Genomic DNA, 57671 nt, shown 5'->3' with positions numbered 1-57671 from the left:
AGTAAATTACCAACCATTTAGTATGACGGCAGTCAATTTCACGGAAGTCTCTAAGAAAAACCTTTGAGTTTTGTACTTTTCTTTTAGAAACTATCGTATGGCGCAAATAAATCCCACGCTCAGGGGATATCGGCTTCAATATGTAGCTCGCACGAGCAAAACAAAAACCACCGCAAAGGGCGTACCCCCAGAATCTGGCACTTTCTCTATCGCCTGGAAAGAAGTCAGGCGTTAAGCTATTGTTCATGGATTCTCAACAGGAATATGTGCTGCGTACCTTAGAAGAGCGCGATATTAGGATTGTACGTTTGTGGTTTACCGATATCATTGGTTCTTTAAAATCGGTGGCTGTGGCCCCAGCGGAGCTCGAGTCTGGGTTTGCTGAGGGTATTGGTTTTGATGGGTCAGCGATCGAGGGTTTTAGTCGAGTATCGGAGTCCGATACTATCGCGATGCCTGATCCATCGACATTCCAGCTTCTGCCTTTTAACGGCGAGGATTCGCGTTTCCAAGCTGCGCGTATGTTCTGCGATATTCTAACCCCTGATGGTAAGGCCTCGTGTGCGGATCCCCGCCAGGTACTACGTCGACAGGTACGCGCTGCTGCGGAGGAGGGGTTTGAGTGTGCGGTGAGTCCGGAGTTGGAGTTTTTCCTTGTGGAAGAACTGAGGGTTGATGGGCAGTCTCCTGTGCCTACGGATAACGGTGGGTATTTTGATCAGTCGAGCTATAATATCGCTCCACAGTTTCGTCGTGATGCGATGATTGCTTTGGAGGAGATTGGTATTCCGGTGGAGTTTTCTCATCATGAGACCGCTCCTGGGCAGCAAGAGATTGACCTCCGTCACGCGGATATTCTCACTATGGCGGATTCGATTATGACGTTTCGCTATTTAATCAAGCTCATAGCCCAGCGCAATGGGGTGGGTGCTACCTTCATGCCCAAGCCTTTTAGAGATCATGCGGGTTCTGCTATGCATACGCATATGTCGCTATTTGAAGGTGATGTTAATGCTTTCCATGATCCTGATGATGAGTATTCGCTTTCGCAGACTGCGAAGCATTTTATTGCCGGCATTTTAACCCACGCCCATGAGATCTCAGCGATCACTAATCAGTGGACTAATTCTTATAAGCGCCTGCTCTTCGGTAATGAGGCGCCCACCGCCGCGACGTGGGGGGTGAGTAATCGCTCAGCAATGGTGAGGGTGCCCACCTACCGGTTGGCTAAGGAACAATCACGCAGGGTAGAGATTAGAACCCCAGATTCAGCATCGAATCCCTATCTTGCCTTCGCGGTTCTTTTAGGGGCTGGATTGAAGGGTATCCGTGAAGGCTATGAACTCATTGAGCCTGCTGAGGATGATATTGCAGCGCTGAGCCGCCGCGAGCGTATCGCTTTGGGCTACCGTGATCTTCCTGGTTCCCTCGACCAAGCGCTGCGTACGATGGAGCGTTCGGAATTTGTGGCCGATATTTTAGGTGAGCATGTTTTCGAGTATTTCCTCCGCAATAAGTGGAGCGAATGGCATGACTATCAGCGTCAGATCACTAGCTGGGAACTAAAGCACAGTCTCATGTTCTAGTTTCTCTCGGCACAACGGGCAGGGTCGACAGAGCCAATGAGAACCACAAGAGCGACAGAGGCGATTGGAACTGCTGGGACGACTGGGTCAACAGGGATGCAGTATAACCACTCTCTTCTTCACCCAGCCCCAGGCCCAGCCTAGCACCAGCCCAGCCCAGCCCCAGGCCCAGCCCCAGGCAAAGAAAGACTATTCGCAATGAATACGAGCCAACACACCCCCGTATCCCATATCGCTGCAGCGCGCTCCGCACTCCCATCACTGGCAGTGCTGAGTTTGAGTGGCCCGCATGCGCACCAAGACCTTCTCGATCTCGGCTGGTGGAACGAGCAATCGCTCGATATTTTGTGGGATTTAGGTGGTGTGGGAGATCCGCAGCTGGCACTCAACTCCCTGGTGAGGCTTTTCGCCGCGCTAAAAGACCTGAAAGAGAAAGAAAACGATAGCGAGAAACTGTCAGCAGAGATCCGTGAGAACGCCACCTTCCGGATGCGGCTTTTTTGTCTTTTAGGGGCCTCGGCAGCATTGGGCGACTACCTCATTGCCAACCCGGCATCGTGGCCAAGTCTCGCCAACGAGGCCCCCACGCGCACAGAGATGTTCCATACTCTTTTAAGTGTCGTTGAGGCGCAACCAGCTGAGTTCGAGGTGGAGGAAGGTGACGAGTATATAGATCCCGCCACGACTTCTCTCGATAGGCCGGGCACCTATCGGGCAGCCTTCGCAGGGCAATCAGCCGAGCGTGCCTTAAGCACCGCCTATACCGGCCTGCTCATGAGGATAGCCGCGCACGATGTGGCGGGGACTTTTGCAGGAAAAAGCGGGAAGAGATCCCAACCGCGCATAGAATTTCGCACGATTACCCACCAACTCAGTGATCTCGCGGATGCCGCTCTCACGGCAGCGCTCGCTGTTGCGGTGCGATCTGTTTATAACGATCTTCCCGTAGACAGCAGGCTGGCGGTGATGGCCATGGGTAAATGCGGTGCTAGGGAATTGAACTATATCTCTGATGTTGATGTCATCTTTGTTGCTGAGCCAGCCAATACCCATGCCACCCGCACCGCCAGCGAGCTTATTCGGACCGGCTGTCGGTGTTTCTTCGACGTCGATGCTGCCCTGCGCCCCGAGGGCAAACGCGGCGCTTTGGTGCGCACCCTGGAATCCCATCGTTCTTATTATTCGCGCTGGGCGCAGACCTGGGAATTTCAGGCCCTTCTCAAGCATCGCCCCATGACGGGAAATATGGCCTTAGGACATGCCTATAGTGAGCAGCTCTCACCGATGGTGTGGTCGGCTAGCCAACGGGAGGATTTCGTCGGTGATATTCAAGCAATGCGGCGTCGCGTTTTAGATAATGTCCCCGACGAGCTTAAGGAGCGCGAACTCAAACTGGGGGAGGGAGGTTTGCGCGATGTGGAATTCGCTGTCCAGCTCCTCCAATTAGTTCACGGTCGCTCCGATGAAAGCTTAAGAACCCTTGCTACCGTCGATGCCCTTCATGCGCTGATAACCGGAGGCTATATTGGCCGCGAAGACGGAAGATCACTCATCCAGTGCTATGAATTTCTTCGGCTTTTAGAACATCGCCTTCAATTGCAGAAAGTCAGGCGGACCCATACTCTGCCAGCTGCTGAGCAGAAGCATGCGCTGCGCTGGCTGGCGCGAGCAGCAGGATTTCAATCCTCCCTGCTTAATAGCCGCACCACTAGCTCCACGGGTGCGATGCTAGAAGAGTTGCGCACGGTACGTTTGAAAATCTCCACATTGCACCGTCAGCTTTTTTATCGCCCACTGCTTGATTCGGTGGTCAACCTTTCCGTTGATCAGATCAAATTATCCCCAGAGGCAGCGCAGCTGCAGTTGGCCGCTCTTGGCTATAAATCACCTGCGCGGGCATTCGAACACCTCAAAGCGCTCGCAGCTGGAAATACTAGGCGCGCTAAGATTCAGGCGATGCTCCTTCCCACTCTCCTGGAGTGGCTGAGCGGTAGTGCCGACCCTGACGCAGGGCTGCTGAACTACAGGAAGCTCTCAGAACAGGCTATGCATCGCACCTGGTTCCTGCGGCTTTTGCGCGACGAGGGAATTGTGGGCAAAAGGTTGATGCATATCTTCGGCAATTCTCCCTTTACCGCTGAACTCATTATTTCCGCCCCTGATATCATCAAACAGCTCGGCGATGGGGCGACGGGGCCGAAACTCCTCGAGGTTAAACCCGGTAGTGTTTCTCAGGCCTTAGTGCGCGCCGCTGCGCGCCAGACGCATCCCGAGCGAGCAATCCAGGTCGCGCGGAGTTTACGGCGCAGTGAATTAGCCCGTATCGCTAGTGCAGATCTTCTGGGATTGATGGAAGTTGTAGAGGTATGCCAAGCATTATCCGGAGTGTGGACAGCCGTGCTCGAGGCGGCCTTACAGGCAGAGATTGCCGCTAGTATGCCTCCCGATGGAGTGGTGCCCGCACGAATCGCAGTCATCGGGATGGGGCGTCTAGGTGGTGCTGAGTTAGGTTATGGGTCTGATGCAGATGTGATGTTTGTATCTGCCGCGAACGACGGATCCGATGAGCATGAGGCTCTCCGATGGGCTGGTGGGGTATGTGAAAGGATGCGCAAGCGATTGGCTAAACCCTCCGGTGATCCACCCTTGGATGTCGATCTTGGTCTTCGCCCTGAGGGGCGCTCGGGCGCAGTTGTTCGTACCTTGGAAAGCTATCACCAGTATTATTCTCGGTGGGGTGAGACCTGGGAGATCCAAGCTCTATTACGGGCGCGCTGGGTAGCGGGGGATGCAGAATTAGGCTCAGATTTCACCGCTATGGTCGATCGTTTCCGCTATCCCGATGGCGGGGTGGATCAGTCCGTGATTCGCGATATCCGCCGCATGAAAGCACGAATTGACCATGAGCGCCTCCCGCGCGGGGCCGATCGCCACACCCACACAAAGCTCGGTCGGGGTGGTTTGGGTGATATCGAGTGGACTGTGCAGTTATTGACCTTGATGCATGCTGATGCCTATCCAGATCTAAAAACCCCCTCGACCCTTAAGGCTCTGGAGGTTATTGCTAGGCACCAGCTCATTAGTCCAGCGAAGGTTAGCCAGCTCGTTGATGCGTGGACCATGGCTACGAATGCTCGCAATGCCACGGTCCTCGTGCGCGGCAAACGCGCCGATCAACTCCCTCCTCCCGGTCCTGGTTTAGCCCAGGTGGCAGGCGCTGCAGGGTGGGATCCGGAGGATTCCCAGGGTTTCTTAGAAGAATATTTAAAGCTAACGCGCAGGGCGCACAATATTGTCGACGAAGTATTTTGGGGCGAGTCTTTAGGAGATCACCAAGACTAATTAACGGGCTTATTCTTCTCCTTTGGTGGCAGGGAAGAATCAACCAAAGAGATGATAGTAATGAAGGCTTACCTAAGTTAGGCTAGCGTTGGATTGTCAGCTCATGGTCTACGAGGTTTGGCTGACAAGGATTCCAGCATTACTCGCACTATTTCAACCAAAAGGAGCTCCATGACCACCACCACGGCCCCACTATCTGCCGAATTGAAGTCATCAACGGCAGCCGCTCACGAACAAGCGGAACACTCGTCCTATATGGACGACCTCATTGGTGGAAACCTCAATCAAGCCGCTTTTATCGCCCTACAACAGCAGGCATATCTCTTCTACCAAGCTTTAGAAGAGGCAACAGATGCAATCCGTGAGAGTGGTTTCGCCGGGGCGCTGTTAGATCCAGTTCTCAACCGCACTGACAAGCTTGCCAAAGATCTTGAAGTGCTCACCGGTGCCACGTGGAAGTCTCAGATCCGCCCGCTGCCAGCAACAAATGAGTATATTGCGAGGCTTCATGATATTCGTGATACCCTTGACGGCCCGCGCCTGGTGGCGCACCACTACGTCCGTTACCTCGGCGATCTCTCGGGCGGCCAAGTCATCGCACGGATGATGTCACGCCAGTACAATATCGGCCATGAAGCCTTGACCTTCTATGCCTTCCCTGAGATTGCCAAGCTCAAGCCGTATAAGGACCGCTACCGTGAGGAACTAGATACCCTCAACCTCACAGCCGATGACCGCGACCGTTTGGTGCGTGAAGCTAGCGACGCTTTCGTTTTTAATCACAATCTCTTCGCGGATCTCGATCGGGTTGTCCGTTAGGATCCTTTGAGGTCGCTAGGCTGCGACGATTCGGCCACAAGCAATTCTGTCTTTGAAAAAAGGGGAGCTGTTATATTACCCGCGCAGCAGGTATGTGTCAGTGGTCTAGTTCCTTGAGGGTCAACGCCAGTACGTGAGCGCAGTCAAAGCACGATGATGCATCTTCTGACTGCGCTTTACTCATATCTCCTTACCGCCAGAGCAGTTACGTATCAGTGAGAACGCGGTGGAAAACACGGTCGTGGAAAATAGGGGAATTCCCTGATGTTTTACCCACTTCAACTCGCTTATAGTGGAAGCCATCGCCACCGGCGAATAACCTGCTCAACCCCAAGACTATAAGGAAATAGAATGGCGCTCACTTTTACTCTCGACCTCAACCAATGCACCCTCGAACAACTACGCGCATTTATGCGAGCTGTTGAAGCCAGCGGGATGAAGCCCTCAGCCGAACTTGTTCTGGAGGACCAACAATTAGTGGCGCGCATTAATAACCCGCACACCTCTCACCCTCAAGCGGAGCCAACTCAAGTGTTTGACCCCGTCAGCCTAGGTGATACTGCGGTGAACGCTTTGATTGATGCTTTAAAAAACCGGCGAGGATAAAATCAGGAAATATCTCCTTTTTAACCCGCCTAGAGAGTCAAGAGGGTAATGCAACGAAAAACAACTACCAACAAGTTCTACGCGGACCAAATAATAGGTGAAAGATCTCGCGGTATTGGTTCCGCTGCAATAAGTCGGAATTTTTCGCTTGTGGGCTAGCGAGAAAAATAAATACCGTGGGATACCAACTTTGGCTAGTTTGACGCTACGCTAAAAGTCATGCACTATATCTCGACCCGCGACCCTCAGCGCGAGCCCAAGAAGTTCTGCGATATCCTCCTCGGTGGCCTTGCCCCTGATGGTGGCCTCTACCTGCCAGACAAATACCCTCAGATCATCGATGAGACACTCACCATGTGGCGGAGCATTCTCAGCGATGAGGGCTACGCAGCTCTCGCGGCTGAGATTCTTCCCATCTTTATTGATGATATTCCCGAAGCGGATCTACGACGGATCGCTGCCAGGGCTTATACACACCCGAAGTTCTCCTCACCCGAGATTGTTCCGGTGACCACATTAGATGAGGGCCTTTATATTGGGCACTTATCTGAAGGACCCACGGCGGCCTTCAAAGATATGGCAATGCAATTGCTCGGTGAGCTTTTTGAGTACGAGCTTGCCCGTCGCGGAGATCATCTCAATATTCTTGGAGCGACCTCAGGTGATACCGGGTCCGCGGCCGAATACGCCATGCGCGGGCGCAAGGGAATCAAGGTCTTCATGCTAACCCCGAAGGGGCGCATGACTCCCTTCCAGCAAGCTCAAATGTTTGGACTCGATGACCCAAATATTTTCAATATCGCCCTCGATGGTGTTTTCGATGATTGCCAAGATGTGGTCAAAGCTGTCTCGCGTGATGCTGAATTTAAGGCAAGATACCGCATCGGAGCGGTGAACTCGATTAACTGGGCGCGGTTAATGGCCCAAATTGTTTATTATATTTCGTGCTATCTCACGGTGACATCGTCGAATTCCGAAAAGGTATCGTTTAGCGTGCCAACCGGTAATTTCGGAGATATCTGTGCCGGCCACGTGGCGCGTCAAATGGGGCTTCCCATCGATTCACTCATCGTGGCCACCAATGAAAACGATGTCCTTGATGAATTCTTCCGTACCGGAAACTATCGGGTGCGCTCCGCAGCCGACACTCTAGAGACCTCCTCGCCGTCCATGGATATTTCGAGGGCGAGCAATTTTGAGCGTTTTATCTTCGATCTCTTAGGCAGAGATGCCGAGCGCATCGCTGAGCTCTTTGGAACCCAGGTTCAAAAAGGTGGCTTCTCGCTGATCGATGATGCGGCGCTGAAATCTGTTACCGGACACTATGGTTTCCGTTCCGGACGCTCCACCCACAGCGATCGTGTAGAAACCATTCGCCTATGCCATGAGCGTTATGGCGTGCTGATCGATCCACATACCGCGGATGGTCTCAAAGTGGCTCTCGATTGGGCCGATCAAATCACCACACCGATTATTTGTTTAGAGACGGCTCTGCCTGTGAAATTTGCCAATACCATCAACGAGGCCATCGGGAAAGATCCAGAAATGCCGGAGCGTTTCCGCCAAATTATGCAAGCCGAGCGCCGCGTTGTCGATCTTCCCAATGATGCTGAGCGCGTCAAGCAATTCATCGCGCAGCACGCCTAAACCGACCACCTCCATCACTTTCAAGCAGAGTGGAAAGGGTTTGATATGTCACTCGAACGCACCGCCCCAGACGAGTATTTTACTGATTTCGATCCCGAGGCATTTGCGAAAAAATTCCTCGCCGATGCCCATAAGCAGCAAGAGGAGGGGGAAGAATCACCCGATGGCGACGCCTGATTTTATCCACCACTTAAGACAATCGGTTGGCCATGAGATGTTGTGGCTTCCTGGGGTCACCGCTGTGGTGATCAAGGATGTACCTCCTGGGGCGCCTATCCACGCGGTGCCGGAAGTCTTACTGATCAAGCGAGCCGATGATGGCCAGTGGACTCCGGTTACAGGGATCTGTGAGCCGGGGGAGCAACCTCATCACGCCGCTATTCGTGAGGTGAAGGAAGAAACTGGGATAGATGTGCGCGTCGAAGCTCTTTTGGGGGTGGGCGCTACCCAGCCTATTGAATACCCCAACGGTGATAAGTGCACCTTTATGGATACAGCCATGCGCCTGTCTGTTATCGGCGATGAGGTCCCTGTGGTCAATGATGATGAAACCACCGAGGTTGGGTGGTTCTCAGTGATGCAGATGCCGAGGATGCAGCCGCGTTTTCGTCTCGTAATTGGTGATGCGGTGGCGCAATTGCGCAGGCCAGAGGGGTTCAAACCGCGAATGGGCTATGTCAAGCGCGACCGGGCACGCTAGTTGAAGAATCTTCCTAATGATCAAGACTATATGGGCGGGGCACTAAGAAGATTTTCTTAGTGCCCCGCCCTTAATAACTGTCTGTGCTATCGCCTGTTCTCCTAGAAGAGGTTTGCGGCGAATGCGGCGAAGACAGCGCTGATCAGAGCGATCACTGTAGCAATGCCACCTAGGATCGCGCCCCAATCAACGGAAGCGGGTTCTTCTTGAACATCCTTCGGGGTGACCAAGAAGCTGCCAGTGGTTTCGGCTGCCTCGTAGTTCGCCGAAGCAGTATCGCGAGCAGCGACTGCAGCGGTAACCTCGATACGGGTATTTTCAGTGATTAACTGGCCGAGCTCTGCAATGGTGAGGTAGGTCAGTGCGACACCTTCGGAGTTGGTGCGAACAGATACCGTTGATCCTGACGAGGAGAAGGTGACTTCTTCATCGGCAGCATCTTCACCGTTGTGCTGGACCTTGGCGCTGACGAGAATACGGTTATCCTTTACTGAACCCACCGGAAGATCTGCGAGTTCTCCGAGTGTAATGGAGGTATTCTTCATCTCTCGATCGCGAGGTAGAACGCTGAAGCTACCAGTTCCATCAACACCGCGCATATCATCTGCAGTTATCTTGGGGCGAGCCCGCAGAGAGTAGGTTACAGCTTCTTCGGACGGCTCAACGGATGCAACGGTAACGGAGAAGGTGGCGTGGCCGTCTGCAAGTGGGCTTTCGCTGACCAATTCATCATTGAGGTAGAGCTCGATAGCGGTGCCATCAGGGATCGTGCCAGTGCTTGAGGTTGCGTGGACCGTAACCGGCACCGTGATATCGCCTGTGGTAGAGGCGAGTTCGCCCACTGGAAGGATGGTGGCGCGCACCGTCTCCAGTCGTGGATTCGGTTCAATGATCGAACCTGGAACCACGGTAATCCGAGGAGTAGTGAGGGTCTGAGTGGTGACCTCGTTGGTCTCCAAATTGGTGTATTCGAAGGTGACTTCGGTCTCGAAGTAGCCTCGCTCAAGATCCTCTGCCGTCACGGTGTGCGTGGGAAGTGGGCACTTCGTACCAATGATATTGAGTGACGAGTACCGGCACGTTCTAGCGCTGGGACGAGCGAAGTTGTTGAGCCCTTCTCCGCCCGAAGGCTCGACCTTAATAGCTGCGGTCTCATAATAAGGATTGACAATCGCGAACTCGTAGTTCACCAATTCGCCTACTTTCCACTCATTATTCTCGCGTGGATAGGTAAGAGCAGCCCAAGCTGTTGGCTCGGTGACGTTGAAATCCCAATATTCACCTGGACCAGGAACTTCAACTTCGGTTGCATCACGCAGGAGCAACTCAAAGGTACCAATGGAGTTGATAGGACCGTTTGCTACCGTGATCTTCACCTCATTGAGGCCGTTGTTGCCCTCGAGTGGAGCGACAGCCTTGACCTCCACGGTGGTGGACTCACCGGGCTGGAGGGAAACCCTAGATGGGGTGCTGGTAAACGTCCAGCCCGCAGGGCCTTCGAAATTAACAGCTTGGTTGAAGATTTCCACACCAGTGGTATTAGTGAGGGTCACAGGAACAGTGATATTGTCGCCAGCGCCAACGCTCTTGGTGGGGCTATCGACATTGAGGCAGCTCGCTCCGAGCCAGGGGAGGTTAAAGCGCCCGTAGTAAATATTGTTTCCGCCGGGGGCGTTATCTTCCCAGAGTATGCCGATATCACCGTTGGCGAGAGTGGTCAGGTTGGTATACATGATATTCTCGCGCTTGAATTCCCTGGAAACAGGCCACGTTTGACCATCGTCGCAGGACATGCGGATCGTGCCGTTGGCACGAGCTCTCGTCGAGGCGGTATTGGAGAAGAGGAGAACCTTGGCGAGTGCCGAGTCCTTAGGGGCATTCGGGAAGGCCCGAATGATAGAGGCGTTATTGCGAGGATCGGGCAGATTATTGTCGAGCTCTGGCTCCGTCCAGGTATAGCCACCATCGTAGGAGTAGGAGATCTTGCGAGCGCGCTCGGACCCGTAGGAGGAGCGAGAGTTATTCATCAAAACGCCGTTGGAGAGCTCAACGATTTTGTTCTCGTCCATGCCGTTGCCCCAGGGGCGTGAGGCGTACCAGGTCTCACCGTGGTCGTCGGAAAGCCAGGCGACTGCTTTCCAGTAGTTACCGTTGGTGATAACCATGGCGGGCTGGATCAAGCGGCCCTTGTGGCGTCCGTATTGTAATTGGATGCCATTGCCAGAAGTAGCAAAGCGAGCTTTCCAGGAAGGATCTGGGGTGATATCGCGGGTGATAACACGATCGTAAATCCACGTCCGGCCACCATCGGTTGATTTAGCGTAGGCGGCATGGATGATATTTCGGTCAGAGGGATCCGTGCCGGGCTTCGATGCGATGATGCCAGCGTCGAAGGACTTGACGTGGAAGTTAAAAATGGTGCCAGTCTCGCGGTCAACAATATATGACGGGTCGGAATACCCGACGGGCTTATCGCCTAGGGTTGCCGGGGCGATATCGATCTGCGCGCTCCAGGTCTTACCGTTATCGGTCGAGCGATTTTGCACGATTGCATTTGGGTAAGGAGCGTCACCGCAGTTGGCTGGACGACCATCATAAGAAGCGAGGACGTCGCCGTCCTTGGTGGTATTGAGAGCAGGAATACGATAGCAATCGTACTTATCGCCAGCGGTGGCAATCTGTTGCTCTTCGAAGAAGGGGTCCGCAGTGGGATCGGGATTGGCATCGAAGCCATAGGTCCCGTTGGCGGCGTGCCCTGGGATGCCGGTAAAGGTATCGGCGAGGGCACTCGGGGCGGCTTGAACCAAGCCGAAGCCGAGGGCGAGCGCGGATAGCGATGCTATCAACGCGTGGCGCCGTGTTTGGTTTTTCATAAAGGCACCTTTCACTGGAGAGAAGGAAGGCATAGTGCTCACTTGTCAATGGCACTGTGGATGTCTGTTAGTCCTCTGACGTCTTATGTTTTAACTAACAAGTCGAATCTTATTATAACCTTCAACACAATTGAAGAACTCCAATGAAAGATGTCACAGGTCATAATTTTTATTAACTTATAGGTTTTATAGCATTTCACTCAAAAAGTCTTATATATGTCCCATTGGTACAGGTATGAGAGGTGAACGCGGGGGAGTATTGACTATCGGGATGTGCCGTGTACCAGTTTTAAGCTGAGAATCTTGGGGGTGTTAAGTGGGGGTGGGGGTAGGTGAAAACTCCATAGATCGACGGTGGGGACTGGTTTTCTGGGGTAACTACGTGGTTACGGGGGTAGAAAAGGGGTTGGGGCACTGAGCGTAATGGGTCAAAAGCTGCATATTATGCAAATAAAATTATGAGGGGTCAGGGCTGAACTAGCTCGCTAAACAGCGTTTGACATGTTAAAAAGACCCCTAATTCTCTGGATGCCCCTCGAATAGTTTGCTGTATAAATATATTAAATATGCAGTGCTGCGTGTATATTGATCTAAATGAACGCCGTATTAATTGCTGTTGCCGTCATGTTGCTGCTCGCACTGGCTAGAGTGCACGTTGTTCTCGCGCTCTTTATAGGCGCACTCGTCGGAGGACTCCTGTCGGGCATTGGCCTCGATGCCACCATGGTGGCCTTCCAGGACGGGTTATCCGGAGGCGCCAAAATTGCTTTAAGCTACGCACTTTTAGGAGCCTTCGCGATGGCCGTCGCGAGCTCGGGATTGCCGGAAGCTTTAGCTCGCTGGATTATGGGCAAAATCGGAAGTGAATCACACAGTGCCAACACCCGTGCCGTTGCCATAACCAAGTGGTTAATGATCGCCGGAATTCTTGCCATGTCCGTGATGAGTCAGAATCTCATCCCCGTCCACATCGCTTTTATCCCTCTCATCATCCCACCGTTGTTGGCGGTGATGAATAAGTTGAACCTCGATCGCCGCTTGGTCGCGTGTGTCCTCACCTTCGGGTTGGTGACCACCTATATGTGGATCCCTGTGGGTTTCGGATCGATCTTCCTGAAGAGCATTTTGCTCGGAAATATCGAAGAAGCTGGTCTTGATACCAGCGGATTAAACGTGATGACGGTGATGACCATTCCCGCCATCGGTATGTTGATGGGTCTGCTCGTTGCGATCTTTATCAGCTACCGCGCGCCGCGATACTATAGCGATCAGCCGGTTGCGGAGACCACAGCGGCCACCGCGAACACGGCGAACACGGTGAACACGGCGGAAACTCCGGCCTCGCCGAGCACGCCAAATATACAGACCGCACCACCTTCACGCTATAAAATCGTGGTCGCCCTCGGGGCTATCCTGGCAACCTTCCTCGTTCAGGTGGCCATGCAAATTTTAGGAACCGAAGCCGATTCGCTACTGATCGGTGCGCTCATTGGTTTATCTATCTTCTTACTGACAGGTGCAGTGAACTGGAAGGAAGCCGATGATGTTTTCACAGCTGGCATGAAGATGATGGCACTGATCGGCTTTATTATGATCACCGCTCAGGGCTTTGCCTCGGTAATGAAAGCAACCGGGGAAGTGGAATCCCTAGTCAATTCCTCAGCAGCACTGATTGGGGATAATCAGGCACTCGCTGCACTTGTGATGCTGCTGGTTGGACTAGTGGTCACCATGGGTATCGGCTCGAGCTTCTCCACCTTGCCGATTCTGGCCACGATTTATGTCCCTTTATGTATGACGCTCGGCTTTAGCCCTGCGGCCACTGTCGCTATTATCGGCGCCTCGGGTGCGCTCGGGGACGCAGGTTCCCCTGCCTCCGATTCGACCTTAGGTCCCACTATGGGCCTCAACACTGATGGGCAGCATGATCACATCCGAGATTCGGTGATACCCACCTTCCTCCACTTCAATATCCCACTCATCGCAGCGGGGTGGATTGCGGCTATGGTTCTCTAGCCCAATAACGACCAAAAGAAGAGAGGTATAACTCCAGGAGTGGAGTTATACCTCTCTTCTTATATCCTCAACCCCCCATTACAGGACGAGTAAAAAGCCATTTTCCCCAGAAATCGAAGAAATAGGGAGCCTATAACGGGAAGCTGAAAAGAGAAATGCGTCTAGCAGTCGAAATACATCTCAAACTCCTGCGGAGTCGGACGCAAGCGCACAGGGGTGATCTCGTTGTCATATTTGAGCTTGATATAAGTTTCAATAAGATCTTCCGTGAATACCCCAGTATCTGTAAGGAATTCATGCCCCTGCTCGAGAGCGCCCAAAGCTGCCTCCAGTGAGGTAGGCGCCTGCGGAATGGAAGCAGCCTCCTCAGGTGGGAGCTCATAGAGATCCTTATCCACTGGAGCATGGGGTTCAATGCGGTTTTTAATGCCATCCAGACCGGCGAGCATCATCGCTGCAAAGCCAAAATAGGGGTTACCGGAAGGATCTGGTGCGCGGAATTCTACCCGCTTAGCCTTCGGGTTCGAGCCCGTGATAGGAATACGAATAGCAGCCGAACGGTTTCGCTGGGAATACACCAGATTAATTGGTGCTTCGAAGCCAGGAACGAGCCGGTGATAGGAATTGAGCGTGGGATTAGTAAACGCCAAAACCGCACCAGCGTGGTGCAAAATACCGCCAATATAATAGCGCGCGATATCAGAGAGCCCAGCATAACCGGATTCATCGTGGAATAGTGGCATGCCGTCTTTCCACAGGGACTGATGCGCATGCATTCCGGAGCCATTATCGCCAGCTAGTGGCTTGGGCATAAAGGTAGCAGTCTTACCGCGACGGAAGGCGACATTTTTAATGATGTATTTGAAAGTCTGTAGATCATCGGCGGCATGGAGCAAAGTATTGAATCGATAATTAATCTCCTGCTGACCACCTGTACCTACCTCGTGGTGGAAGCGTTCGATGGCGAAGCCAGATTGAGCCAGCGTCCGCGTCATTTCATCGCGAATATCCTGACTTTGGTCATAGGGAGGAACGGGGAAGTAGCCGCCCTTGAGTCTGGTTTTGTACCCGCGGTTTGAGGAGCCATCTAGGTTAGTGTCCGCGCCGCGATTCCACCAGCCTTCATCCGAATCTACCTCGTAGAAACCACTATTGATATCGGTGGAATAACGGACCGAATCGAAGAGATAAAATTCCGCCTCCGCACCAAAATAGCAGGTATCAGCGATACCGGTAGAGGCTAGATATTCCTCCGCCTTCAAGGCCACCGTTCGTGGATCGCGAGAAAAAGGTTCCTGCGTAAACGGATCAACCACAAAGAATTTGATATTAAGCGTTTTCGCGGCACGGAATGGGTCAAGCGCAGCGGTCGCGATATCGGGTATCAAACTCATATCCGACTCGTCAATGCTGGTGAAGCCACGGATTGAAGATCCATCGAATGCGAGGCCCTCCGCCATGGCATCTTCGTCCAGGATATGGGCTGGGATGGTGAAGTGTTGCTCGATACCGGGGACGTCGGTGAAGCGAATATCAATGAATTCGACGTTCTCGTCCTGAATAAAGCGCAAAACATCTTCCGCTGATGTGAAAGCCACGCGTTTCTCCTTAAATGGGTGATGCTGATATACGAGGGACGCTCCCGCCACATGGTGAGAATAGTCAATCCTTCATATCTTATAGTACGTACGTTTCTGTCGAGTGACCAAAAAGCTTCATTTTTTGGGTGGACCTACCCAAAGCAATGATAAATTAAAGATATGTCTAAATCGCAGCGCAGGTCCTGGTTAGACGGGCCCGAAATCCCCGCGGAATTCTCCGAGCACGGCCCCGCACGCTGGCCAGGAGAACACTTAGGCCTACCAGCACATGGCCCAAACTCTCTAGCATCGGTCATAAGGCGCGCCGGGGGAGTGACCATTGATTGGATCGGCTGCTGGATAGTTGCTGCCTTTATCAATATATTCACCAGCGTGTTGGGCGGCACCGCAACGTTGACGTATCTTCTCTTCATTGTGCTCGGTGTTACCACCGTTACCCTATTTGCCCGCACCCCTGGGCAAGCGGTACTCGGCATGGGAGTCGCACGTATCGATTCAGCCAATGAGCGCGTTGGCTTTGTGCGGGCTCTTGCCCGTACTGTTTTTACCGCTCTTGTCCTGCCTGCCGCCATGGTTGATACTGATGGGCGCGGCATGCACGATAGAGCCACGGGAACCGCCGTCATTATGGCTTAAAAAAATCCCCGACCGTGGTCAGGGATTGCTCTTTATGGTTTCTCTTGCCGAGATGCGTGCCGGCGAGCGCGCCTATTCATTCCAGATACCCGCCCGCCCTTGGGCAGCGGACCTTTGGGAATCCCCGCGAGTCCTTGAGATTGAACCTTATCCATGGCATCGACGCGCGCGGCAATTTCGTAGACATCATCTTTTTTGTAGATCCGCTTGAGCCGTACCAAACGACTTTGAAGTTTGCGCAGCGGCACCTCATCCTCGCCGTCGCCGACGATCATACGGGTGACAGGAACACCTGGAACCAACCTATTCAGGCGTTTTTCCTGCTGCTTAAAAAGGGGCTCGAGGCGGTGCTTCTCGCCCTCACCGACCAGGACGATACCGCAGACACCGATGGTGCGATGAACGAAATCCATATGAGTGTTTGAAGCAACAGCAGGTTTGGTTTTCCACACCACACCCAATCCGCTGCGCAGATTCTCTAAGGCCCACCCCGCGGCACCGGGCTGATCTGAGGCTTGGTTATAGACACTATTTTGCAGGCGCCTGGAAAAAACCCACATTGCTAGCGCCAGACCGGCACTTAGTCCAAGCGCGAGCATAAACCACTGGCCACCGACGAAGACGCCGATCAGGAAGAAGACGAGACCCATACCTAAGATACTGAGCAGCATCAAAGGCACTAAGGCCTTATCCTGCTTGCGCTGCATATTAAAGGCTTGTCTTAATTGCGACCATGTCTGTCGACGTTGGGCACGTTTAGCCGCGCGCTGTTCTTTTTTCGATACCTTCGGATCTGCCATGTCCTCTAGATTACCGATCAAAAGTCAAATAGGGGAATTTTAGCGGAAAGATCCTACGGGAGTGTCCTGGCTTTCGCCATATTTTTCCAAGAGCGTCGAAGCTTCCTGCGCTGTGCTCCCAGTAGCGGTATCCGCTAGGTGGCTGAGATTATCGGGCAGAGTCTCCCCGCGCGCCGCCAGGGCCTCCGCGTACAGCTTGCCAGCCCGGTAAGAAGACCGAACCAGTGGCCCCGACATCACAGCTCCGAAACCGATCTCATAAGCGAAATCGCGATGCTCGATGAATTCCTCAGGCTTCACCCACCGGTCGATGGGGTGATACAGAGGTCCAGGGCGCAAATACTGCGTGATGGTGATAATATCGCAGCCCGCCTCATGAAGATCCACTAATGCCTCCCGGATTTCCTCAGGGCTCTCGCCCATGCCCAAGATGAGGTTCGATTTAGTAATCAACCCATAATCGCGGGCTTGCCGGATCACATCCAAGGAGCGCTCGTAGCGGAAGGCAGGGCGAATTCGCTTAAAAATCCGCGGTACGGTTTCGAGGTTGTGAGCAAATACCTCCGGGCGTGAGTCAAAGACCTCTGCGAGAAGATCTGGTTTGCCGGAGAAGTCCGGAACGAGATTTTCCACCCCGGTGTGCGGGTTGAGCTCATGGATCTGCCGCACAACTTCGGCGTAGAGCCACGCGCCTTCATCGTCCAGATCATCACGGGTCACTCCGGTGATGGTGGAATAGTTAAGTTGCATCTCTTTCACGGATTCCGCAACCCGGCGCGGCTCGTCACGATCGAGAGGTTCCGGCTTGGCGGAATTGATCTGGCAGAAGTCACAGCGGCGCGAGCAATTAGAACCACCAATGAGGAATGTCGCCTCTCTAGATTCCCAGCACTCGTGGATATTTGGGCATCCGGCTTCTTGGCATACGGTATGCAGGCTGGCACCAGAGACTTTCTTCTTCATGTCTTGGTACTCAGGGCCTGTTTTTACCGCGGTGCGAATCCAGCGCGGCTTGGACTCAATAGGGGTCTGGGAATTACGCGCTTCAACTCGTAGTAATCTGCGTCCGTTCGGTGCTGTACTCACACCTTGGAATGTACTAGCTAAACCGCTATGTGTCGAAACCTTAACCTTGAGCCCGTGGAGTCTTCGTGGGGTCACTGGCTACGTCGAAGCTATGGTCACTGACGGCCAAACTGCCAGCAAAGGCGTGCTCCAGAGCGGTGAGAGTGGGCTCGATCATCTCCTCCACAGTGATCTCTCGGCCTAATTCAACGCTGAGAGTGGTTACCCCCGCATCTGCAATACCGCAGGGAATAATGTGGTCATAGTACTCCAGAGTATTACAGCAATTCAGGGCTAGTCCGTGCATAGTGACCCCCCGCGTGATCCTAATACCCAATGCAGCAATTTTGCGGTGGAAGTGATGATCACCAGGGATCCACACACCCGAGCGCCCGTCTACCCGGCCAGCGCCTTCTAAGCCCTTATTGCGCACCACTTTTATGAGGGCCTCTTCTACACGACGCACATAATCCACCACATCAATGGGATCGGCAAGTTTGATAATAGGGTAGGCCACCAGCTGTCCTGGCCCATGCCAGGTAATCCGCCCTCCGCGATCCACGTCGATAACAGGAAGTCCGTTGTGGGGGCGGTCTTCTGGTTGGGTCCGCTTGCCCGCGGTATAGATCGAGGGATGCTCGAGAACCAGAATGGTATCGGGGATCTCCTCAGCTGCGCGCTGCTGTGCGAGCTCCGCTTGCATCTCCCACGCAGTGAGATAGTCCACGACCCCGAGGCGCTGAATGGCGATGGGCGCATCGGAGTGGCGGATCGAGAGATGTGGGGGGAAGAAGGGCTTGCGCGGAGCTGTCATAATTCTTCAATCTAGTTCTGGACCCCACAAATTCCCAATTACCACCGCGTATCACCGAGTGCATAACTCGCGGTGATCACGGATGTTACCTGCTCCTAGGCGTCCACTCCATTTTCTTTGGCGTAGTCTGCGGCAGTCATGAGGTCTCCTACTGCGGAAACCTCTACGCTAAAGAGCCACCCCTGGGAGTAGGGATCATCATTGATGAGGGAATAATCATCGTGGACATCGTTATTGACTGCGACTACGGTGCCAGAGACAGGGGAATAGAGATCGGATACTGACTTTGTGGATTCTACTTCTCCGCATATATCGCCAGCGATCACCTCCTCACCCACACCTGGTAGTTCGGCGAAGACAACCTCGCCAAGGCGATCTGCTGCGATATGTGTGATTCCAACCTTAACGGTGGTACCTATGGCCTGATCTTTCAGGCGATCGATCCATTCGTGTTCGATTGAATAGGAAAAATCTTGAGGTAGAGACACGGTGTACTCCTTAGTGCTTGTGTTGTCGGTGATAAAAGGGCAAGGGCGTGGTGGTGAAGGGATATCGTCTGCCCCGAATCTCGGCCTCTATAGGGGTTTTATTGTGGTGATACCCATGCTCAATATAGGCTAGGGCAATCGGATATCCGAGGGTGGGCGAAGGCTGGCCCGAGGTGACAACTCCAATGTCTGTGTTGCCGACAAAAAGACGATCGCCCGCCCGCGCCGCCCGCTTGCCCGTTGAACTGATACCCACAAGAATTTTTGTGGGGTGCTGTGCTGCTAGGAGAGCATCACGACCGATGAAGTCGCCCTCGGAGCTTATGACAAAACCGAGCCCGGCATCATAGGGATTTTTCTCTCGGGTTAATTCGTGGCCGTACAGTGGCATGCCCGCCTCCAAGCGGAGTGAGTCGCGGGCTGCTAGGCCACAGGGTAATAACCCCAGTTGCGCGCCTTTATCAATAAGGAGGGGCCACAGCAGATGGGCCTTGTCGGGGGTGAGAAAGATTTCGAAACCATCCTCACCGGTATAGCCGGTGCGTGCAATGAGGATATCCATGCGGGCGATCGTCGTCTCGGTGGCGCTGTAATAACTAAGCGTACTGATCTCACTGGGGTCTGCGGCGAGCTGCTTGAGCAGATTTTCGGAGTTCGGTCCCTGAACCGCGATAAGAGCGACCTCGAGGGTGGCGTCATGCAGGACTATAGTAAAGCCCTCAGCGCGCCGGGTGAGCTCTTCGACCACTACAGCGGTATTACCGGCATTGGGTACGACCAGAAAGCGCTGCTCTCCCAGGCGATAAACGATGAGATCATCGATAATTCCGCCGCGTTCGTCGACGATCATGGTGTATTTGGCCTTGCCGATTTTTATCTCCGAGAGCGTAGATACCAGGGCATAATCTAAGAAACGGGCGGCATCTTCGCCGGTGATGAATACTTCACCCATATGGGATAGATCAAAAAGCCCCACCCGCTCCCGTACCGCGCGGTGTTCTTCTAGCTCTTTGCCGTATTTCAGCGGCATGAGCCACGGGCCGAACGCTGTAAAAGTGGCAGATAACTCCTCGTGTTCATGGTGGAGAGGGGAATGTATCAACGTGGTCATAGGGATCCTTACTGTTGGGGTTCTGCAAAAGCTGCTGGCGGCGGGCAGGCGCAGGAGAAATTGCGATCTCCCCATGCCTCATCAAGGCGGGCTGATGCGGGGAAGTACTTCGTTGTGCTCGGTCCGGCGGGGAATCCAGCCTGTTGACGGCTAAAGCTATGCTCCCATCCATCGGCCATTAGTGCGCGAGCCGTGAACGGGGCGTGGCGGAGGAGGGAATCTTCATAAGCTACCGCGCCAGACTCGATCTCTGAGATCTCTTCAGCAATGGTGCGAAGAGCTGCGATAAAACGATCCAACTCGGATTTATCTTCGGATTCCGTGGGCTCGATCATTAATGTGCCAGGCACGGGGAAGGACAGGGTTGGGGCGTGGAAGCCGAAATCGATCAGCCGCTTCGCCACGTCGGTGGCGGTGACGTGGGTGCGTTCGGTGATATCTCGCAGATCGATAATGCACTCGTGGGCTATGAGACCGCCCTCGCCGGAGTAGAGGATGGGGAAGAAATCGCGCACGTGATGGGCAATATAATTAGCCCCAAGAATAGCCATTCCGGTCGCCTCCTTTAATCCTTCAGCTCCCATTAATGCGATGTAGGTCCATGAAATGGGTAACACGCCAGCTGAACCATAAGGGGTGCCAGAAATCGGGATGCCCGCGAGCTCCGCGGCGGGGACTGCGGGATCGACACGATGGGCAGCTGTAGGTAAGAAGGGCACAAGGTGCTCGGCAACGGCCACGGGACCTACTCCAGGCCCCCCGCCACCATGGGGAATGGTGAAGGTTTTGTGGAGATTCAAGTGGGATACATCGCCGCCGAAATGCCCAGGACGGGCGATCCCGGCGAGCGCATTGAGATTAGCGCCATCGATATATACTTGTCCTCCCGCGCCATGAACCTTTTCGCACACTGTGCGAACCGTATCCTCAAAGACGCCATGGGTTGAGGGGTACGTGATCATAATGCCTGCGATTGCGCCGGCGTGGGCTTCTAGTTTGGCTTCGAGATCTTTTAAATCGATAGATCCATCGGGGGCAGTTTCTACCACGACAACACGCATATGGGCCAAGGTGGCCGAAGCCGCGTTGGTTCCGTGCGCAGACTGCGGGATGAGCATGATATCGCGGGCATCATCACCTCGGCTGAGATGGTAGCGCCTAATGGCGATCAGACCCGCAAGCTCCCCTTGAGAACCCGCATTCGGTTGGATGGATACGCGAGCATAGCCAGTAATAGTGGCCAGCCACTCTTCGATTTCTGCGATGAGATCCAACCATCCCTGAGTAAAGCGGACTGGCGCAAAGGGGTGGATATGGGCAAATTGAGGCCATGAAATCGGTTCCATGGCGGTGGTGGGATTCAGTTTCATCGTGCACGAACCCAAGGGGATCATGGTGCGATCGAGAGCTAAATCTTTATCCTGCAACCGGCGCATATAGCGCAGTAATTGAGTTTCAGAGTGCGCTGAGAAAAAAATTGGGTGCCTTAACGCTGGTTCCTCGCGGCATAGCGATGGTGGATAGGGGCGCGCAGGAGCTGGCTGGTATGGGGCGTTGAAGGCAGTAAGTAACTGCACGACATCACGCTTGGTGGCGGTTTCGCCGAAAGCGACTGAGACTTTATTCTCACCAATGACTCGCACGAGATAGCCTTGATCGGCGAGTGCGGTGGCGATGCTCTCGGCTCGGTTCGGGCAGATGACGGTTACGGTGTCAAAGAAATCAACACTGGATAGCTGCCCGCTTGCTACGTCGATTGAATGGGCAAAGTCAGAGGCTAGGGCGTGAACGCGGTGACTAATGGCGCGTAAACCTTTAGGGCCGTGCCACACGGCGTACATCGACGCCGCCACTGCTAATAGGGCCTGCGCCGTGCAAATATTACTGGTGGCCTTCTCACGGCGAATATGCTGCTCGCGGGTTTGCAGAGCGAGGCGATAAGCGCTAAGGCCCGCGGCATCCTTGGATACACCAACGATGCGCCCCGGCATCAAGCGCTTCAAGGAATCCGTACACGACATAAAGGCAGCGTGAGGCCCACCGAAATAAAGCGGTACCCCAAATCGCTGCGACGAGCCTACCGCAATATCGGCGCCCAATGTACCGGGAGAACGTAAAACCTGGAGGGCAAGCAGGTCAGTGACTACAACGGTGAGCCCACCACGAGCGTGAATATCGGAAATAATGGGAGCGGGATCGATAAGATCGCCCTCGGTCCCGGGATAAGCGATCACCGCGCCGATGAGATCGTCGCCCTTGGTGCCGGCAATATCATCACTAATGACTACCTCGAGTCCTAAGGTGCGTGAACGCTCCGCCGTTACCGCGAGCACCTGAGGGTGAAGGCGAGAATCGATTATAACGCGCCGCCCTTTTCGTTTCGCTCGAGCCATCAGTCCCACGGCCTCGGCGGTGGCGGAGGCTTCATCTAGCAGGGAAGCATTGGCAACGGGTAGGCCAGTAATCTCGATGATCATCGTTTGGAAGTTCAGCAGCGCTTCGAGTCTCCCCTGGGAAATCTCCGGCTGGTAGGGCGTATAGGCGGTATACCAACCAGGATTTTCTAAAATATTGCGCCTAATAACGCTGGGCGTGATAGTGGAGTAAAAGCCTTGGCCATAAAAGGAATGCAATTCCACATTGCGGTTGGCATATTCGCGCAGCTTGGCGGTGGCCTCGTATTCGCTGGCTGCTGGCGGAAGATCAATGGTCTGTGTATCGATAATAGACTGCGGCATCGCTGCAGTAATGAGCTCATCTAATGAGCTAAAGCCCAGACTGTTGAGCATATCGGCTTTGTCCTGCGAGTCGGGGCCGATATGGCGATCCATGAACTGTGCGGATAGGTAAGTATCTGACATACGGTCTCCTAAGACCTAGGTTACATTTATGCAAATGTGTGATGTAAACCATTGTATGCTGCTTGCGAGGTTTTGGCCGGGCTTCTACGGTAGCCATGCCGTGGACACAAGCTGAGGCACTGCTTATGCAGACCGACGCGCTGACCAATATGGTTGAAATAGTTGGTTATGTGGAGACAGAACTTAAATGCTGTGGAGAATAGCGCTACGTTTTCTCTACCTGCAAGGACGAAAATGCCTGGAGCTAGCAGCGCGCTGCCTAAGCGCCGTCAGGTTGCCATCTGGCTGCTGAAAATAGCCAAGGTTGATTCAAATGGGCAGCCCGCAAGGACTCAGTTCGCACTTGGTGATCGGAAGAAAGAGAGGAGACCAAATTTTCCTCACCTCTGCCCCCGGACAGCAATAATCGAAGCGCAGAAGATTTTACAATCTAAAGTTCGAGACCTTCGGTGCACCAACAACAAGGAGCGGCTTCCACGTGGTGTGGAAGCCGCTCCTTAAACAATTCTCAGATCTTCATGCTCTGCGATATCAGGTAGGCAATCTCTTAGAGTTCGAGATCCGCTTCGAAATTGCCAGTCTCCAAACGATCCTTGATCGTCTGAGTAAAGCGGCCAGCGTCCGCTCCATCGACAACTTGGTGATCGTAGGTGAATGGGATATAGCACATCTGGCGGATCGCAATCGCATCACTACCGTTAGCGCTGATCACCACTGGCCGCTTCTGGATAGCTGCGGTGCCCAGAATACCTGCCTGTGGTGGTACCAGGATTGGCGTATCCGACAAGGCTCCAGCCGAACCGATATTTGTGATGGTGAAGGTAGCTCCGGTGAGATCTTGTGGCTTGAGCTTATTATTGCGAGCTCGGTCAGCCAAGTCAGCAATCTGTTGGGCAATCTCAGGGAGGGAAAGATCTTGAGCCTTGTGGATCACAGGGGTGAGCAAGCCACGGGGGGTATCAACCGCGATGGCGATATTGACATCCTCGTGATAGGTCATTTCCTTTGTCTCAGGATTATAGGAAGCATTGACATTCGGGTGGGAAACCAAAGCTTCAACGGTCGCCTTGACGAAGAACGGCAGGTAGGTGAGGTTGACACCGTGCTTGTCTTGGAACTGCGGCTTCTTTGCCTTACGCAGTTGAGCAATAGCGGTGACATCGACTTCTTGCAAGTGAGTCAGTTGAGCTGCCGTCTGTAGGGCTTCGACCATCTTCTTGGCGGTGATCTCGCGGATACGGTTGACCTTCTTGGTGGTACCGATGAGGTCTTGCTTCTCCGGATCAACAGCTACCGTCGACCAGCGAGCCCGAGGTCCGGTAGCTTCTGGTGCTGCTGGGGCTTTGCTGGTGTCAGCAGCGGGCGCGGCCTTTTGCGGTGCATTCTTCTCTTCAGCAGCCTTGATAACGTCCTGCTTGCGGATGCGTCCGCCCACGCCGGTGCCGGTGAGAGTTGAGAGCTCGATGCCGTGTTTATCGGCCAGCTTCCGAACCAATGGGGTGACGTACGGAACTCCATCAGTATTGACCTTGGTTGAGCCTGTCGCTTCTTTCGGTTGCGACTTCGACTCGGACTGAGCTGCTGGTTGTGCTTGTGGCTTGGCTTCAGCTTTGGGCTCTGGCTTAGCCTCAGGCTCTGGCTCAGGCTCGGACTTGGCCTCTGGCTCTGGCTCAGGCTTGGTCTCTTCCTGAACGGCATCGGGGTCGCCGATGCGCACAATGACGTCACCGACGTCAACGGTATCGTCTTCCTCGAACAGGATCTCCACGATCGTGCCGGCCACGGGGGAGGGGACCTCGGTGTCTACTTTGTCAGTGGAGACCTCGAGGAGGGCCTCGTCGACCTCGACGGTATCGCCTACGGCTTTCAGCCACTGGGTAATGGTGCCTTCGGAGACTGATTCTCCCAGTTCCGGCATCACCACATCAACGGCGCCAGCAGATGAGTGTGCTTGTGGCTTGGCTTCAGCTTTAGGCTCTGGTTTAGCCTCAGGCTCTGGCTCAGGCTTGGTCTCTTCCTGAACGGCATCGGGGTCGCCGATGCGCACAATGACGTCACCGACGTCAACGGTATCGTCTTCCTCGAACAGGATCTCCACGATCGTGCCGGCCACGGGGGAGGGGACCTCGGTGTCTACTTTGTCAGTGGAGACCTCGAGGAGGGCCTCGTCGACCTCGACGGTATCGCCGACGGCCTTGAGCCACTGGGTAATGGTGCCTTCGGAGACCGATTCTCCTAGTTCCGGCATCACCACATCAACGGCGCCAGCAGATGATGTCGCAGAGGAATCTTTTTGAGGAGCCTTTTCCGCTGCGGGGGCAGCTTCTTTTTCATCGTCTTGGTTGTCAGCTGGAGCTTCATCGGGGTCGCCGATGACGGCGATTACTTCACCGACGTCCACGGTATCGTCCTCGTTGACCTTGATCTCCAACAAGACACCAGCAACGGGGGAGGGGACCTCGGTGTCTACCTTGTCAGTGGAGACCTCGAGCAGGGCCTCATCGACCTCGACGGTATCGCCTACGGCCTTGAGCCACTGGGTAATCGTGCCTTCAGTTACTGATTCGCCCAGCTCGGGCATGATAACGGAGTGCGCCATGGTTAATTTAGCTCCTATGAATTTAACGTGTGATTGCAGTAGTCACAAAAGGTCTTAATACCCCTAGAGCGTACCCGTTTTATGGCAGAAATGTGACACGGATGTCCGCAAGTTCTTATTTTTCCCCCTACAATTGTTCCTTGTGTTCAATATATTTGGCCGCAAAGGCGCGAAATCAAATCTGAAGCCACCCCGCGCTCCCGGGGATACTATCCGCAGCAATGACCTGGCCTACCTCAAAGGGTGGGTGGCATCGCGGCTGTTAGTCGAGGGTTTTATCGAGCCAGAAACCCTGGTTAACGAAATGAGTGTGTGCCTTGTCGATGAATCGGGTGATTTCACCCGCCGTCGCATCGGCGGTCCTAAGGGTATTGATGTGGTGGCCAAAGAACTAGGTATTGCCCTCTATGATGTTGAGGAAACTGGTTACCCCCAACGCATGCGTGAGCGTATTGAGAGAGAGCGAATTTTGCGCAAGCGCCGCGAGCAAAAAGAACGCCGCGAACGTTTCGAACGCGGCGAGTATTAGGGTGCTGCAGGTACTTACGTGACCTGCAGCATCAGTTTAAGAAAGGCTATCGAGGAAGGCTAGGAAGGTGCGCACCGGCACTCCAGTGGCGCGCTTCGCGGTGAATCCATATGGGCTACCAGAATTAAATGATGGGCCAGCTATATCCACGTGAGCCCATGTAATATTGTCGCCGACAAATTCTCTTAGGAAACATCCGGCGGAAAGCATCCCGCCCGCCCGCGAATTAGTCACATTGCGCAGGTCTGCGACCTCTGATTTTACGGCTTCAGCCAACTCCTCCGGTAGAGGCATTGGCCAAGCCCCTTCGCCCACCACGTTGCCCAGCTCGGCGAGTGTCGTAATGAGCTCGGTATCTCCCATGATTCCCATGGTGCGATCGCCTAAGGCAACGATCTGGGCACCGGTGAGGGTAGCGGTATCGATGAGGTAATCGGGATTATCCTCGGAGGCTAAGACTATAGCGTCAGCCATGACGAGGCGGCCCTCAGCATCAGTATTGAGTACCTCAGTGGTTTTTCCGCCGTAGTGGGTAATCACATCACCGGGGCGGTAGGCATTGCCACCAGGCATATTTTCAGCCAAAGAGACAGTGGTTGTGATATTGACATTTAAGCCTAATCGAGCAGCAGCGATCGTTGTGGCGATAACGGCAGCAGAGCCACCCATATCGGTGATCATGAGATCCATATTGGCCCCGGGCTTGATGGAAATACCACCGGTATCGAATGTAATACCCTTGCCCACGAAGGAAATATGTTTAGTGTCTTCGTGCCCTTGAGGTGCGCGGTATTTCAATTGCACCAAGCGCGGCTTGCGGCTCGAACCCTGGCCCACGGCTAGGATGCCACCGAAGCCCTCTGCGGCGAGCTGGTGTTCATCGCGAATGCTCACCTCAAGACCGTAGCTCTGAGCCAGCGAGTCGATGATGTTCGCGTAGCTTTCGGGGAAGAGGTGTGAGGAAGGAGCATTGACGAGATCGCGGGCCAGAGTAACCGCCTGAGCGGCAATAAGGCCGCGGTCGAAGTCATCCCGTGCGTCCTCGCGGGTACTGATGATGGTGACATTTTCGACAGGGGTGGTGAGGGAGGACGTTTTAAGGCCGTCATAATGGTAAGCGCCTAGGACGATGCCCTCGACTGTTTCTCGAATTCCAAAGATGCCTAAGGTGGTGGCTACATATTCGAGCCCTTTGACCGAGCGAGCTGCGACTCCGGCCGCCTGCCGCAAAATATCCGCGTCAAAAGCGTCATTATCGCCAAGACCCACAGCCACCACGATATCGGCGGCGATACCTTCGATGGCGGGGATTTTAGTAATCTCCATCTTCTTGCCCGTCGCACCCAGCGCGGTGAGAAGTTCGAGAAGGTCTGCCTCGATCTCGTCGTCGAAAAGCCCAGATGCTGCTAACTCAAGACCGTCCTCACCAGCGAAAGCGGGGATGATCAAAGCCTCGGTATTATTGGGCAGTGAGTGTTCTAAATGCACGCGAGTCCGCGCACCAGTAATGAGCGACGATAATTCGTTCATCGATGACTCCTTTATTCAAGCACAATAGCTGAGATTTTCTCGGCCAATCCCCAACCTTAACCAAAATTCCGCTGGATTAGGTATTGAGCTGATCGTCGATGAAGCGGTGTACATTAAAAATATGAGTAGCCTAGAATTCCGCATCAATAAAACTTCCGAGCCAACCGCCGCAGAGCGCATCGCCGAAATCCACAAAAACCCCAGATTTGGTCAGTATTTCACCGACCACATGGTCACGATCTCCTGGACTGAGGAGGCCGGCTGGCATGACGCCACGGTGACCCCATACGCCCCTTTGCACCTCGACCCTTCGACGTCGGTTTTCCACTACGGTCAAGCCATTTTCGAGGGGATCAAGGCTTATCGGCATAAGGACGGCAGTATCAAAACCTTCCGCCCCGATGCCAATGCTGCCCGCTTCCAGTCCTCCGCCGCCCGACTGGCTATGCCGGAACTTCCCAAGGATCTTTTTATTGAAGCCCTCACTCAATTGGTCACGGTGGATCAGCAGTGGGTACCAGCCTACGGAGGTGAGGAATCGCTTTACCTGCGTCCCTTCCTCATAGCCACCGAATCCACCCTGGGCGTACATCCATCATCCTCCTATATCTTTGTGCTCATTGCTTCCCCCGCTGGCGCCTATTTTCAAGGCGGAATCAAACCAGTATCTGTTTGGTTATGCGAGGACTATGTGCGTGCCGTGAAAGGTGGCACCGGCTTTGCCAAATGTGCCGGCAACTATGCCGCTTCTTTGCTTGCCCAAGCTCAAGCAGCAGACAAGGGGTGCGACCAGGTGGTGTGGCTTGATGCTCACGAGCACCGATACGTTGAGGAGATGGGCGGAATGAACCTTTTCTTTGTCTACGACGGTGACAAGGCCCCGAAGATTGTCACTCCACAACTCACTGGCTCTTTATTGCCGGGTATTACTCGAGCTTCTTTGCTCGAACTCGCAAGCGATATGGGCTACGAGGTCGAAGAGCGCCTGATTAGCACCGATGAATGGGAGCGCGATGCAAAGAGCGGGATGATGACGGAAACCTTCGCCTGCGGAACCGCTGCGGTCATCACACCTGTGGGCACAGTGCGCTCCCGGCACGGAGATTTTGCCGTTAATGAAGGTCGGCCGGGTTCGATCACTATGAAGCTGCGTGAGCACCTCACGGGAATCCAGCGGGGCGATCTCACTGATACCCATCAGTGGCTGCACACACTCGTAGCCGCGCCTTAAATGAGGCTTAATCCCAGGCTCGTGATCAGGAGAAAACTTGCCTGGGATACCTGTTGGATAAAGCCGCACGCATCGCCATTGAGCCCAGCCAAACGATGGTCACAGTAGCGCGACAAAACGTAGCTGATTCCTATACTTCCTCCGTAAGCCAGCATAATAACCCAGCTCGGTTGGATACATAGTGCCACAAGAACAAAGATCAGTGACCATAACGCGAGGGCGAGTGGCTTAATCGTTCCAATTATCAGGCCACCAAAACCCGTGGGGCGAATCGGGCTGAACCTCGTCAAACAAGGCACCATGGTGCATATCCGGCTGGCCCACGGCGCTAATCCCAGTAGTAAAGGGTAGCTAAGTTCGAGCATCGTCGACATCGCTGCAACCTCGGTCATAAAGACCAACACAATCGCAGCAGCCCCCATGGAGCCGGTATGAGGGTCATCCAAGATCAAACGAGCTTTGGCGCTATCGGCATAGGAACCCAAAGCATCTGCCATATCGCTTAAACCATCGAGATGCATGAAGCGATTGGCTAATTCCCACCCCAATAGAATAATAACCGCGCCTAAAAGCGAGCTGACCCCCAGAGCTGAAAAGGCTAGAGCCAAAAGAGCCGCAATACACCCGAAAAGGGCTCCCACGAGAGGCAAACTCAGCATGACTCGAGTGCCTGTGACCCTGTCATAGACATCCGCACCGCGAATGGGGAGAACCGTCAGCCAGCTGAGGGCAGTAAGTGGGCCCTCGATGAGCGGGTGTTGATGCTCGCCTGAGGTGAAGTGAGCTTTTCCGGACATCTATCAGTGAGTGTTGGAGAAGCGATCGGCGGGGACGGCATCGGCGCCAGCAACATGGGACTGCTCGAAGGTCGCCATATCATTGAGAATATGACAGGCCATTTTGACCAGCGGGTAGGCGGCGGCCGCCCCAGACCCTTCACCTAGCCGCATACCTAGATTCACGAGAGGTGAAAGGCCCAGATATTTTAAGGCGAAGGTGTGGGCTGGCTCGGCGGATTGATGTCCAGCGAGCATCCATGCCCGAGCTCCAGGGGCGAGACGGTCAGCGAGGATGGCAGCAGAACCAACCACCACACCGTCGAGCAAGATAGGGGTGCGGCGCACCGCGGACTGAGCTATAAACGCTGCCATAGCTACCAGGTCGGGAGAGGTAACCTTACGCATAACGGTCAGAATATCGCCCTTGTCGCGCCGCGCACGGAACATGGCATCGCGCACGACGCTGACTTTATTCTTCCACGCTTCATCATCACAGCCGGCGCCACGGCCGGTAACTTCAACAGGCTCGTGATTAGTGAGTAAACCAATAATGGTAGAGGAGATCGTGGTATTTCCGATTCCAGCATCGCCAGCCATGATGAGGTCGCAACCGCTATCGATTTCCTGATCGGCAATACGCTTACCAATCTCGATGGCGCGCACTAATTGCTCTTCGCTCATCGCATCTTCGATATCGATCATTCCACTCGAGCGAGAGACTCGCTCCTCGCCCCACACATCATGGTTGAGCGAAATATCTACCACACGGATCCCGATACCGGAAGCATTAGCAATGGCATTGACCCCAGCACCACCATCGCGAATATTATCGGCAATCTGTGCGGAGGCCTCTTGCGGGTAGGCCGAGACATGACGAGCTGCGATACCGTGATCACCGGCGAAGACCACCAGCCGCGGTTGGATAAGGGGACGTGGAGGTAGCTGCGATTGACAGGCCGCAAGAAAAATCCCGATCTCTTCAAGTCGACCCAAAGATCCCGCAGGTTTAGTCAAGGCGAGCTGGTACTCCTCGGCCTGCCGCGCCACCTCGCTATCGGGGGCGTGAACTCGTGGGAAAAAATCAGTTGGATGCATAAGCCTTCAAACCTCAAGCCTTTCTCGGGTCTTTGTCGGTCAGCTGTTTCTTCAAGGGTAACGCTTGGCCTGCTACGACAAAGACTACTTCCTCGCAGATATCTGCTACGAGTTGATTGAGTCGGCCCAATTCATCGCGGAAAAGTCGCCCGGAGTGAAAGTGGGGGATGATCCCCATCCCCACTTCAGGGCTAACAATAACGAGTGGATAATAGTCGGGGAGATCGTCAATCAACGCGCATAATTCCTCAATCTCAGCGTCCACACAGCCACGCGGTGACTCCCAGGCCTCTTTGGCGTCAATAAGCGCACTCAGCCAGGTGCCGAGGTCATCAATAAGAATCGGGGTATGTGGCTTGATCCAGTCCTCGGGGCTGGCGAGAACGGATCGGATATCCGCGCGGTCCTCGGTTATCCAGGTCAAGGGGCGTCGGCGTTGATGCTCATAGATTCGGGCGCGAAAATCCTCGTCCCCATCAGCTCCACGAGCAGTCGCTATATACAGGCACGGGCCCGAACCAGCCAGGCCTTCAGCGAAAGCCGATTTACCGGAACGAGCCCCTCCCACTATTAGAGTACGCATGTGTACTACTTCTTCTTCTTGCCGCCAATATAATCGCCCGCTGCAACCTTAGGCTTCGGGGTGCGCCAGCGCCGAGGTTGAGAGGCGCGGCCGAAAGCATAGAAGCCCAAGGCGAGGCCAGATTCGGCGGTGGCTGGGAATTTATCGCGCACTGCAGCCACAGCGCCGCGGCCGAGCATGACTCCTTCAACGGCCAAGCCGATCATAACAGCCATGGCAAAGAGACTGATGAAATAGGAGATCTCAGGCCAAGAGGAGGATATCACCATGCCAATGAGCAGGATGAGAGCAAAAGGCATCATAAAAGAATTCATATAGCGGCGCGAGTCAATATAGTCGCGTACATAGGCTCGCTCTGGGCCCTTATCACGTTCGAGGAGGTAGCGTTCTTCGCCGCGATCCATGCCCTCTTTGGTGCGGCGGCTGCGCTCGAGGCGTGCTTCCTTCTCGGCCTTCTTATGAGCCTTCCACTCCTCTTTGGTCATGGAAGCTTTCAGCTCTTTCCGCATCTTGCGGTTGCGGAGGAAGGCTTCATCAGAGGCATAACGCGACTGGAACGTCCCCGGGTGCGCTTGAGCTTCTTTGCGCTTCGGCGTAGGGCGTCCCTTCTTGGGCGTATAAGCCTTGGAACGTGGGGCTTCGGCGGGCTGCTGTTTATCGGAATTCACGATATCAAGACTACTAATATTGCTCCGCTTTTACGAAAGCATCACAAAAAACTTTTGCACCGAGCCTCATTGGGAATCGTATCGGGACCAGAATTCGGCTAGCAGGCCAAAGGCTCAAGGAGGCATAATAGAGGTACGTACCAACAGTGCCGACACTTATGTGATGGCTGCGGTAGAGTTGTATCAGGAATTACCGCGTTAAGGAGTAAAGACTTTCATGACTGCCCCACAGACTCAAAGCAATACCGGAGTTATTTTAAGCGAAGCGGCTGCTGCTAAGGCTAAAGCGTTGCTCGAGCAAGAAAATCGAGATGATTTGGCGCTGCGGATTGCCGTCCAACCAGGCGGATGCGCCGGATTGCGCTACCAACTCTTTTTCGATGACCGTTCACTCGACGGTGACAAGGAAGACGTCATCGGCGGCGTCCGACTCGTGGTGGATAAGATGAGTGTGCCTTATCTTTCGGGAGCTACTATTGACTTCCAAGACACCATCGAGTCCCAGGGGTTCACCATCGATAACCCCAATGCTGGCGGCTCGTGTGCGTGTGGAGATTCTTTTAACTAACGAAAATCAGGCGCTTGGCAGGGTAAAAACCCTGACAGGCGCCCTTTTTGTCGCTCGAATACCTATAGCTCGAGAATGCCTATAGCTCGACTGGGTATTCGCGCTGCTCGATACCAGGATCGATGCGCTTTTCCACGAAGATTCCATGCCAGACCATAAAGGCGAGGACCGTCCACAGGCGCCTAGAGTGATCGCTGTGACCGTTGCGGTGCTCTGTGAGCATGGCTAGAACCTCATTTTTATCAAATATCTCCGCCGTGCCGGAGTTGCGGATGGTGTCCTGAGCCCAGCCAAAGAGCTCATCGCCAGCTAACCAGTGCCTCATAGGGACGGGGAAGCCTAATTTCTTACGGTGCAACACATGCGCTGGGACGATGGATTCCATCGCTTTACGGAGGGCGTATTTAGTGGTCCCATGGCTGATCTTGAGATCGTAGGGGATTGTTTCTGCCACGTGGAAAACTTCCTTATCGAGGAAAGGAACACGCAACTCGAGCGAGTGGGCCATATTGATTTTATCGGCTTTGACCAGAATATCGCCTCGCATCCACGTAAAGAGGTCAAGGTGTTGCATCCTGGCGACGGGGTCCATCTCCTGGGATTGAGCATAAATTCCAGCGGTGACCTCTCGGTGATCCCAGTCTTTGCGGGCCCACGGAATGACACGCTGCATCTGCTCAAAATTAAAGGAGCGGGCATTACCGTAGTAGCGCTCCTCCATAGTTTGGGAGCCGCGCTCGAGTAGGGATTTACCCTTCATCCCCTCCGGAAGAATGCGCGAGAGCTGCCCCAGACCACGGCGCAGGGGACCCGGAATTTTCTCGAATGGTGCCAGCGAGAGCGGCTCTTTATAGATGGTGTAGCCGCCGAAAAGCTCGTCGGCGCCTTCCCCTGAGAGCACGACCTTGACGTGCTTGCGAGCTTCTTGGGCTACGAAGTAGAGCGGGACGAGGGAGGGGTCCGCCACGGGGTCGTCGAGGTACCACATGATCTTAGGAATGGCGTCGGCGTATTCCTCGGGTGAGACAATTTTGACGATATGCTCAACTCCAATAGCCTCTGCGGACTCTCTAGCCACATCGACTTCGGAATAACCCTCGCGCTCAAATCCAGTGGTAAAAGTGAGTAGATTAGGGTTGTGACGCTTGGCTAGAGCGGCGATAGCAGTGGAATCGATACCACCCGAGAGGAAGGATCCAACGGTGACGTCGGCACGCATATGCTTCTCTACGCTATCTTCCAGGGCGTGGGTGATGCGATCGAAGAGCTCCTGCTCACCAGCGGGACCTACTTTTCGGGCTGGGAATTGGGGACGGAAATAACGTGAGTGCACCAGCTTCTCCCCAGGGCGGACAGTAGCAGTACAACCCGATTCAAGTCGCCTTATCTCCTGATGCAGGCTCTCGGGTTCGGGGACGTATTGCAGGTCCACGTAGTGCTCGATGGCTCTGCGATCAAGGTCGAGACCTAGACCAAGTGCATCGGCCATATCAAGGATGCACTTCTTCTCGGATGCGAAGACGGTACCCTTCTCGGTTGTGGCATAGTAGAGCGGCTTGATTCCAAATTGATCGCGGGCGAGGAAGAGCTGATGGTCCACGCTGTCCCAGATTGCGATGCCAAACATGCCGCGGAGATGCTCAACCACCTTCTCTCCCCAGTGGTGGTAGCCCACTACGATTGGCTCCCCGTCACCAGAAGTATTGAAATGGTAACCGAGAGCTTGTAATTCCTCGCGAAATTCGAGGTAGTTATAGATCTCACCGTTGAAGGTCATGGCATAGCGATTTTCCTGACCTTCGGGCCCCCACTGCAGAGGCTGGTGGGAGTGCGCTAGATCAATAATAGAGAGTCTGTTGAAACCGAAGACGGCGTCATTATCGTGCCACGTACCAGCCTCGTCGGGCCCGCGGTGGTGCATGCACGGGAGCGCACTCTCGATCGCGGAGACAAAGGTCTGCGCTTGGCCGTGGGCGGAGAGGATTCCGAGTAAGCCGCACATAGAAAGTTAAGGACTCCTTCACTCTAAGTATCAGGGTTAGAAAATCTGGTCTCTAAGGTTACTCCATATATCCGGGCTTAGCTCGGTGCGCGTGGTGGGGCGGGCGCTGGCTAAAATGCGGGGGAGAGGTGTGGGGGTAGAGAGCTATCGGTTTAGTGGGCATTCAAAAGGTTGAGTGCGTCAACTGCAGAGTGTGATTCGAGTCACGTGTTTATCGAGGTTAACTAGCTAATTATCCACGTCAATGGGGTAATGAAAATGCCGTTCTCGGCCAAATAAGCAGCACAAATGGCCTATGGAGTTCCTCACGGGCGCGCTGGATACGATATTCTGTCAAGATAGGCATAGGAATACTCTCGGCCGCTCGTGGGCGAATGGTACTCCTGCGATGAACTGAACGAATGTGAAAAGGAAGGCAGACACGCGTGGCTAATCAACACAAGCGTGGCTTTGGGCGGGTAGCACTTCTAGCAAGTGTACTGACCTTAGGTGCTGGAACCCTTGCGGGGTGCAATGTCGATGCTCCAGGTGGAGCTCTCGGCTGGTTCCTCGCTATGGGCTGGCCTAAGGGTATTACACCCGAAGCAACCGCAATGTATAACTTCTGGGTATGGGTATGGGTAGCTGCCTGGACGATCGGCGTCATTATGTGGGGCCTGTTCATCTACGGCATGTTCGCCTGGTCGGCAAAGAAGGCCGAAAAAGACGGTAAAGACGAGTTCCCACGTCAGACCCAATATAATATTCCGGTCGAGCTCTTTTTAACCATCGTCCCGGTGGTTATTGTTATGACGCTCTTCTTCTTCACCGTGCAAACCCAAGACAAGGTTACTGCACTGGATAAAGATCCTCAGGTTGTTGTCGATGTCACCGGCTACCAGTGGAACTGGAAGTTCGGCTACCGCGAGGTTGCTGCTGAACTCACCACCGACGGAAAGACTTACGACGGAATCGACACTGAGCGCCAAGAACTAGCCGAGGCTTCTAAGATCGACCCGAGTGGTCATAACCCAATCAACGGGCGCTCGAAGAGCGATATGTCTTATTTGCACTTTGACGAGATAGAGACTTTGGGTACGACCGACGAGGTCCCCGTGTTGGTCCTTCCGAGCAATACACCCATCGAGTTCCAACTCGCTTCCTCGGATGTGAGCCACTCATTCTGGGTTCCAGAGTTCCTCTTCAAGCGCGACGTATACTCCCATCCCGAGGAGAATAAGCAGGAGCGTCGTTTCCAGATCGAGAAGATTGAGAAGGAAGGTGCCTTCGTTGGCCGCTGCGCCGAAATGTGCGGCACCTACCATGCCATGATGAACTTTGAGCTTCGAGTGGTCACGCCTGAAAAGTTCGTTGACTATCTCGACTTCCGCCGCAGCAACCCTGAAGCTCCAAATTCAGCTGCATTAGAGGCAATTGGCGAACCAGGTTATGCAATCACCACGAGCCCATTCAACTCAGGGCGCACTGCAACCCGTGATGGCAATAATGTACGTGAGCTTACGGGCGAATAAAGGACCGAGGTAAGAGAAAATGCGCGGATCATCACGAATCATGTACTCCATAACCGTCTTCTTGGCGATTATGTCCGTACTTTACTTCCTGGCCACCATGTATGTCGACGATACTGGCAACCGTTTCGTTGCTGATGGAGGCGGCTATAACTTCGAATGGGCGGGTGGTGTCTCCCTGATTTTGGCCACCCTGCTAGCTCTCATGCTGGGTGCCTATCTGCACTTCACCGAAGTGCGCATGGATGTTGTTCCTGAAGACTGGGAGGAAGCTGAGATCTCCGACGGAGCGGGAACACTAGGATTCTTCTCCCCGTCCTCCATTTGGCCGGCTGCTATGTCCGGGGCCATTGCGCTGCTGGGCTTTGGCATCGTCTTTATGCACTACTGGCTCATTGCTTTAGGTGCCGTCGCGTTGATTTATACAACCACGATGTTGAACCTGCAATACGGTTTACCAAAGGAAAAGCACTAAAGATCTGATTCCTCTCCGTTCGTTCTTCTCTCAGACCCCCACCCGAAATAGTCGGGTGGGGGTCTGAGTGTTAGTGGGGTAGTTGTGGTCGGATGAAACTGAAAAAAGTTCCCGGAGATTTTTCAGGGGCAATAAAGGGGGGTAGTCCTTCGATAAAAGTGCAGGTAGGCGTGGGGCATACTTAAGTATGAGTTTTAAGACTCGATCTGAATGAAACATGTGTTTTAGCTCACAATAGTAACTTAGTGGCTATAGACCAGTCGGACGCCGTTGAGTGTTCCCTTGCGGGGGGTAACTGTGGTGACCTGCGCTTATGGCTATTTTTACGCATAAGTGCATCGGCAAACACAGGGAAAATGCATGATGAGCTGTGTTGTAGAAGGCAATAGACGGAGAAACCGGTCATGCGCGCGAGGTGACGGGCTAACAGAAACAAGCCATACTTATAGATGTGACGAACGCAATTGGAAACCCAGACAAGGCAGCAACGCCGAGAGTAGCCGCACTGAATCGCCCTAATATGGTCAGTGTGGGCACGATCGTGTTCCTGTCTCAAGAGTTGATGTTCTTCGCCGGTTTGTTCGCGATGTATTTCACCTCGCGTGCGAACGGGATCGGTAACGGGTCCTGGCAAGAAGGTGCTGATCACCTTAATGTCCCCTATGCCCTAGCCATCTCGGCCATTCTGGTTTCGAGTTCGGTGACCGCCCAGTACGGCGTTTTTGCAGCAGAAAGGGGAGACGTCTTCAAGTTGCGTCGGTGGTATGCACTGACCATCCTTTTAGGTACGATCTTCCTTCTCGGCCAGGCTTATGAGTACTACCACCTGGTAGAGCACGGCCTGACCATCCCTAGCAGTGTCTACGGTTCCGTATTCTTTATTACGACTGGCTTCCACGCAGCCCACGTGCTCGCTGGTGTTCTAGGCTTCGTTGTTATTCTGCTGCGCATCAAGATGTCAAAGTTTACCCCAGCCCAGGCAACTGCAGCGATGGTGGTGTCCTATTATTGGCACTTCGTCGACGTGGTCTGGATTGGATTGTTCATTACTATTTACGTCATTCAGTAGGCCGTAGCGGCCATCTATGGATGATCTGATCATCCACCCCCTGGCCTACAGCCATTCACTTTCCATAATCGAGACATAAGGAAAATGATGGAGACCAACCATACAAACTCCGAGACGGTGAGCTCAACCGACTTGGCCGCCCACGCGAAGAAGGTGCGTGGGAAGCGGAAATTGCGGCGCACCCTCGCTGGTGCCCTTGCACTTGCCTTCGGCCTCACCGGCACCGGCCTATTAGTAAACGCTGCCACCCCAGATCCGCAAGTTGCCACTGCGCAAGCCGATGAGCAGGCTTTGATCCAAGAGGGTAAAGACCTCTACGAGCTAGCCTGTGTGACTTGCCATGGCACCAATTTGCAGGGTGTGGAAGATCGTGGACCATCACTGATCGGTGCTGGATCAGGTGCGGTCTATTTCCAAGTGCACTCCGGCCGTATGCCGATGCTGCGCAATGAAGCCCAAGCCGCTCGCAAGACCCCTCGCTATAATGAAGCGCAATCGCTAGCGATCGCCGCTTATGTAGCCGCCAACGGTGGCGGACCCGAAATCGTCTATAACGAAGACGGTTCGGTAGCCCAAGAATCTCTTCGCGGGCACCAGTTCGACGGCAAAATCAATCCCGCCGACGTAGCGCGCGGATCTGATCTCTTCCGTCTCAACTGTGCATCCTGCCATAACTTCACTGGGCGCGGCGGGGCATTGTCTTCGGGCAAGTACGCTCCGTACCTTGACCCAGCAAATGAGCAAGAGATTTACCAAGCTATGCTCACTGGTCCACAAAATATGCCTAAATTCTCCGATCGGCAGCTATCGGCGGACGAGAAAAAAGACATTATTGCTTTCATTAAGTCTGCGAAGGAAACCCCATCTCCTGGTGGCTGGAGCTTAGGTGGCATCGGCCCCGTTGCTGAAGGCATGTTGATGTGGCTTGTAGGAATCGTGGTCCTCGTGGCCGCCGCTATGTGGATTGGATCGCGCTCATGAGCGAAAATACTTCAAAGAACTTCAGCGACAAAGAGCTCAACGCAATGACCAACGAGGAACTTGCGCGCCTTGGCACGGAGCTCGATGACGTCACCGTTGCCTACCGCAAGGAACGGTTCCCTATTAAAAACGACCCCGCCGAGAAGCGTGCTGTTCGTATTGTGGGCATCTGGCTTGGTCTAGGTATAGTAGCTGCTTTGGCCTTCCTGGCCGTTTATATCGCTTGGCCGTGGCAGTATAAGGGTCATGGCGATGACGGGCTGTGGATGTATACCCTCTTCACCCCGCTTCTTGGCCTCACCGCTGGTCTGGCCATTTTGTCCCTCGGCATGGGCGTGGTCATTTACGTGAAGACCATCGTTCCAGACGAAATCGCGGTGCAGCGCCGCCATGATGGCCCCTCAGATGAAGTCGATCGCCGCACCATCGTAGCCCTACTGAATGACTCATGGCATACCTCGACTCTAGGGCGCCGTAAGGTTATCCAAGGTCTCCTCGGTCTCGGTGGCGTGCTAGCTGGCTTAGTGATCATCGCCCCACTAGGCGGCATGATCAAGAACCCGTGGAAAGCCGGCAAACTCGGCATTCAGGGTGACGGTACACTCTGGACCTCCGGCTGGACACTCTCCGAGCAGGGAGTGAAGCTCTATCTTGGACGTGACACTGGTGCCCTCGCCGAAAAGCATGAAAGCTCCTCCGGTGAGCACTATACGACCCATGGCGTGACCCGCTTGGTTCGCATGCGCCCTGAGGATCTAGTGGCAGCTGGAATGGAGACCGTTTTCCCACTTCCTGCTGACCTCGTCAACGATGGGGACTTGTACGACCCCCAGGCGGACGTCTATGAGAATCAGATGCACTCCATTCATGGCCCTCGCAACGCGGTCATGCTCATTCGCTTGCGCTCCTCGGACGCTGAAAGGGTCATCGAGCGCGCTGGCCAAGAAGATTTCCACTATGGCGATTACTACGCCTATTCCAAGATCTGCACGCACATCGGTTGCCCAACCTCCCTCTACGAAGCGCAAACGAACCGAATCCTGTGCCCGTGCCACCAATCGCAGTTTGATGCTCTGCATTACGGAAAGCCTATTTTCGGGCCAGCCGCACGTGCTCTGCCACAGCTGCCGATTACCGTAGACGAAGAGGGTTACCTCATCGCCGCAGGCGACTTCATTGAGTCTGTCGGCCCGGCATTCTGGGAGCGTAAGTCATAATGACAAACAAACTCGCTGAAATAGGCAATAATATCGATTCCCGCTACACCCTCGCTGGTGGTATGCGGACCCAAATAAATAAGGTCTTCCCGACCCACTGGTCATTTATGCTCGGTGAGATCGCTCTCTACAGCTTTCTCATCCTGCTCCTGACTGGTGTCTATCTGACCCTCTTCTTCGATCCATCGATTACGAAGGTCATCTATGACGGCGCTTATCTCCCACTCAATGGTGTGGAAATGTCGCGCGCCTACGCCACCGCATTAAATATCTCCTTCGAGGTTCGCGGAGGGCTGTTCATTCGACAAATGCACCACTGGGCTGCGCTGATGTTCATGGTCTCAATGACCGTGCACATGCTGCGCATCTTCTTTACTGGTGCTTTCCGACGTCCCCGCGAGGCCAACTGGATCATTGGTTGTGTACTCCTGCTTCTCGGAATGGCCGAAGGTTTCATGGGTTACTCGCTACCTGATGATCTCCTCTCCGGTGTTGGTCTGCGTATTATGTCGGCCATCATTGTGGGACTCCCAATTATTGGAACCTGGTTGCACTGGCTGATCTTCGGAGGAGACTTCCCCTCCGACCTCATGCTCGATCGCTTCTATATCGCCCACGTTCTCATTATCCCTGGCATCCTCCTCGGCCTGATCGCTGCACACTTAGCGCTCGTGTGGTACCAGAAGCACACCCAATTCCCCGGACCAGGTCGTGCTGAAAATAACGTCGTGGGAATTCGTATCCTCCCACTCTTCGGTATCAAGGCAGCCGCCTTCGGCCTTATCACCGCTGGTGTTCTCGCCTTGCTCGCTGGATTGACCACAATCAATGCCATTTGGATGCTGGGCCCATATAATCCATCGCAGGTATCTGCTGGCTCCCAGCCCGATATCTATATGCTGTGGACCGACGGCTTGGCTCGCGTTATGCCGGCTTGGGAGCTGTATATTGGCAACCACACCATACCGAATGCCGTCTGGGTCGGACTCGTCGCGGGTCTAATGGTTGTTTTGCTCATCACTTATCCATTCATCGAAGCAAAAGTGACAGGCGATAATGCCCATCACAACCTGCTGCAGCGTCCACGCGACGTCCCAGTGCGAACCTCCATCGGAGTTATGGGTATTACCTTCTTCGCGGTACTTACGCTCTCCGGCGGTAACGATCTCTTCGCCTTGCACTTCTATGTATCGCTGAATGCCATGACGTGGTTTGGTCGCATTGGACTTCTCGTATTGCCACCACTGGCCTACTTCATCACGTATCGTCTGTGTATAGCCCTGCAGCGCTCAGATCGTGAAGTTCTAGAGCATGGTATCGAGACCGGCGTTATCAAGCTCATGCCTAATGGCGCCTTTATCGAAGTACACCAACCTCTAGGACCTGTGGACGAAAATGGACACCCCATCCCACTGCCTTATGCCGGTGCCGCTGTGCCGAAGCAGCTGAACCAGCTGGGATTCGCCGGCGAGCCCGGGCGTGGTAGCTTCTTTACTCCCGACGATGCAGAGATTGCTGCAAAGGCTCGAGAAATCGAAGAAGAAAACCACCACGAACAGGTCGAAATGCTGGAAAATCTCAATGAAGCAAATAGGGCAGAGGATATCGATAACAATCGAATCTAAATAGGCTCTATCAGGTGGTGTCTCCTTATATATAGGGAGACACCACTTTTTTGCTTGCTGTATCAACTTACCCGCAACTCACCAGCTGAGTTTGAATGGCTTTCAGTGGCCTCAATCAAGTGTTGCCGAACCGAAAGTTTGCTGCATCCAGGGGTAGTGGGGAATTGCCCGATGGAATATCCCTTGAAAGATTCGGCTAGCGCCCCGTTTAAGCCTAGTCACGGCGCAGTTGTGGCGCGGGTGAGCCAGATAGAAGGCGCGTTAAATATCTGCGTCAGTTTCTACTACACCCTTAGTAGATTCGGCCTAAATTTGAGTCCTGGTGAATACGATATAGATGCCCGCATGTGAACGAGCCGATCGTATGGGGAGTGCGAGCAGCAGCATGTCTAAAGAGTTGTGGTTGTGGGACCGTCACCACCACGCTATATCGAGGCCTAAGGACGAAGCTCAAGATGACCGTCCTACCTCCTGAGCTATTGGGAGGTAGTAATGGAGTTTGCGATCTAAACCAGCGCGATTTTCAAGTTGTGAATGCAACACGGCCCGGTGGGGATCGTTTAATTATCTCGTCATTTTTTTAACGCCCGAAGATCTCCTGGGAAGATACACCCCGCCCTGGGGCCGTGGAAACGATACGCGTGCTATCTGAGTAGGCCATTTGCGAGAGGTCTCTGGCAGTACCGTAGAGGGGATGTGGACAGCGCACAGTTTGGTGGCAGTGACATCTGTTTCCTGCCAACGATGTGGAAGATAGTGATAGGTAGAGATCTGTGCCGCTTTTTTGAGCAGAGCTGGGGGGATCTGAGGGGTTCTGAAGGGATATATGCTCGTGCGCCGTCTGTACATTTCTGTTACTCGAGTGAACTAGAGAAAAGGCGCGTCTAGCTGCCGTTTAGCGTGAGCATTTCGCACATTTTCGCCGATATACCCCTAAATTCCCGGAATGTGTTATAAATCACATTAACTTTTTACGTTGGTTTTATAACGGGATGACCTCAAAAGTGTAACGGTTTGATAACGCTCCTATGTGCAGGTAGACGGCCTTTCCGGAGAATATACCAACGTCTCATAAACATTCCCTTCATCCTTCTTTGTGCAGGGCACCCCTCCTGAATCCGCTGGTTTTTCACCTAAGGAGTAGACACGACTTGTAATCATTTCGTAACCTTATTGAGACAAATCAAAAAGCATGGGTTGAGAAATTCTTCCTACCTTTGGTCCCACTGAGATCTTCTCGAAGCGACCGCCAGTTTTTAAGGACACTCCTTGGCTGGTTGAGATTTAGTATTGGAGACTGAATTCGTGGCTAAGCACCGCCGTCAAACCAACTCGACTGCTCGCAACGCAGCGGCTGTAACCGCCGTCGCAGCGGCAGCAACCTTGGTTAACCCCGCCGCCCAGGCTGCGCAGGTCGTCGTCCCTGGAACTGATCTTGCAGTGGAAATTCCAGGCATCGAGAATATACCGGGAATCGCTAATATCCCCGGTGTTGAGCAGTGGATCCCATCGCTTGCCGGGCAAGCCTCTGTTCCTAACTACTCAGCCGTCGTCGGATTCCCTGGCGTCGAGCAGCTACAAACCCAAACCCTCGGACAGGCAGTAGTCGATGCAGCTCGCTCTCGTATCGGCTCCCCATATGTATGGGGCGCAACCGGGCCACATGCCTTTGATTGCTCAGGACTAACCACATGGGCCTATTCGCAGGTAGGTAAGAGCATCCCCCGGACGTCATATGCCCAGGCGTCCTCGGGCCAGCCGGTGTCTTACCAGGATCTACAGCCTGGAGATATCGTTGTCTTCTACTCAGGTGCATCCCACGTCGGTATCTACTCCGGCAACGGCATGGTAATACACGCACTCACCGAAGGTGTCCCACTCTCCGAGACTGCAATTTCTACGATGCCCTTCCACTCGGCAGTGCGGTACTAGTCTGTATGCTCCCATTCTCTAAGCCCTGAGCCCTAATAATCATAGGGGCTCGGGGTTTTTCGCTTTGTCCCATCTGGATGAGGGATGGGATAAAATGGCGGTTTAACTTTCATCTGATATGCCTAAAAGGGGTGGAGTATCGTGCACATTCGTGCCGTCGGCATAGTGACCGTGCTTGCTAGCGTGAGTTTGGGGTTGCCAATACTTAATGCCCAAGAACTTCCAGACCGTGATGTGGACAACCTCATCGCGCGTATGGGCGAGATCTCCGCAGAGGCTAATATAAAAAGCGAGGAGGTCAAGCAATTAGCTGAGGACCTAAAAGCCGCCGAAGCAGGATTACCTGATTTCGAGCACCGCGCTACAGAGGCCACGGCGCTCGCCGATGACGCTCTGAGAAAGCAACGCGATTACCAACGGAGTGTTAATTCGATTGCTCAGGCGAAATATCGGGGCGCAGTAAAAGATCGAGTCACCCAGGTTATCGGATCGAACAATCCCCAAAACGCCATCGACCGCTCAGCCTATTTTGCAACGTTGACCCATACCACCGAGAAGGTAGTAGAAAGCCTGCAGCAGGCAACACGCGAGGCTAACGAGGCGCGTAACGAAGCCCGTCAGGCCCTGGAGGAAGCAAAATTTAAGCGTAATAACATCATCGCTCGACAAAAAGATCTGGAGCGAGAAAAAGAAGAGCTCAAGACTAGGATCACCGAGGTGATTAACCAGGTTGATGCCCTCAGTCCTGCAGAACGGGCTCGCTGGGTGGAGAAGAATGGTCCGGTAGATTACACATTAGCGGGTATCGAGGGCGATAATCCCTCCGGTATGCAAGCCCTTGAAGTGGGTTTGACTAAGCTCGGCTCTCCCTACGGGTGGGGTTCCGCCGGCCCCGACGCTTTCGACTGCTCGGGACTAGTGGTCTGGTCTTATGCTCAGCAAGGAAAAGTACTTCCCAGAACCTCCCAAGCCCAGATGTCGGGTGGTAAGCCAATTAGCCGAGCAGAATTGCAGCCCGGTGACGTGGTTGGCTTCTACCCAGGGGCCACTCACGTCGGCATCTACGCTGGTAATAACAAAGTCCTCCACGCCAGCGACTATGGTATCCCCGTTCAGGTAGTGAGCATGGACTCCATGCCGTTTTATGGGGCGCGTAGATACTGATGCGGATCCTACTCGTTACTAACGATTTCCCCCCTACCACAGGCGGAATCCAATCATATGTGCGCGATTTTGTACATACCCTGCCTGCGGGCGATATCGTTGTCTACGCCTCTACCCAGGACCAACACGAAGCGGCACTCTATGATGCCACGGTTAGTTACCCGATCATAAGAGACTCCGCGCGAGTGCTGCTTCCCACTCCTCGGGTGCGCCGAAAGATGCAGCAAATAATTCGCACATATTCAGTCGATACCGTGTGGTTCGGGGCAGCAGCTCCCCTCGGACTCTTGGCGGCAGCAGCAAAAGAAGCCGGCGCGACTCGCGTAGTGGCTACCACTCACGGGCATGAAGTGGGCTGGTCCATGCTGCCTGTTGCCCGCTCCCTCCTTGGCACTATAGGAAAACACTCTGACTGCGTCACCTATATCTCTGATTACACCCTGGATCGCTTTGCGTCTGCCTTCGAGCAAAAAGGTTCGTGTCACTTTGCGCATCTGCCTTCAGGCGTGGACCACGACGTATTTAGACCTCGACCCACCCAGCACAGTGAATCTCTGACGGTTGTGTGCATCTCTCGTCTGGTTCCGCGTAAAGGTCAAGATCAACTCATTCAGGTGTGGCCGGAATTTCTCCACGCATATCCTCATGCCCAACTTATTATTGCTGGTAGTGGGAGAGACGAGAAGAGGTTACGCCGGTTAGCAGGTGATGAACCAACTATTACCTTTTCAGGTCGGATCAGTGAAACCGAAAAGGTAGAGCTCATGCAGAGTGCGGATATTTTTGCCATGCCTTGCCGCACGAGGGGAGGCGGACTCGACATCGAGGGCCTAGGGATTGTCTATCTTGAAGCGCAAGCTTGCCAAGTGCCGGTTATCGCTGGGAACTCAGGGGGTGCCCCGGAAACCATGACCGCTGATAGCGGTCTTGTAGTCCACGATTCGAAGGAGCTCCTTCGAGCCTTGTGCTACCTTGCTGAAGATGCTGAAAGACGTCGTGCCATGGGGGAGGCAGGCCGGAGGAATATCGAGGAAAATTGGACCTGGGATACCATGGGTCGGCGGCTGCGCACAGTTTTGGGTTATGCCGAGTAATTTAGAGCCAAGCTTCAAGACGTTATATCCTTGAATAATTAATCTACGTCAAAGAGTGGGTACAAAGGTTGTCTAAGGTCATGCATGAAATTCTCACCGTCGGTTTCGATATCGGGGGAACCAATCTGCGTGCCGGCGTGGTTGACCACGAGGGACATATCATCGATGCAGTAGCTACTCCCGTCCCGCGCAGTCCTGAAACCCTTGTGCGAGGTATTATCCAGGCGGTAGAGCATCTAAAATCCTCCCATGATATTGCTGCGGTGGGACTTGCAGTTGCGGGGTTCTTAGATCCTGAATGCGAAATCGTGCGCTTTGCTCCGCACCTTTCCTGGCGCGACTATCCTGCCAAGAGAGAACTTGAAAAGGCTCTGAGGTTGCCGGTTCGACTTGAACACGATGCCAATTCGGCAGCGTGGGGCGAAAACCAATTCGGTGCAGCCCGTGGTGTGGACAATTGGGTATTATTCGCCCTCGGCACCGGCATTGGGGCAACTTTGATGGATCGAAACACTATCTATCGCGGGGCCTTCGGCACCGCTCCGGAATTTGGGCACCTTACCGTCGTTCCCGATGGACGTGCCTGCGCCTGCGGGAAAAAGGGCTGTTTGGAGCGCTACTGTTCGGGATCGGCTTTAGAAGAAACCGCGCGAGAATACCTCAATCACCCCCACCATCTCCCCACAGCTTTAACACATAAGACAATCAGCGGCCGCCACATTATGCATCTGGCCCGTGAAGGCGATCCGCTAGCAACCGAGGTGCTCAAGGATTTTACTATCTGGCTGGGCAAGGGTCTGTCCATCGTCGGCGATGTCCTTGACCCCGGTCTTATTCTGCTGGGTGGGGGAGTCTCCCAAGATGCGGACCTTTATCTGGCTACTGCGAAAACGATTATGGCTGAGAATCTGGTGGGCGCCGGCCACCGCCCCGTGGCCGAGGTGAAATGCGCTGAATTGGGCGCTGATGCGGGTATGATAGGCGTAGCTGACTTGGCTCGGCGCTACGTTAACACATCCCTGCCGGATTAAGACTATTCAGGAGCTTTCAAAGGATTATGACCAGCAAACAATGGTATTGGATATTCAAGTATATTGTGATGGGTCCTTTCCTGAAGCTTTATAACCGTCCCGAGATTACCGGCGCTGAAAATATTCCCCACACAGGTGGCGTCATACTAGCCTCCAATCACCAATCGGTGATGGATTCCTTCTACTTGCCACTGATGATTTCCCGCCATGTGACCTTCTTAGCCAAAAGTGAGTACTTCACCGGTACCGGCGTTATCGGGGCTATTCAGCGGTGGTTTTTTAATACAGTAGGCCAGGTTCCACTTGATCGCACATCGTCAGACGCCAAGGCAGCTTTAGAGGAAGCCGCGGCGCGAATTCTCACCAATGGGGAAGTCCTGGGTATTTATCCAGAAGGCACTCGCTCTCCAGATGGCCGCATCTATCGCGGTAAGACAGGTATGGCACATATAGCTCTCAAGCTGGGAGTACCAGTGGTGCCGGTGGCTATGATCGGTGCTCGAAAGGCCAACCCCATTGGTTCCTGGATTCTTCGACCACATAAAGTAGGACTACGCATCGGCGAGCCTATTGACGCCCGCGCCTATATAACAGGTCTCGGCTTAGACCCCGAGACTCATGAAGCGAAGAGAGCCTTCACAGACTATTTTATGAAGACCCTGGTTGAGCTGGCACAGGCAGATTATGTCGATATATATGCCAGTACAGTCAAAGAATCCCTAGCCGCAGGAAAAGGTTATCCACGAGGGGCGGAACCGCAAGTTTAAATCCCGATTTTGGGGGCAGAACTACTACTTTGAGCCCGCCCCTTGTTATGCTTAGCCACTTGTAAAAACGATCCCCAGTGGCTGGAGAAAAAGACTGTGAGCACCCCATCGGATAAGGCCCGCCTACCGTGGCCTGATGTGGCGCGCGGCATCTCCATTATCGGCGTCGTAGCCCTCCACGCCACAATAGAGGTCCCCGGCGGGATAGATACCGGCTTAGCACGACTCAATGCCTTCATCGATCCCCTCAGAATGCCCCTTTTCTTCCTCGTTTCGGGCTTTTTTGCCCTGAAAGTCACTCGTTTTACAGCCAAAGAACTCTTCACCCACAGGCTGTGGTACCTATTTGTACCCTATATCCTCTGGACTCCCATATGGGTGCTGTTGACCGAGTACCTCCATCGCGGGCGGATAGTGGGGTTGCGAGAACTAACTGAGCTATTATTTGCTGCACATTCCATGTATTGGTTTTTGTATATGCTCATTCTCTTCACGTGTGTCTTGTGGCTGAGCCGCTCTTGGCGATTATCCCAACAGTTGCTCATCCCGAGTTTAATAATCGCTGTGACGCCACTACTGATCCAGCTCCCCATCCCAAATATTCACCGCTTTTTGTACTACCTACCCCCTTTTCTTCTAGGTGCCTACTTGCGCCCGTGGATAACGCACTTTGCCATGTCAGCTTTCAAGCCGGGCCATCTCCTTGGGGCTGGAGGTTTAGCGGTCGGAGCCTACCAGATTGAATTGATCGAATTCTCTGCCTTCTGGGAGCCGCTACAGTTCGTGGGAATCCGCTTAGCCTACCTACCTCTAGCAGTTATAGCCGCCATGGCACTGAGTAAAATCCCCCTGGTAGGTACTGTGCTCGCTAGTGTTGGGCAACATACTTTAGTGATCTATCTCGGTCACCCCATCGGGCTCAGTCTTGGTCTACTCATCCTGTTGCCATTCGAGCATTTCGGACATACTCACTTCATGGTTGGGGCAGCACTAGGGTGTTCCATTCTCGGGGCATGGGTGCTTCATAGAGTGCATCAACTCCCAGGCCTTAGATGGTTGGTCACTCCACCGCCTATTTCGCTACCACTTTGGGGCACCCGCACCCAATCAGTACACTTGGCTTCACGATGAAGATCAAGATTATCGCGACCCTCCTGCTGCTGATCGGCTATGTGATCGTGGGGGCCTTGGATTTCCATAATTCGGTTATCGCCCCTATGGTGTGCGTTGCTGTGGCATTGATCTTTTTCTGGCCCAGTCGAAAGGACAGCTGAGATGAGATTTTTCTATGATACCGAGTTCATCGAGGACGGCACCTCAATTGATCTGGTCTCTATCGGCATTGTGGCGCAAACAGGAGAAGAATTCTATGCCGTATCCACTGATGCAGACCACCGCTTGGCCAATGCGTGGGTTAAAGAACATGTACTCAACCAGCTTCCCAACCCCGCTAGCTCGGTGTGGATGAATAATGAACGCATTGCTGCAGAAGCTTTGAAATTTATGAGCAGTTTCCCCGGATCAATCGAACTCTGGGCTTGGGTCGGGGCCTATGACCACGTGGTCTTTGCTCAATTATGGGGCGATATGCAGGGGATGCCGAAGAATCTGCCACGTTATACTCGAGAACTTAAGCAGTACTGGGAATTAGCTGGTAAACCACAACTTCCTCCTCTTCCAGCAGGAAACCACGATGCTTTAGTCGATGCCAGACATAATCTCGCCAAATTCCAGGTCTGCATGGCCGCTATGCCCCTCAATCAAAGGAATGCGGTCATGACATCGGGTGCTATGGATTAAGTCACTATGTGATTTTCGTGATAAACATAGAGGTGTGAGTTGGACAGTAGATATTCCTAAAGAAGCCCTCCCAGATTTACCGCCGCTACCTGATGGCATTCGCGAAATCTTCGACGACGTCATTGCGCGTCCCGCCCATCAGCAGCCAAACTGGGACCCGCACATCGCAGCGAATGTGCGCAAGATTCTGGAATCGGTGCCGCCGATCGTGGTTGCCCCCGAAATTAGAGAACTTGAAAGCAATCTCCGAGATGTGGCTTTAGGGCGAGCCTTCTTGCTTCAGGGTGGCGACTGCGCCGAAACCTTCGAGTCCAATACTGAACCCCATATTCGCGCCAATATCAAGACCTTGCTGCAAATGGCTGTCGTGCTCACCTACGGTGCGTCAACTCCAGTAGTGAAGGTTGCGCGCATTGCAGGCCAATATGCAAAGCCCCGTTCGAGCGATCTCGACGAAAATGGTCTACCCAACTACCGCGGCGATATTGTTAACGGCGTCGAAGCGCACGCCGAGTCACGCTATCATGATCCAGCTCGTATGATCCGTGCTTATGCAAACTCCTCGGCTGCCATGAATTTGGTTCGTGCCTTGACCGCCTCGGGTACCGCCGATCTCACCCGAGTGATGGAGTGGAATCGCGAATTCGTCTCCACATCTCGAGCCGGCGCCCGCTATGAGGCACTCGCTCAAGAAATCGAGCGCGGACTGGACTTTATGGGAGCGTGCGGAGTCAACGATGATTCACTCCGCCACGCTACGATCTTTGCTTCCCATGAGGCTCTCCTTGTCGATTATGAGCGCGCCCTCCTCCGCCTTGCAACCGATGAAGAGGGTCGTACCTCCTTATACGATCTGTCAGCGCACCAGCTGTGGATAGGCGAGCGTACCCGAGGTATCGATGATTTCCATGTGAACTTCGCCGCCATGATCTCTAATCCCATTGGTTTAAAAATCGGTCCGAGTGTTACCCCGGCTGAAGCTGTAGCCTATGCAGACAAGCTTGACCCGAACTTTAAGCCGGGTCGACTGACTCTGGTGGCGCGAATGGGACACGACAAAGTGCGCTCAGTTCTGCCAGGAATCGTCGAGGCTGTGGAGGAGTCAGGGCACAAGGTCATTTGGCAGTCTGACCCTATGCACGGCAATACCATTACATCGTCGAATGGCTATAAGACGCGTCACTTTGACAAGGTTATCGACGAGGTTCAGGGCTTCTTTGAAGTCCACCGCGAACTAGGCTCGCACCCCGGCGGAATTCATATTGAATTTACCGGAGAGAATGTCACTGAATGCCTAGGAGGTGCTGAGGATATCCAAGACTTGGATCTGCCCGGTCGCTATGAGTCAGCGTGTGATCCCCGTCTGAATACTCAACAGTCTCTTGAACTGGCATTTCTAGTCGCTGAGATGCTAAGAAATTAAAAAAAGAACCCGCCAGATGGCGGGTTCTTTTTTCCTAGGACACGGTGGCAGTTATGCGCTGGCCCGGTTTAACGGATTTACCCGCTTTCGGTGATTGCTTAGTCACAATTGCTCCGTCGTCCGCACTCGACGCTACAACTAAACTGAGTCCAGCGTCTCGAGCGGCGCGCGCGGCATCGGCAACGCTCAAGCCAACAAAATCGGGAACCGATATCCTCGACACTACAATGATGGTGACCTCCGCTGCGTCGGCGTCGATGAGTGTTCCAGGTGGCGGATCGAGCGTGGCTACCGCCTGATCAGAAAAGCCCGCAGCGGTGGCTGAAGATGCTCGTTTAGTGGCTTTAACCTTAACGCCTAGGTCCTCTAATTGGCTGCGAACCTCGGCAGCGTCAAGCCCGACAACCTCGGGCAGAACCACCGCCGTGGACACTGAGATTGTAATATCCTGACCTTTCGCCGCTTGTTCGCCAGCAGGCGGATCACTCTTGATCACTTTGCCATCTGTCATCGTCTCATCGTAGATTTTTTCAATAATGACATTGAAGCCAGCCTCTTCGAGGATGGTGCGCGCCTGTGGGCTTGTCTGGCCCTTAACCTCAGGTACTGTCACCGGCTCGGGCCCCTTGGAGCGATGCACTGTGACTACCGATTGGGTAAGCACCTCTGTGCCGGGTTCCGGTTCCACGCGGCTGATCTCACCCGCTGGGATATCGGAGGAGAATTCTGGTTCTCCCTCCTGAGCCGCCAATGTGTAATTGGCCAGAATCTGAGGGTAGTTAGCGATTCCCCGAAAATCAGGCACCCGTGGACGCCCCTTGGACACCAAAAGGGTGACAACGTCACCCTTAACCTGTCGTCCACCTGCTTGAGGATCGGTGCCAGCAGCAAAACCTACCGGAATATCGTTGGCATAGGCCTCCTGGCTGGTGGTTGAGAAACCGGCTTCACTCAGTACTCGTTCAGCAGCTACTCGCTCCATACCAATGACCTGTGGGATCTCCCCGTAGCGGCCGGAACCAAACCACCACCCACCGATCGCTACCGCAATGGTGAGAATGAGGGCCAAAATTGTCCACGCAATCAGTCGCCCTTTGCCGCGGTTGTGAGCGGTCACTGGTGGGGTATATGGGATGGTTACTGGCTCCGGAATATAGCGTGGCGCGCTATTTACGGGAGCAAAGGTAGTGGTCTCGTTGAGAGCGTCAAAATCGGGGGCTGATTCTGTGGCAAGAATGGAAGTCTCTTCATTGCTGCCGATTACTGGCAGTACAGTGGTGCTATCCACCGGATTCTCGCTCATCTCTCCAGCAGTTAGCGCCGTTGTGAACATGGCAGAATTGTCGTCTTCGATTATGCCTTCAGCGGCACGCGAGGCCGCACCGTCGCGAGGCACGGGCACCGTGAAATCAGGAAGCTGCAATTCCTCAGCGACGTCTTCGAGTGCGAGTAGAAATTCCGATGCATTATTAAAGCGCTCGCTGGGACTAAAAGAGCACGACGACACTACCAATTCATCGATGAGCTTCGGAACCCCGCTGATTTGAGAGCTGGGAACAGGCACGTCGACATCGAGCCGCGCAAATGCTTTTTCCATATCGGATTCACCCGTAAAGGGTGTTTCTCCGGTGAGCAGTTCGAAGAGCACCAGACCTGCGGAGTACACATCAGACGCTGGGGTGATGGAGGCACCGGAAACCTGTTCTGGTGACAGATAGCTAACCGTACCGACAATTGAGTTCTGATCGCCGTCGTGGGCGGCGGCGCGCACGAGACCAAAGTCGGAGAGCTTAACCTGGTGATGGGACGAGATGAGAATATTATCTGGCTTCAGATCACGGTGGACGAGTCCGGTTTGATGGACGGCATCAAGCCCCTTAAGGACCTCGCGCATCACCGCGACGGCGGCATGCGGTGGCATAGGACCGCGCTCAGCGAGTAATTCCCGCAACGTGCCGCCGGTGATCAACTCCATGATGAGGTAGAGGTGTTGCCCCTGCGAGGAGAAATCATAGACGCCGACAAGGTTAGGGTGGTTGATGCGCGCCATCGCCTGGGCTTCGCGGTGGAACCGCTGTCTAAAGACAGGGTCGTTAACGTAGCGTTCGTTCATGACCTTGGCGGCCACGCGCCGACCCAGGCGGGTATCGAGGCAGCGGTAAACCGTGGACATTCCACCTTTCGCAATCGGTGCTTCGATTTTGTACCGGTCTTCGAGGATATCGCCAACGTTTAACTGCATGCTTTCGATTATTCCCTAAAACCTCGGAGTTGCGGAAACTGCGTCAGTGAGAAAAGTCTTGGTATGTTAGCTGTGTGAGTAGTGAAAAAGTTTCAGCTTCGATAATCCCCGCCGATACCGAATTGCTAACAGTGGTTGAATATGCCCAGCGCTTGGGTGTTGCAGTGACCCGAGTATTCGATATGTTGGGCGAGCATAGGCTCATCTGTGTATACGATGGTGCGATCAAAAAAATTCCGGCCGATTTCCTTTCCGCGAAGGGAACAACCAATAAATTCGTCCCAGGTCTTATCGCCCTACTCTCGGACGGTGGCTATACCGATACCGAAATTTTTACCTATCTCTACACTGACGATGACTCCCTTCCTGGTCGTCCTATAGATGCCCTCCACGGGCATCTAGCGCGCGAAGTTATGCGGCGCGCACAGGCTATGGGTCTCTAGATTCTTATAAGCCGTGCTGCGCTGACGGCTACCAGGGCGCAACAGATGACCCAGATCGGATTATAGAGTTGGTGATTGCCCGAACCGGTAAAGCTGGCCGCAATGAAGATGCTGCAAGCTGCGAGTGCCCGGATGAGTAAAGGCCTCTCGCGTAGTCCAACTACCACCGCGCTCAATGGCAGAATACTGGCGTAGTACCACGGTAATACCACTGCATTAAAGCTCAAGACCACGATATACATGACAGCCATAGCGGCCACCGGTTTCGTGCGACCCCACCACCAACAGAGGAGATACCCTCCGACCATGATGACAGCACCCATCTGGCGCATCACTGCCAGAACCTCGTTATACGGGAAGGGCTCGATAAATAGTGACCCAATAACCGCGATCTGGTCACTGATAAGGGTAGGGACGGACAGCGGATTTATAACCTTGGAATTACCCGTGAGCGCTTGGATCCATCCATAGGAAGCACCCGAAGCGGTGGTGATTAACGCTAGAACGGCTACACTAAGAAGTGCTCCGATTGTTGCGTGCAAGAAAAAGGCGCGCACCCGAGCAGCTGTTGAGTTGTGGCGATTGACCGCGATCCAGATCACAAAAGGTAGGACAAAACCCGCCGTTGCCTTTAGCGACATCGCTAATGCAATGAGCACAATACCGCTATAGAATCCCCCAATATTGGGAAAGCGGTAGATGCTCACGAGGCCGACCATCACCAGACCTACCATGATGGCCTCATTATGCAGGCCACCAATAAGATGGATGAGCATGACAGGATTGAGCACGCCTATCCACAGCGCAAAACTTCTGTCTACACCGAATATCAGCGCCAGCCGAACCACACCATAAGCTATGAGTGCACACCCGATCAGCATGACGGCTTTTATGAGGTAGACACCTATGAGCACCTGATCGCCCGCTAGAATCGTGATTCCCTTGCTCAACCATAAATGCAATGGCCCATATGGGGTAGTGGTATTACGCCAATCATGGGAGACCTCGAAGAGGTAATTATTGGGATTAACAGCGGGGCCTTGGGTGTAGGCGTCGAAACCGTCGCGCAACAGAGTACCTTGCATGAGGTAGGAGTAGACATCACGCGACATAAGGGGAGCTGCTGGAATGAGAGGCACCACCCACCACAGCATAACCTTACGCATAAAGGAATAACTTGGTAGGCAGAGTCCGAGAAGAACCCACGCCGCTATCAGACCCATGGTGCCCACCCACACCGCGGTATTAGACAACGTTGCTCCGTGACCAAAGCTGAGAAATTCCCAACCGAGACGCTTGAGTAGCCCGTCGCGCCGCTGGATTGCACCGCCACCAAAAGAACCTAGAGTAAGCAGGAGAGCAGAGACTGAGCCGAGGATGAGGCCAGCGCGGGCGGGGGAAAGCTGGGTGATGTGCGAATAAAAAGGTGAGCTGGCAGGCATATCAGTGGCTAAAGGGCACGCGCCGTGGCCTGGGAGGCAATCTGCGAGAGTAACTCAAATACTTCTGGCTTCAGGTTAAGCTGCTCCAGATAGTGAAGTCCTTGTGAGACCATCGTGTCAATTCGCTCTTCGATTGCTTCATCGGCCCCTGTGCTTTTGATATCGGCCGTTAGCTGGCTAATAGCTGCAGCGTCCACGACGTTGCCTATACCAGCTCGAATCCGCTTTTTAGTTGCGGGATCAGCAAGTTTGAGCGCAGTGGCGAGAAGTACCGTTCGTTTACCCTCGCGCAGATCGTCGCCTGCTGGTTTGCCGGTAACCTCAGGATCCCCGAAGACCCCCAATTGATCGTCTCGGAGTTGGAAAGCTATACCGATTTCCCTACCAAAGTGTCGCAAACCGGTGATTCGTTCGGCCGAAGCATCACCGAGTGCAGCTCCGATATGTAAGGGGCGCTCGATGGTATAGGCGGCGGTTTTGAAACGATTGACATTATTGGCTAGGGCGAGATCTTCGCTTGAGCTAGCCTCTAGCGCGATATCAAGTAATTGGCCGCCGATAACCTCCGTTCGCATTCCGCGCCATGCCGGTAGGGCTCTGGTGATGGCAGCGGGGCTTAACCCAGAGGAGTGGAACATATCGTCGGCCCAAACGAGCCCGAGATCGCCCATGAGGATGGCGACTGATTCTCCAAAGTGAGCGCTATCGCGAGACCAGCCGCGCTGTCGGTGTGTGGATTCGATGAGGCGGTGAAAGGTGGGATTGCCGCGTCTCGTATCAGAAGAATCGATAATATCGTCGTGGATGAGAGCACAGGCCTGAATAAATTCAAGCGAAGATATGGCAGTGATAACAGCTTCGACGTCTTCACACTCATGACCAGCTGCCACATAACCTGCCCAGGCGCACAGAGGTCGCATCCTTTTCCCGCCGCTTAGGACAAATGTTTCCAGTTTCCCTACAGCCTCCGAGACAGGGTCTCCGATAGTAGCAATAGCTTCGCGCTGCTCGCTAAAGAAGCGGCGGAGCTTATCTTCAACACGAGCTGGTAGATCCTCGATTGCAGGGTACTGATTCATGATTCCTCGCGCGGGTGAATGAGTTCGAATTATTAACGTATTGCGGCGGATGTCACCAAGTCTTCCTGACTAGTTTACGGTATATCCGCTACCGCGCAGCATTTTTTTAAGCAGCGCACTCTCATCAGGTCTGTAGTGAGCTGAGCGCCTGCACTGGCTTAGGGGCGCAGTTGCTTAGAGAGGATGGCAAAGGGGCGGGCATCGCCGCGAAAGTGAAAATCGCGAAGTACATCTTGAAAGCCAAAGTTCCTATACAGGTGGAAGGCTGCATTCTCTTCTGCGTTCACTTCGGGAGTAGATAGTATCGCGTACTCACAGTCCACCTTGTGCAGTAGCTGTTGGAGGAGGGAGTGGCCGATCCCCAGTCCTTGGAGTCGGGGTTCGACGTGAATTTCGGAAATAGTGAAATAATCTCCTAGCACCTCTAAGCGGTGTGACCCATGCTCACGCAAACCGCGCCGAATTTCTTGGTCCCACCACTGGTGGCGGGCTCCGCGGTGGCCAAAACAAAAGCCCAAAAGGTGGCTGGCATCATGCGCGATAACTGATTGAAAATCTTTTTCGAGGGAGGCAATCCGCCACGCTTTCATCGCTGTGTTGTGCACGTCTGTGCCATAACTCATCGCACGGATATAAATACTGACCAGTTGGGGACAGAGCACCGAGAATTCATAAGGGCTCAGGCGTGAGTAGAAGATAGGCACCCTTGTATGGAACCACGTTTTTAAGCAGATAACTTTGTTTAGCGGAAAATACCCCTTCTCATTTTAGAACATATGTTCTAAAATGAGGAGTGTGTAGTCCACCTCATTCGATAATCTGAGCTACAACAAGCAAATCTTCGTTCTAAAAAGGCATAAGCCCCCTGAGTCTCGTCGCTCGAAAGGCGTGAATGATTAAGGAGAAAGATAATGGGAGTCGTCGTTTCGGCTAGTACACGTTTTCAGGCTGGTCAGGGGAGTGCCGCGGGTTTCTTAAACCGTGCTCAGGTGCTCACCCGTGAGGCGGTGCAGGCTCGCGACCACGGTCGTCTCGATATCGCCTTAGAATATGCATACCTGGCATCCATTAAGGTTGCGGCTGCGTGGGTGTCCTGTACCGTCGTGGCGAAGCGTAAACGGAAGCCGCGTTCAGTTTTTGCTCAGTTAGCTATGGTGGGCGGCGAGGCTACGCAGTGGGCGCAGCGTATCGGAGCCTTTTCGCAATTGCGTTGCCGATCTCTATCGGGATTGGAGTGCCAGCTAACCGTGGAGGTCTTAGATGAGCTCATCGAGCTCGTGGCCGAGTTTTATAACGAGGTGGATCGGATTACCGTGGTCTCCTACCCAGCGGCTTCTTAGATGGGGGTGACGTGGCTAGAAAAGTGTTCGCTAAGGGAACTTTCGCTTCGGGGTGGCCGTTGTAGTACTAAGAAGGCATAATCTTTGCTATGTCGAGAGCGGTTTCATGCAGCTCCTCCCGATAAAAAGGCATTATGCTGGTTGTATTCACAATATATCGCTGCATTGCGTACCAAGGGAGGCGCCGTGTCACTTTCCGAGCACGAGCAAGAATTACTCAAGGAGATCGAACGGTCGTTGCTGGCGGAGGATCCACATTTCGGTAAGTCGGTCCCGCGAGGCGAAGCTCATAGCGCGCTGAGCTTCAGGGGCTTTGCAGTTATCGTCATTGGCCTTGTGATGTTGGTCGGTGGGGTAGCACTTAGTCAAATCTCCCTATGGCTGGTTGCCCTCAGTATTGTCGGCTTTGTGGTGATGGTGGCTGGCGCTATCTGGATGCTCAGCGGAGATGGTGCTTCTAGTGGTTTAACGAAGAGAGAGAAAACCCTAC

Annotated in this window: 49 protein-coding genes (1 of these 49 running past the window's edge); 30 read left to right on the top strand and 19 right to left on the bottom strand. The window is 53.8% G+C overall.

The features are described from left to right. Positions 1-245 precede the first annotated feature (245 nt). The 7 genes from N7326_RS02350 to N7326_RS02320 all read left to right on the top strand — a co-directional run bounded on the left by N7326_RS02350 (position 246) and on the right by N7326_RS02320 (position 8700). Positions 246-1586: a glutamine synthetase family protein gene (locus N7326_RS02350; protein ID WP_259080341.1), complete on the top strand. Its 1341-nt coding sequence runs from the start codon at positions 246-248 to the stop codon at positions 1584-1586. Between the two features lie 198 nt (positions 1587-1784). Next, positions 1785-4928 carry a bifunctional [glutamine synthetase] adenylyltransferase/[glutamine synthetase]-adenylyl-L-tyrosine phosphorylase gene (locus tag N7326_RS02345; RefSeq protein WP_263088090.1) on the top strand — a complete coding sequence of 1048 codons (3144 nt, stop codon included), beginning with the start codon at positions 1785-1787 and terminating at the stop codon, positions 4926-4928. Between the two features lie 171 nt (positions 4929-5099). Continuing rightward, complete coding sequence (locus tag N7326_RS02340) at positions 5100-5747, top strand: biliverdin-producing heme oxygenase (protein WP_259080346.1); 648 nt, start codon at positions 5100-5102, stop codon at positions 5745-5747. Positions 5748-6098: 351 nt separating this feature from the next. After that, positions 6099-6353, top strand: a complete 255-nt coding sequence (locus N7326_RS02335) for a hypothetical protein (RefSeq protein ID WP_259080347.1) — start codon at positions 6099-6101, stop codon at positions 6351-6353. Between the two features lie 219 nt (positions 6354-6572). Next, positions 6573-8000, top strand: coding sequence for a threonine synthase (gene thrC / locus N7326_RS02330; protein WP_263088088.1), 1428 nt, complete (start codon positions 6573-6575; stop codon positions 7998-8000). A 45-nt stretch (positions 8001-8045) separates the two neighbouring features. Further along, the gene (locus N7326_RS02325; protein WP_263088086.1) at positions 8046-8177 is read left to right on the top strand and encodes a hypothetical protein; all 132 of its coding nucleotides are present in this window, start codon (positions 8046-8048) and stop codon (positions 8175-8177) included. Continuing rightward, positions 8164-8700: an NUDIX hydrolase gene (locus tag N7326_RS02320; protein ID WP_259080353.1), complete on the top strand. Its 537-nt coding sequence runs from the start codon at positions 8164-8166 to the stop codon at positions 8698-8700. The genes N7326_RS02325 and N7326_RS02320 overlap by 14 nt, the downstream gene beginning before the upstream one ends. Positions 8701-8801: 101 nt before the next feature. Here N7326_RS02320 and N7326_RS02315 read toward each other — a convergent pair whose 3' ends face one another. Then, entirely contained in the window at positions 8802-11573 is a 2772-nt protein-coding gene (locus N7326_RS02315) for an exo-alpha-sialidase (RefSeq protein WP_263088085.1), read from the bottom strand. 594 nt (positions 11574-12167) lie between these two features. Between N7326_RS02315 and N7326_RS02310 the strand changes: the two genes are divergently transcribed. Next, positions 12168-13589, top strand: a complete 1422-nt coding sequence (locus N7326_RS02310) for a Na+/H+ antiporter family protein (protein WP_259080357.1) — start codon at positions 12168-12170, stop codon at positions 13587-13589. Between the two features lie 161 nt (positions 13590-13750). Here N7326_RS02310 and glnA read toward each other — a convergent pair whose 3' ends face one another. After that, positions 13751-15187: a type I glutamate--ammonia ligase gene (gene glnA / locus N7326_RS02305; protein ID WP_259080358.1), complete on the bottom strand. Its 1437-nt coding sequence runs from the start codon at positions 15185-15187 to the stop codon at positions 13751-13753. Between the two features lie 162 nt (positions 15188-15349). Between glnA and N7326_RS02300 the strand changes: the two genes are divergently transcribed. Then, positions 15350-15826 carry an RDD family protein gene (locus N7326_RS02300; protein WP_259158714.1) on the top strand — a complete coding sequence of 159 codons (477 nt, stop codon included), beginning with the start codon at positions 15350-15352 and terminating at the stop codon, positions 15824-15826. A 32-nt stretch (positions 15827-15858) separates the two neighbouring features. Here the strand turns inward: N7326_RS02300 and N7326_RS02295 are convergent, their stop codons facing one another. The 7 genes from N7326_RS02295 to sucB all read right to left on the bottom strand — a co-directional run bounded on the left by N7326_RS02295 (position 15859) and on the right by sucB (position 25564). Next, complete coding sequence (locus tag N7326_RS02295; protein ID WP_259080362.1) at positions 15859-16626, bottom strand: DUF4191 domain-containing protein; 768 nt, start codon at positions 16624-16626, stop codon at positions 15859-15861. Positions 16627-16665: 39 nt separating this feature from the next. Beyond that, the gene (gene lipA, locus N7326_RS02290) at positions 16666-17712 is read right to left on the bottom strand and encodes a lipoyl synthase (protein WP_259080366.1); all 1047 of its coding nucleotides are present in this window, start codon (positions 17710-17712) and stop codon (positions 16666-16668) included. Positions 17713-17752: 40 nt separating this feature from the next. Then, complete coding sequence (lipB, locus tag N7326_RS02285) at positions 17753-18505, bottom strand: lipoyl(octanoyl) transferase LipB (protein WP_259080368.1); 753 nt, start codon at positions 18503-18505, stop codon at positions 17753-17755. Between the two features lie 95 nt (positions 18506-18600). Next, a complete protein-coding gene (gcvH, locus tag N7326_RS02280; RefSeq protein ID WP_259080370.1) occupies positions 18601-18993 on the bottom strand; it encodes a glycine cleavage system protein GcvH in 393 nt (130 codons plus the stop codon). A 10-nt stretch (positions 18994-19003) separates the two neighbouring features. Further along, on the bottom strand, positions 19004-20104 hold the full coding sequence (gene gcvT / locus N7326_RS02275; RefSeq protein ID WP_259080372.1) for a glycine cleavage system aminomethyltransferase GcvT: 1101 nt from the start codon (positions 20102-20104) through the stop codon (positions 19004-19006). A gap of 8 nt (positions 20105-20112) precedes the next feature. Then, positions 20113-22935, bottom strand: coding sequence for an aminomethyl-transferring glycine dehydrogenase (gene gcvP / locus N7326_RS02270; RefSeq protein WP_411512286.1), 2823 nt, complete (start codon positions 22933-22935; stop codon positions 20113-20115). A gap of 577 nt (positions 22936-23512) precedes the next feature. Further along, positions 23513-25564 (bottom strand): 2-oxoglutarate dehydrogenase, E2 component, dihydrolipoamide succinyltransferase, encoded by a 2052-nt coding sequence (gene sucB / locus N7326_RS02265; protein WP_263088083.1) that lies wholly within the window; start codon positions 25562-25564, stop codon positions 23513-23515. A gap of 142 nt (positions 25565-25706) precedes the next feature. Between sucB and N7326_RS02260 the strand changes: the two genes are divergently transcribed. Then, positions 25707-26093, top strand: a complete 387-nt coding sequence (locus tag N7326_RS02260) for an oxidoreductase (RefSeq protein WP_259075997.1) — start codon at positions 25707-25709, stop codon at positions 26091-26093. Positions 26094-26129: 36 nt separating this feature from the next. On the opposite strand, the gene N7326_RS02255 is transcribed toward N7326_RS02260, so the two are convergent. Next, positions 26130-27623, bottom strand: a complete 1494-nt coding sequence (locus N7326_RS02255) for a leucyl aminopeptidase (protein ID WP_259289279.1) — start codon at positions 27621-27623, stop codon at positions 26130-26132. Positions 27624-27744: 121 nt separating this feature from the next. Between N7326_RS02255 and N7326_RS02250 the strand changes: the two genes are divergently transcribed. Beyond that, positions 27745-28854: a branched-chain amino acid aminotransferase gene (locus tag N7326_RS02250; protein ID WP_259076002.1), complete on the top strand. Its 1110-nt coding sequence runs from the start codon at positions 27745-27747 to the stop codon at positions 28852-28854. Here the strand turns inward: N7326_RS02250 and N7326_RS02245 are convergent. Genes N7326_RS02245 through N7326_RS02230 form a run of 4 tightly spaced genes read right to left on the bottom strand, consistent with a single transcriptional unit; the run spans position 28851 to position 31979 of the window. Beyond that, positions 28851-29651 carry an adenosylcobinamide-GDP ribazoletransferase gene (locus N7326_RS02245; protein WP_259076005.1) on the bottom strand — a complete coding sequence of 267 codons (801 nt, stop codon included), beginning with the start codon at positions 29649-29651 and terminating at the stop codon, positions 28851-28853. The genes N7326_RS02250 and N7326_RS02245 overlap by 4 nt on opposite strands. A 3-nt stretch (positions 29652-29654) precedes the next feature. After that, positions 29655-30728: a nicotinate-nucleotide--dimethylbenzimidazole phosphoribosyltransferase gene (gene cobT, locus N7326_RS02240; protein ID WP_263088082.1), complete on the bottom strand. Its 1074-nt coding sequence runs from the start codon at positions 30726-30728 to the stop codon at positions 29655-29657. Positions 30729-30741: 13 nt separating this feature from the next. Continuing rightward, positions 30742-31311, bottom strand: a complete 570-nt coding sequence (locus N7326_RS02235; RefSeq protein WP_259076020.1) for a bifunctional adenosylcobinamide kinase/adenosylcobinamide-phosphate guanylyltransferase — start codon at positions 31309-31311, stop codon at positions 30742-30744. Positions 31312-31316: 5 nt separating this feature from the next. Next, positions 31317-31979 carry a DUF3043 domain-containing protein gene (locus N7326_RS02230; protein WP_259157616.1) on the bottom strand — a complete coding sequence of 221 codons (663 nt, stop codon included), beginning with the start codon at positions 31977-31979 and terminating at the stop codon, positions 31317-31319. A gap of 217 nt (positions 31980-32196) precedes the next feature. On the opposite strand from N7326_RS02230, the gene N7326_RS02225 reads away from it, so the two are divergent. Beyond that, complete coding sequence (locus N7326_RS02225) at positions 32197-32547, top strand: HesB/IscA family protein (protein ID WP_259076025.1); 351 nt, start codon at positions 32197-32199, stop codon at positions 32545-32547. Positions 32548-32626: 79 nt separating this feature from the next. Here N7326_RS02225 and asnB read toward each other — a convergent pair whose 3' ends face one another. Next, on the bottom strand, positions 32627-34549 hold the full coding sequence (asnB, locus tag N7326_RS02220) for an asparagine synthase (glutamine-hydrolyzing) (RefSeq protein ID WP_263088081.1): 1923 nt from the start codon (positions 34547-34549) through the stop codon (positions 32627-32629). 425 nt (positions 34550-34974) lie between these two features. Here asnB and ctaC point away from each other — a divergent pair, with 425 nt between their 5' ends. The 15 genes from ctaC (at position 34975) to N7326_RS02145 (ending at position 50635) form a co-directional block, all read left to right on the top strand. Further along, on the top strand, positions 34975-36060 hold the full coding sequence (ctaC, locus tag N7326_RS02215; RefSeq protein ID WP_259157618.1) for an aa3-type cytochrome oxidase subunit II: 1086 nt from the start codon (positions 34975-34977) through the stop codon (positions 36058-36060). 19 nt (positions 36061-36079) lie between these two features. Then, positions 36080-36532 carry a cytochrome c oxidase subunit 4 gene (gene ctaF / locus N7326_RS02210; RefSeq protein WP_259076034.1) on the top strand — a complete coding sequence of 151 codons (453 nt, stop codon included), beginning with the start codon at positions 36080-36082 and terminating at the stop codon, positions 36530-36532. A 451-nt stretch (positions 36533-36983) separates the two neighbouring features. Beyond that, positions 36984-37601 (top strand): aa3-type cytochrome oxidase subunit III, encoded by a 618-nt coding sequence (gene ctaE / locus N7326_RS02205; RefSeq protein ID WP_259076036.1) that lies wholly within the window; start codon positions 36984-36986, stop codon positions 37599-37601. 84 nt (positions 37602-37685) lie between these two features. Continuing rightward, on the top strand, positions 37686-38582 hold the full coding sequence (qcrC, locus tag N7326_RS02200; protein ID WP_396124677.1) for a cytochrome bc1 complex diheme cytochrome c subunit: 897 nt from the start codon (positions 37686-37688) through the stop codon (positions 38580-38582). Then, complete coding sequence (gene qcrA / locus N7326_RS02195; protein ID WP_263088080.1) at positions 38579-39799, top strand: cytochrome bc1 complex Rieske iron-sulfur subunit; 1221 nt, start codon at positions 38579-38581, stop codon at positions 39797-39799. The genes qcrC and qcrA overlap by 4 nt, the downstream gene beginning before the upstream one ends. Continuing rightward, positions 39799-41424 carry a cytochrome bc1 complex cytochrome b subunit gene (gene qcrB / locus N7326_RS02190; protein ID WP_259289275.1) on the top strand — a complete coding sequence of 542 codons (1626 nt, stop codon included), beginning with the start codon at positions 39799-39801 and terminating at the stop codon, positions 41422-41424. The genes qcrA and qcrB overlap by 1 nt, the downstream gene beginning before the upstream one ends. A 1305-nt stretch (positions 41425-42729) precedes the next feature. Next, positions 42730-43356, top strand: a complete 627-nt coding sequence (locus N7326_RS02185; RefSeq protein ID WP_259157621.1) for a C40 family peptidase — start codon at positions 42730-42732, stop codon at positions 43354-43356. A 141-nt stretch (positions 43357-43497) separates the two neighbouring features. Continuing rightward, complete coding sequence (locus tag N7326_RS02180) at positions 43498-44520, top strand: C40 family peptidase (RefSeq protein WP_263088079.1); 1023 nt, start codon at positions 43498-43500, stop codon at positions 44518-44520. Next, positions 44517-45614: a glycosyltransferase family 4 protein gene (locus tag N7326_RS02175; protein ID WP_263088097.1), complete on the top strand. Its 1098-nt coding sequence runs from the start codon at positions 44517-44519 to the stop codon at positions 45612-45614. The genes N7326_RS02180 and N7326_RS02175 overlap by 4 nt, the downstream gene beginning before the upstream one ends. Positions 45615-45694: 80 nt before the next feature. Then, positions 45695-46645: an ROK family protein gene (locus N7326_RS02170; RefSeq protein WP_263088078.1), complete on the top strand. Its 951-nt coding sequence runs from the start codon at positions 45695-45697 to the stop codon at positions 46643-46645. Between the two features lie 26 nt (positions 46646-46671). Then, on the top strand, positions 46672-47412 hold the full coding sequence (locus tag N7326_RS02165; RefSeq protein WP_263088077.1) for a lysophospholipid acyltransferase family protein: 741 nt from the start codon (positions 46672-46674) through the stop codon (positions 47410-47412). A gap of 96 nt (positions 47413-47508) precedes the next feature. Next, on the top strand, positions 47509-48543 hold the full coding sequence (locus N7326_RS02160; protein WP_263088076.1) for an acyltransferase family protein: 1035 nt from the start codon (positions 47509-47511) through the stop codon (positions 48541-48543). Next, positions 48540-48686 (top strand): hypothetical protein, encoded by a 147-nt coding sequence (locus tag N7326_RS02155; RefSeq protein ID WP_259076057.1) that lies wholly within the window; start codon positions 48540-48542, stop codon positions 48684-48686. The genes N7326_RS02160 and N7326_RS02155 overlap by 4 nt, the downstream gene beginning before the upstream one ends. A gap of 1 nt (position 48687) precedes the next feature. Then, on the top strand, positions 48688-49212 hold the full coding sequence (locus N7326_RS02150) for a polyadenylate-specific 3'-exoribonuclease AS (RefSeq protein WP_259157625.1): 525 nt from the start codon (positions 48688-48690) through the stop codon (positions 49210-49212). 34 nt (positions 49213-49246) lie between these two features. After that, positions 49247-50635, top strand: coding sequence for a class II 3-deoxy-7-phosphoheptulonate synthase (locus tag N7326_RS02145; protein WP_259076062.1), 1389 nt, complete (start codon positions 49247-49249; stop codon positions 50633-50635). Between the two features lie 34 nt (positions 50636-50669). Here N7326_RS02145 and pknB read toward each other — a convergent pair whose 3' ends face one another. Further along, positions 50670-52877: a Stk1 family PASTA domain-containing Ser/Thr kinase gene (gene pknB / locus N7326_RS02140; protein ID WP_263088075.1), complete on the bottom strand. Its 2208-nt coding sequence runs from the start codon at positions 52875-52877 to the stop codon at positions 50670-50672. 74 nt (positions 52878-52951) lie between these two features. Here pknB and N7326_RS02135 point away from each other — a divergent pair, with 74 nt between their 5' ends. After that, on the top strand, positions 52952-53320 hold the full coding sequence (locus tag N7326_RS02135) for an Rv2175c family DNA-binding protein (protein ID WP_259076066.1): 369 nt from the start codon (positions 52952-52954) through the stop codon (positions 53318-53320). Here N7326_RS02135 and N7326_RS02130 read toward each other — a convergent pair. From N7326_RS02130 to N7326_RS02120, 3 genes are all read right to left on the bottom strand, one after another. After that, positions 53317-54762 carry an alpha-(1->6)-mannopyranosyltransferase A gene (locus tag N7326_RS02130; protein ID WP_263088074.1) on the bottom strand — a complete coding sequence of 482 codons (1446 nt, stop codon included), beginning with the start codon at positions 54760-54762 and terminating at the stop codon, positions 53317-53319. The genes N7326_RS02135 and N7326_RS02130 overlap by 4 nt on opposite strands. A gap of 8 nt (positions 54763-54770) precedes the next feature. After that, on the bottom strand, positions 54771-55841 hold the full coding sequence (locus N7326_RS02125; protein ID WP_259076070.1) for a polyprenyl synthetase family protein: 1071 nt from the start codon (positions 55839-55841) through the stop codon (positions 54771-54773). Between the two features lie 158 nt (positions 55842-55999). After that, positions 56000-56545 (bottom strand): GNAT family N-acetyltransferase, encoded by a 546-nt coding sequence (locus N7326_RS02120; protein ID WP_259076073.1) that lies wholly within the window; start codon positions 56543-56545, stop codon positions 56000-56002. Positions 56546-56752: 207 nt separating this feature from the next. On the opposite strand from N7326_RS02120, the gene N7326_RS02115 reads away from it, so the two are divergent. Further along, positions 56753-57181 (top strand): SAV_6107 family HEPN domain-containing protein, encoded by a 429-nt coding sequence (locus N7326_RS02115; RefSeq protein ID WP_263088073.1) that lies wholly within the window; start codon positions 56753-56755, stop codon positions 57179-57181. Positions 57182-57367: 186 nt separating this feature from the next. Beyond that, positions 57368-57671, top strand: the 5' portion of a protein-coding gene (locus tag N7326_RS02110) for a DUF3040 domain-containing protein (RefSeq protein ID WP_259076077.1). The gene runs 71 nt beyond the window's last position; the window shows 304 of its 375 coding nt (coding positions 1-304); the start codon lies at positions 57368-57370; the stop codon falls past the right edge of the window.

Source organism: Corynebacterium sp. ES2794-CONJ1 (assembly GCF_025660615.1).
Classification (GTDB): Bacteria; Actinomycetota; Actinomycetes; order Mycobacteriales; family Mycobacteriaceae; genus Corynebacterium.
Note: the sequence above shows the minus strand (reverse complement) of the source record. Positions and strands in the feature narration are given on the sequence as shown.

Excerpts from the sequence above, each read along its gene's own strand:
- N7326_RS02150 (WP_259157625.1), top strand. The coding sequence starts at position 48,688 with ATGAGATTTTTCTATGATACCGAGTTCATCGAGGACGGCACCTCAATT.
- N7326_RS02235 (WP_259076020.1), bottom strand. The coding sequence starts at position 31,311 with ATGCGTACTCTAATAGTGGGAGGGGCTCGTTCCGGTAAATCGGCTTTC.
- pknB (WP_263088075.1), bottom strand. The coding sequence starts at position 52,877 with ATGCAGTTAAACGTTGGCGATATCCTCGAAGACCGGTACAAAATCGAA.
- N7326_RS02335 (WP_259080347.1), top strand. The coding sequence starts at position 6,099 with ATGGCGCTCACTTTTACTCTCGACCTCAACCAATGCACCCTCGAACAA.
- N7326_RS02125 (WP_259076070.1), bottom strand. The coding sequence starts at position 55,841 with ATGAATCAGTACCCTGCAATCGAGGATCTACCAGCTCGTGTTGAAGAT.
- N7326_RS02170 (WP_263088078.1), top strand. The coding sequence starts at position 45,695 with ATGCATGAAATTCTCACCGTCGGTTTCGATATCGGGGGAACCAATCTG.
- N7326_RS02165 (WP_263088077.1), top strand. The coding sequence starts at position 46,672 with ATGACCAGCAAACAATGGTATTGGATATTCAAGTATATTGTGATGGGT.
- thrC (WP_263088088.1), top strand. The coding sequence starts at position 6,573 with ATGCACTATATCTCGACCCGCGACCCTCAGCGCGAGCCCAAGAAGTTC.
- sucB (WP_263088083.1), bottom strand. The coding sequence starts at position 25,564 with ATGGCGCACTCCGTTATCATGCCCGAGCTGGGCGAATCAGTAACTGAA.
- qcrA (WP_263088080.1), top strand. The coding sequence starts at position 38,579 with ATGAGCGAAAATACTTCAAAGAACTTCAGCGACAAAGAGCTCAACGCA.
- ctaF (WP_259076034.1), top strand. The coding sequence starts at position 36,080 with ATGCGCGGATCATCACGAATCATGTACTCCATAACCGTCTTCTTGGCG.
- asnB (WP_263088081.1), bottom strand. The coding sequence starts at position 34,549 with ATGTGCGGCTTACTCGGAATCCTCTCCGCCCACGGCCAAGCGCAGACC.
- N7326_RS02315 (WP_263088085.1), bottom strand. The coding sequence starts at position 11,573 with ATGAAAAACCAAACACGGCGCCACGCGTTGATAGCATCGCTATCCGCG.
- cobT (WP_263088082.1), bottom strand. The coding sequence starts at position 30,728 with ATGCATCCAACTGATTTTTTCCCACGAGTTCACGCCCCCGATAGCGAG.
- qcrB (WP_259289275.1), top strand. The coding sequence starts at position 39,799 with ATGACAAACAAACTCGCTGAAATAGGCAATAATATCGATTCCCGCTAC.
- N7326_RS02350 (WP_259080341.1), top strand. The coding sequence starts at position 246 with ATGGATTCTCAACAGGAATATGTGCTGCGTACCTTAGAAGAGCGCGAT.
- qcrC (WP_396124677.1), top strand. The coding sequence starts at position 37,686 with ATGATGGAGACCAACCATACAAACTCCGAGACGGTGAGCTCAACCGAC.
- gcvT (WP_259080372.1), bottom strand. The coding sequence starts at position 20,104 with ATGACCACGTTGATACATTCCCCTCTCCACCATGAACACGAGGAGTTA.
- N7326_RS02340 (WP_259080346.1), top strand. The coding sequence starts at position 5,100 with ATGACCACCACCACGGCCCCACTATCTGCCGAATTGAAGTCATCAACG.
- lipB (WP_259080368.1), bottom strand. The coding sequence starts at position 18,505 with ATGACAGCTCCGCGCAAGCCCTTCTTCCCCCCACATCTCTCGATCCGC.
- N7326_RS02325 (WP_263088086.1), top strand. The coding sequence starts at position 8,046 with ATGTCACTCGAACGCACCGCCCCAGACGAGTATTTTACTGATTTCGAT.
- N7326_RS02225 (WP_259076025.1), top strand. The coding sequence starts at position 32,197 with ATGACTGCCCCACAGACTCAAAGCAATACCGGAGTTATTTTAAGCGAA.
- N7326_RS02310 (WP_259080357.1), top strand. The coding sequence starts at position 12,168 with ATGAACGCCGTATTAATTGCTGTTGCCGTCATGTTGCTGCTCGCACTG.
- N7326_RS02130 (WP_263088074.1), bottom strand. The coding sequence starts at position 54,762 with ATGCCTGCCAGCTCACCTTTTTATTCGCACATCACCCAGCTTTCCCCC.
- N7326_RS02345 (WP_263088090.1), top strand. The coding sequence starts at position 1,785 with ATGAATACGAGCCAACACACCCCCGTATCCCATATCGCTGCAGCGCGC.
- N7326_RS02245 (WP_259076005.1), bottom strand. The coding sequence starts at position 29,651 with ATGTCCGGAAAAGCTCACTTCACCTCAGGCGAGCATCAACACCCGCTC.
- N7326_RS02155 (WP_259076057.1), top strand. The coding sequence starts at position 48,540 with ATGAAGATCAAGATTATCGCGACCCTCCTGCTGCTGATCGGCTATGTG.
- gcvP (WP_411512286.1), bottom strand. The coding sequence starts at position 22,935 with ATGGATCGCCATATCGGCCCCGACTCGCAGGACAAAGCCGATATGCTC.
- N7326_RS02115 (WP_263088073.1), top strand. The coding sequence starts at position 56,753 with ATGGGAGTCGTCGTTTCGGCTAGTACACGTTTTCAGGCTGGTCAGGGG.
- N7326_RS02255 (WP_259289279.1), bottom strand. The coding sequence starts at position 27,623 with ATGAACGAATTATCGTCGCTCATTACTGGTGCGCGGACTCGCGTGCAT.
- N7326_RS02250 (WP_259076002.1), top strand. The coding sequence starts at position 27,745 with ATGAGTAGCCTAGAATTCCGCATCAATAAAACTTCCGAGCCAACCGCC.
- N7326_RS02300 (WP_259158714.1), top strand. The coding sequence starts at position 15,350 with ATGTCTAAATCGCAGCGCAGGTCCTGGTTAGACGGGCCCGAAATCCCC.
- N7326_RS02320 (WP_259080353.1), top strand. The coding sequence starts at position 8,164 with ATGGCGACGCCTGATTTTATCCACCACTTAAGACAATCGGTTGGCCAT.
- N7326_RS02295 (WP_259080362.1), bottom strand. The coding sequence starts at position 16,626 with ATGGCAGATCCGAAGGTATCGAAAAAAGAACAGCGCGCGGCTAAACGT.